The following is a 57248-nucleotide window of genomic DNA, read 5'->3' as shown; positions in this document are numbered from 1 at the left end:
GACATCCCGATCGAGGACGACACCTACCTGGAACCCGCCGGGCCGCTGCGGTTCTCCGCCGAGACCGGCGAGGAGCCGTCGCCGCTCGCCTCGGTGGGCGGGCGCAAGGTCGCCATCGGCATCGCGGGCCTGCTGGCGGTCGCCCTGGTCGGCCTGCTCATCGGCATCAGCGTCTTCGGGGGCGACGAGGCCCCGCCGACCGAGCCGGTGGCCCAGCCCTCCAACAGCGCCCCGGCCGGCGGGGCGGCCCCCGCCGCGCCCGCCGTGCGCAAGCTCAACGTCAGCGACGTCCGCATCGTGGACCCGGACAGCAAGCTCCGCGACGAGCTGGGCGGCGCCGAGAAGGTCATCGACGGCGACGACGACAAGGGCTGGGACACCGACACCTACACCCGACCCAACTTCGGCAACCGCAAGAGCGGCATGGGGGTCTGGATCGACCTCGGCGAGGAGCGCACGGTCAAGTCGGTGCAGGTGCGCCTCTCCGCGACGGGGGCGTCCGCCCGGCTCTACTCGGGCACCACCGACGAGGAGCCCACCTCGAAGGGCGACAAGAGGCTGCTCAGCAGCTACGAGAAGGCCCCGATCGGCCAGCCCTTCGAGCAGCACGACGGCACCACCATGACCTTCAACGGCTTCGACGCCGACGCGAAGTACCGCTACCTGCTTTTCTGGATCACCGAGCTGCCCTCGAACGACCGGGGCTACCAGGTCGGCGTCCAGGAGATCACGGTCCAGGGGTCGTGAGCCGCCGGCCGGAGCGTCCCACCGCCCGGGTGTGCTGATGGACGGCCACGGCGGGCGGACGACCGGCGCGCCGGTGGGCGGTCCCGCCCGCCCACCGGCCGGTTCCGCCCCGGGTGCCGGGCCGACCGACGGCGACCTGCTCCGCGCCCACGTCGCCGGTGACCGGGACGCCTTCACCGAGCTGTTCCACCGGCACCGGGACCGGCTCTGGGCGGTGGCCCTGCGGACGCTCGGCGACCGCGAGGACGCGGCCGACGCCCTCCAGGACGCGCTGCTCTCCGCGCACCGCGCGGCGGCCCGGTTCCGGGGCGACTCGGCCGTGACCACCTGGCTGCACCGGATCGTGGTGAACGCCTGCCTCGACCGCATCCGCCGCCGACAGGCGCACCCGACCGTGCCGTTGCCCGACGGGACGCACGGCGGCGACGGCGGCCCGTCGACAGGCGGGGCGGAGCTGGCCGCCCCCGTCCGCGACCACGACACCGCCCTGGTGGTCCGCCAGGCCCTCGCCGAGCTGCCGGCCGAGCAGCGGGCGGCGCTGGTCCTGGTCGACGTGCAGGGCTACCCGGTGGCGGAGGTGGCCCGCATCCTCGGCGTGGCCGAGGGCACGGTCAAGAGCCGCTGCGCCCGGGGCCGGGCCCGCCTCGCCGTGGCGCTCGGGCACCTGCGCACGGGGTTCGTACCCCCTGGGCAGCCGGCCCCGCGCGGCCGTGCCGGCGCCCCCGTGGGCGGCCCGGGCGTGCCGGCCGTCACCGCCGGGAACCCGCAGCCGGCCGAGGGCGTCCGATCGGGGTCGGGACGCTCCCGGCGCGACGCCAACCAGGAGGAATCGTGACTGCCCCCGGGGGGTTCAGGGAGGTCGACCACGACCTGCTCGCCGACTACCTCGGCGGCGCGCTGGACGGCACCCCGGACGAGGCGGTCGTGGCGCGGCTGGTCGCGGAGGACCCGGGCTGGGCCGAGGCCTGCGGCACGCTCGCGCCGGCCCTGGCCCTGGTCGACGACGACCTCGCCGCCTGGGCCGCCCCGGCACCCGAGATGCCGCCCGACGTCGCCGACCGGCTCGCCGCCGCGCTGGCCGGGGCCGGCCCCGGCACGCCCGCCGACGACGACGCCGACGACGACGCCGACGACGCCGCCGCCGACGCCGCCGCGGACGCCGAGCGGATGGGCCAGCCGGGCGGGGCGCGGGGCGTTCGCGTACCGCCCGCCGTGGTGCCCACGCAGCAGACCGGAGGCCGCCGCCGGCCGGCCGCCGGGTCCCCGCCCGCGACCGGCCCCGGCCGGCGTGGGCGACGCTGGGCTCGGCTCGCCGGGCCGGTGGCGCTGGCCACCGCCTCGATGGCCGTCGTCGGGCTGGGGGTCCACCGGTTCGTCGGCGGGACCTCGCGCGGGGACAGCGCCGTCAACGCGCCGCTGAGGGAACGGGCCGGCGGCACGGCGGCCCAGAGCGCCCCGTTCCGCACGATCGGCGCGCCGCAGCGCAGCGGCACCGACTGGACCCCGCAGGCGCTGGCCGGCGACGTGCCACCGCGCCGGGTCGCCGGGACCCCCGGGTCGGCCTGGGCTCCGCCGGAGGCCGACGAGGGCGCCCGGCTTCCCGCCGTCGGCGGCCTCGACCGGCTCACCGGCCCGGACGCCCTGGCCGGCTGCCTCACGGCCGTCAGCGCCGAGCACAGGGCCGGCCCGCTCACCGTGGACCTGGTCGACTACGCCCGCTTCCAGGGCGACCCCGCCCTGGTCGTCCGCTTCCTCGACCCGTCCGGCGCGCGCTGGGCGTGGGTCAGCGGCCCCGAGTGCGGCGTCCCCGGGTCCGGTGCCGATACCCGCTACCGGACGCGGGTAGGGTGAAATCCCGGTCCGCCGGGCGGCGGACGACGCGGGAGGTGCGCGGCGTCGGCCGGCCGGAGCGGACCGGCGGGTGCAGTCCAGCCCCGTGACGTGACCCACCGGTCAGCCGGCTCGGGAATTCCCACTTCGTACGATGACGTTCTGCAAGTCAGCAGTCGGCGCGCGTGCGACGCCGGCACTCCGACCGACCGGCATCGGTGCGCGCCGATGGCGACCACACACATCGGGAGACGGCAGTGGACGAGGTCCGCAACCTGATCATCATCGGCTCCGGGCCGGCCGGTTACACCGCAGCGGTCTACGCCGCGCGCGCCAACCTCAAGCCCCTGGTCATCGAGGGCGTGCAGTCCGGCGGCGCGCTGATGACGACCACCGAGGTGGAGAACTTCCCCGGCTTCGCCGACGGCATCCTCGGCCCCGAGCTGATGGACAACATGCGCAAGCAGGCCGAGCGGTTCGGCGCGGAGTTCCTCACCGACGACGTCACCCGGGTCGAGCTGACCGACACCGGCAGCATCGGCTCCGACGCGGTGAGCACCGTCTGGGTCGGCGAGACCGCGTACCGGGCCAAGGCCGTCATCCTCTCCACCGGCTCGGCCTGGCGCCCGCTGGGCGTGCCGGGCGAGCAGGAGTACCTCGGCCACGGTGTGTCGTCCTGCGCCACCTGTGACGGCTTCTTCTTCCGCAACCAGCACATCGTCGTCGTCGGCGGTGGCGACTCGGCGATGGAGGAGGCCAGCTTCCTCACCCGCTTCGCCGAGTCGGTCACCATCATCCACCGCCGGGACTCGTTCCGCGCCAGCAAGATCATGGCGGAGCGGGCGCTCGGCAACGAGAAGATCAAGGTCGAGTGGAACTCCGTGGTCGAGGAGATCCTCGGCGACGACGGCAAGGTGACCGGCGTCCGCGTCCGCAACGTGCACAGCGGGGAGTCCAAGGTCCTCGACGTCACCGGCGTCTTCGTGGCGATCGGCCACGACCCGCGCAGCGAGCTCTTCCGCGGCCAGGTGGAGCTGGACGACGAGGGGTACGTGAAGGTGCAGGCCCCGAGCACCCGGACCAGCGTCCCGGGCGTCTTCGCCGCCGGCGACGTGGTGGACCACACCTACCGGCAGGCCATCACCGCCGCCGGCACCGGCTGCGCCGCCGCCCTGGACGCCGAGCGCTTCATCGCCACGATCGAGGGCTGAGCGGCCCGACCGGCGGCGACCCGCCGGCGCGAACGCGGTACGACCGAAGAACACAACTGAAGTTTTCCGGAGGAGGGTCATAGTGGGAGCGACAAGGGCGGTCACCGACGCCAGCTTCGCCGCCGACGTGCTGAAGTCCGACAAGCCGGTGCTCGTCGACTTCTGGGCCAAGTGGTGCGCGCCGTGCCGCAAGGTCTCGCCGCTGCTGGAGGAGATCGCCGGCGAGATGGGCGACCAGGTCAGCATCGTCAAGCTCGACATCGACGAGAACCCGGAGACCGCCCGCGCCTACCGGGTGATGTCCGTGCCGACCCTGACCGTCTTCAAGAACGGCGAGCCGGTCCAGTCGGTCGCCGGTGCCAAGCCGAAGAGCGAGCTGGTCAGGCTGATCCAGTCCGCGCTCTGACGCGACGCGTACGCCCGGAACCCCGTACCCCCGTGGGTGCGGGGTTCCGTGTTTCTCGGCCCCGACCTGCCCGGAGACCGCCACCTCGGCGGGCCGGAGCGCATAACCTCAACCCGGGGGGCGGGCAGGCCGCGCCCGGTGGGCACCCGGGCGCTCCCGCGCCGGGGCCGGCGACCGGCGATCGCGCGAAGGGGGCGAGCGTGCGTCCGATCCGACCCGGCGACCGGGGACCGGCGGTGAGCGAGATCCGCGCCGTCCTGACCGGCCTGGAACTCCTCACCCCCGGCACCGACCCGGGCGGCGACGCCGACGCGTTCGACGCCGAGATCGAGCGCGCGGTGCGGGCGTTCCAGCAGTCGCGGGGGCTCAGCGTCGACGGGCGGGTCGGCGAGGAGACCTGGCGCGCCCTCGACGCCGCCCGCTGGCGGCTCGGCGCCCGCACCCTCTACCACGCCGTGCCCGAACCGCTGACCGGCGAGGACGTCCGGTCGCTCCAGGAGCGCCTCCTGGAGATGGGGTACGACGTGGGCCGCGCGGACGCCATCTACGGCGTGCGCACGTCGCGGGCGGTGGCGCAGTTCCAGCGGGAGATGGGGCTCACCCCGGACGGCTCCTGCGGCCCCCACACGATGGGCGCCTTGCGCCGGCTGGGACGGAAGGTGGTGGGCGGCCGGCCGCAGTGGCTCCGCGAGTCCGACGCCATCCGGCAGGCCGGCCCCACCCTCGTCGGGCGGACCGTGGTCGTCGACCCGGGGCACGGCGGCACCGACCCCGGCGTGGTGGTGCCGGACGGCCCGCTGCGCTGGACCGAGGCCGACCTGGTGCACGACCTGGCCAGCCGCCTGGAGGGGCGGCTGGCGGCGGCGGGCGTGCGGGTGCAGCTCACCCGTGGGCCGACGCCGGGGAGCTGCCTGCCGGACGTCGAGCGGGCGGAGCTGGCCAACTCCCTCGGCGCGGACGTGTTCATCTCCCTGCACGCCGACGGGCACGCCAACCCGGAGGCCGACGGGGTGGCGACCTACCACTACGGCACCGACAACGGGGTGACCTCCGCCACCGGCGAGCGGCTGGCCGGGCTGGTGCAGCGGGAGATCGTGGCCCGCACCGGCCTGCGGGACTGCCGTACCCACGCCAAGGCGTGGGACCTGCTGCGGCTGACCCGGATGCCGGCGGTACGGGTGGAGGTGGGCTACCTGACCTCGGTGGCGGACCGGGGGCGACTGGTCGACCCGCGGTTCCGGGACCGGGTGGTGGAGGCGATCGTGGCCGCCGTCCAGCGGATGTACTTCCCGATCGAGCGGGACGTCCCCACCGGCTCGATCGACGTCAGCGAGCTGCGGGCGACGATCGCCGCCGGCCGGGTGGCGGCGGGCTGACCGGGCCGGGGCGGCGCGTCAGCCAGCCGTGGAGCGGGTGGCCGGGGCGGGGCGGACCGGCCGCAGCAGGGTCTCCGGGCTCATCGAGCCGAGCAGCTTCTCCAGGGCGTACTCGACGTCCGACTTCCAGCTCAGCGCGGTGCGCAGCTCCAGCCGCAGCCGGGGGTAGCGGGGGTGCTGCCGGACCGTCTTGAAGCCCACCGACAGGAAGTAGTCGGCGGGAGCCACGCAGCCGCCCGCCGGGTCTCCCTCGTCGCCGAACTTCGCGTCGCCGAACGCCTCGATCGCCTTGATCCCCCGCTTGGTCAGGTCCCGCGCGACGCCCTGCACGAGCATCCGCCCCAGCCCGCCGCCCGCGAACGGGGCGACCACGTGGGCGGTCATCAGCAGCGCCGCGTCGGCGGAGACGGGAGAGGTGGGGAACGCCATGGAGCGCGGCACGTAGGCCGGCGGGGCGTACATGACGAAGCCGGCGGGCATCCCGTCGACGTATGCGAGCTTGCCGCAGGAGCCCCACTCCAGCAGGGTCTGGGAGACCCAGGCCTCCTTCTCCAGCCCCGGGTCGCCCGCGGCGCAGGCCCGGTCGGCGGAAACCGGATCGAGTTCCCAGTAGACGCACTGCCGGCACGGGCGGGGCAGGTCTTCCAGGGTGTCCAGGGTCAAGCTGACCAGCCGTCGCGACATTGACGCATCCCCACAATTAGGCTGGGAGGCGAGCGCAGCGCGGGTCGACGCCGCTGCCTTCGAGGCCCCCGACGAGCGATCGTACGCCGTCCGGCGGCGGCGCGGGAGGGGATGCGCGAATCCCGCTGCGGTCGCCGCACGGGCCGTGCGCTCCACCACCGTCCGTCGGGCCCGGGATGTGGAAGCCCGTCACATCGAGGGGTCGGACGGCGTCGGCACGGACTACCATCGAGAATCCGCGTCCCGTGCCGCCATGGTCTGCGGCGTCCCGGGTATCCCCGGGGCCGGGAGCCGCCGACCCGTGATCGAGGTGATGTCATGACCGGCACGACGCTCGACGACTACACCGACCGGTACGCCCGGCGTGTCCGGGGCATGACCGCCTCGGAGATCCGCGCGCTCTTCGCGGTGGCCAGCCGGCCGGAGGTCGTCTCCCTCGCCGGTGGTGCGCCGTACATCGCCGCCCTGCCGCTGGACGCGGTCGGCGAGATGCTCGGCCGGCTCGGCTCCGAGCACGGGGTCACCACCCTCCAGTACGGCATCGGCCAGGGCACCCTGGAGCTGCGCGAGCGGATCTGCGAGGTGATGGCGCTCTCCGGCATCGACGCGTCCTGCGGCGCGTCGCCCGAGGACGTGGTGGTCACCGTCGGCGGCCAGCAGGCGCTCGACCTGGTGGCGCGGCTCTTCCTCGACCCGGGCGACGTGGTGCTCGCCGAGGGGCCGACCTACGTGGGGGCCCTCGGGGTGTTCCAGGCCGCCCAGGCGCAGGTCGTGCACGTGCCGATGGACGACGACGGGCTCATCCCGGAGGCCCTGGAGGCGGCCGTCGCCGACCTGGCGCGGGCGGGCCGGCGGGTGAAGTTCCTCTACACCATCCCGACGTACCAGAACCCGGCGGGCGTGACGCTCAGCGAGGAACGGCGCGAGCGGGTGCTCGACATCTGCGAGCGCGCGGGCCTGCTGGTGGTCGAGGACGACCCGTACGGGCAGCTCGGCTTCGAGGGCGAAGCCCCGCGGCCGTTGCGGGCCCGGCGGCGCGACGGGGTCTTCTACCTGAGCACCTTCTCCAAGACCTTCGCTCCCGGGCTGCGGGTGGGCTGGATCCTGGCTCCGCACGCGGTGCGCGACAAGCTGGTCATCGCCAGCGAGGCGCAGATCCTCTGCCCCAGCGGATACGCCCAGGCCGCCGTCGCCACCTACCTCGGCACCATGCCCTGGCGTGAGCAGCTCAAGGTCTACCGCGAGGTCTACCGGGAGCGCCGCGACGCGCTGCTGACCGCGCTGGAGGACCTGATGCCCGCCGGCACCACCTGGACCAGGCCCGCCGGCGGCCTGTTCGTCTGGGCGACGCTCCCCGACGGCCTCGACTCGAAGGCGATGATGCCCCGGGCCATCGCGGCCCGGGTGGCCTACGTGCCGGGCACCGGCTTCTACGCCGACGGGACCGGCACCGGCAACATGCGGCTCAACTTCTCCTTCCCCCCGCCCGAGCGGATCCGGGAGGGCGTACGCCGGCTGGCCGGCGTGATGGAGCAGGACATCGCGATGCGCCGGGTGTTCGGCGCGGTCGGTCGTCCCGGCACGCGGCGCGGGCAGGCCGGCTCCGACGCGCCGGGACCCGACTTGGCATGATTCCGGCATGGCTGCGATCCCTGCCGGGCGAATCACCGTGACCGACCCCGCCACCACCGCCGACCTGCGCGTGCTCGTGCTCGCCGGTGGGCTCTCCTACGAGCGGGACGTCTCGCTGCGGTCCGGCCGCCGCGTGCTCGACGCGCTCCGGGCCGTCGGGGTGGAGGCGGAGCTGCGGGACGCCGACGTGGCCCTGCTGCCGGCGCTGGTCGCCGACCCGCCGGACGCCGTGGTGATCGCCCTGCACGGCGCGACCGGCGAGGACGGCTCGCTGCGCGGTGTGCTCGACCTCTGCGACGTGCCGTACGTCGGCTGCGACGCGCGGTCGTCCCGGCTCGCGTGGGACAAGCCGTCGGCGAAGACGGTGCTCCGCGAGGCCGGCATCCCCACGCCGGACTGGGTGGCGCTGCCGCACGACCGCTTCTCCGAGCTGGGCGCGGTGGCGGTGCTCGACCGGATCGTCGACCGGCTGGGGCTGCCGCTGATGGTGAAGCCCGCGCAGGGCGGCTCCGGGTTGGGCGCCGCCGTGGTCCGGGAGGCCGCGTCGCTGCCGGCCGCGATGGTCGGCTGCTTCGCGTACGACTCGACGGCCCTGGTCGAGCGGTACGTGCCCGGCATGGACGTGGCGGTGTCGGTGGTCGACCTCGGGGAGGGGCCGCAGGCGCTGCCTCCCGTGGAGATCGTCCCCCGCAACGGCGTGTACGACTACGCGGCCCGCTACACCGCCGGCCGCACCACCTGGCACGCTCCCGCCCGCCTGGACCCCGGCGTGGCGGCGACGGTGGCCGACGTGGCCGTGGCCGCGCACACCGCGCTCGGGCTGCGCGACCTCTCCCGGGTCGACCTGATCGTGGACGCGGACGGCCGGCCGCACGTGCTGGAGGTCAACGTGTCGCCGGGGATGACGGAGACGTCGCTCCTGCCGCTCGCCGTCCAGGCCGCCGGCCTGGACTTCGGCCGGGTGCTCGGGTCGTTGGTGACCCGGGCCGCCGCCCGCCGCGCCTGACCCGCTCCGCGCCCCTGCGGCTCAGCCCGTCGTCCCCGTCCCCCGGCGGGCCGCTCCTCCTGCGACTGGTGATCGACTCCGTGTCGGCGACATAGCGGCTTCCCGCTTGCCGGGATACCGCCAGATCGCCGACACGGAGTCGGAGTGTCGCTCGTGGCGAGGTCAGCCGCGCTCCGGAGCACCGGCGGCGCGGTCGGGATCCGCGTCGTCCGGCTCCGGGATCTCCTCGGCCGCCTCGATGACCCCGCCGGCGTCTTCCTCCCCCAGGTTGGCGGAGGAACCGGGGGTCTGCGCGCCGATGCTCGACGGCGCCTGCCACTGGATGCGCGGCGGCTCGGCCAGCGGTCGGCCGCCGAACTCGGCCAGCCAGGCGGCCACCATGGCCAGGTTCTCCCGCCACTGCTGCTCGGAGATGGGCGGGAGGATCGAGTCCCACAGCGACAGGAACGTGCCCCGCAACTGGAGCCGCCCGTACGGCCGCGCCAGGAACCACATGTGCAGATGGGCGGAGCCGTCGCCCCACCGGTTCACGTGAACCCGGGCGACGCCGTCCAGGGAGCGGATGGCCTTCTCCAGCCGGACCGTCATCACCCCCAACTCGGCCGCGAGGAGGTTCGGCAGGTCGCCGAGATCGAGGTGGGAGCGGGACTCCAGGATCAGCACCATCGGCAGCCCGGTCGGCCGGTCCATGGCGCGGACCCGCCACCGCTCGCCGACCCAGATGTACGCGTCGTCCGGCGCCGCGCAGGCCGTGCATTCCCGATGCCCCTCGCCCTTGCGGAGGGGTTCCACCGGAACCGGGTCGTCGAGCTGCTTGACCCGCAGGTCGCCTTCGAAGGGGAACGAGGACCAGGAGGTGAAGTCGGGAGGTGAGGCAGGGGTGTCGTGCACGACGCTGACCCTAACCGAGGGAGCGCACCCTGTCCCTAGCCGATTCGTCCTGCACCCGGCCGCCCGGCGTCCACGGGACAGCCGGTGCCCGGGCCCACCGACGTACCCCACGCGGTGCTGTCACCGGCCTCGGCGAGCGCGCTGCGGGCGGGACCGCGAGGCGGCTCCGGAGGGAAGGCCGAGCGGTCATCCACAAGTTATCCACAGGCTGTCGAGGCCGGCGGAGGGTGCCGTCATCCACAGGCTGGCGGCGGGTTTCACGCGGGGTTTCACGTGAAACGGGGTGGGGCTGTGGAAAACTCCTGTGGATAACTTTGGCCCTCACGGCGGGAGTTGTACACAGGGCATCCACAGGGCTCCGCCTCCTCGGTTCCTAACGAGCCGGAGCGACGGGAGTCGCTGCCCCGGCGACCCGAATCCGGCTCTGTCGAACGCGCTCCCGGCGGGCGGGCTGCGGGCGAGCTCTCGCGCGGGATGGCAAAGTGCGGTCCGTTTCACGTGGAACCACGACTGCCCTCTCGCGGAACCACGGACGAGTCTGCGCGTGGAATCATGGATCTTTCCCACGATTCCACCGGCCACCCCGCTGGGCGTGGGCCCCGCGCGCCTCCCGGGCAGGGCCAGGCGAGCTCCCGACGTTTCACGTGGAACGGGAGTCGCCGAAGCTGCGGGCGGCCCGCAGACGCGCATTTGGCGGGCGGAGAGCGCCCCTGCCGCGCCCTGGCGCGGACGCGGTATTCGGACTGGCGGCGGGAAGGGTTTCTCGGATCAGGCGGGCCTGGGCCGGCTCCCGGGTACGCCCGAGCCGGGCGGTTGCCGGAACCAGGGCCGGCCGCGCGGCAACATCCATCCGGCCGGGGTGCGAGCTTCTCCGGTCCGGGTGTGAGCTTCTCCGGTCCGGGTGCGAATTCTCCCGGTGCGGGTGCCGAAACCGTCCGGCAGGATGCGGATTCATCAGGCCGGGCTGCGGGTTCATCCGTCAGGCAGAGTGCGAGCTGAATCCCGACGGGAGGGGACAGCAGGAACAGGGGTCCGGAGACGGTGCTGGCCGCGTCGTCCTCGGCGGGACGGCGCGGCCAGTGGCTCGTGCGTTGGCATCTAGTCCTGGGGTTCTTCCTCACCTACGACCCCGATGATGCCGACGATGCGCTCCAGGTCGTCAACCGTGGCGAACTCGATGGTGATCTTGCCCTTGCTCCGGCCGATGTCCACCTTCACCCGGGTGTCGAAGCGGTCGGAGAGCCGGTCCGCGAGATCGGTGAGGGCGGGAGCGTGCGGCTTGGGGCGGCGCTTCGCGGCCGGGGCCTTGGCCGGGCCGTCCGCCAGGGCCAGCGCGACGATCTCCTCGGTCGACCGGACGGAGAGCCCCTCGGCCACGATGCGCTTCGCGAGCTGCTCCTGGGCCTCCGCCTCGTCCAGGCTCAGCAGTGCCCGGGCGTGGCCGGCCGAGAGCACCCCGGCGGCGACCCGGGACTGCACCTGGGCGGGCAGGTTCAGCAGCCGGATCGTGTTCGAGATCTGCGGCCGGCTGCGGCCGATCCGTCGAGCCAGCTCCTCGTGGGTCGCGCCGAACTCCTCCAGGAGTTGCTGGTACGCCGCGGCCTCTTCGAGCGGGTTGAGGTTGGCCCGGTGGATGTTCTCCAGCAGCGCGTCCCGGAGCATCGCGTCGTCGCGGGTGTCGCGGACGATGGCGGGGATGTTCTCCCGGCCGACCGCCTGGGCCGCCCGCCACCGGCGCTCGCCCATGACGAGTTCGTACTTCTCGCCGTCGAGCGCGCGGACCACGATCGGCTGGAGGAAGCCGACCTCCTGGATGGAGGTCTTCAGCTCCTCCAGGGCCTCCTCGTCGAAGACCTGGCGGGGCTGCTTCGGGTTGGGCACGATCGCGTCGACCGAGATCTCGGCGAACCGGGCGCCGGGTACCGGGCTGAGCTGAGGCTCGGGCGGCGGAGCCGGGGACACCTCGGCGGCCGCCGGGGGCACCACGACGGCCGGGGCGGTGAGCGTCTCGGCGGCGTCGGGCGTCGCCGTCATCGTCTCGACGGGCTGGGCCGGACCGGTGGGGATCAGCGCCCCGAGACCCCGACCCAGACCGCCCCGAGGACGGTTCTTCATACGACGCCTCCCAGCGACTCGTCCGCACTACGCATTCCGGCTCACCGGCTCCTTGATCCCACGCTCGGCGATTTCCTGGGCGGCCTCGAAGTAACTCATGGCCCCCCGTGAACCGGGATCGTAGGTCACCACCGACTGACCGTAGCTAGGTGCCTCGGAGACTCGGACGTTGCGGGGAATGACCGCCTGGAGAACCTTGTCGCCGAAGTGGTTCCGGACGTCCTGCTCCACGGCGTCAGCCAGCCGGGTACGGCGGTCGTACATCGTGAGCAGGATGGTGGAGACGTCGAGCTTCGGGTTGAGGTGCTGGCGGACCAGGTTGATGTTGTTGATGAGCTGGTTCAGCCCCTCCAGCGCGTAGTACTCGCACTGGATCGGGATCAGCACCTCCTGCGCGGCCACCAGCGCGTTGACGGTGAGCAGCCCGAGCGACGGCGGGCAGTCGATGAAGACGTAGTCGAAGTGGCCGGGGTAGGCGTCGATCGCCCGGGAGAGGCGGGACTCGCGGGCCACCACCGACACCAGCTCGATCTCGGCACCCGCAAGATCGATCGTGGCCGGCACGCACCACAGGTTGGGGATGCCCTCGACGCCCTGGGCCACCTCCTCCAGCGGCACGCTGTTGATCAGGCAGTCGTAGACGTCCGGGACTCCCGTGTGGTGCGGGACGCTCAGCCCGGTCGACGCATTGCCCTGCGGGTCGAGGTCGACCACGAGGACCCGGTTGCCGTGCAGGGCGAGCGCCACCGCAAGGTTCACCGTGGTCGTGGTCTTGCCCACGCCGCCCTTCTGGTTGGCGACGCACATCACCCGGGTCCGTTCGGGGCGCGGCATGGTCACCTCGCCACTCGGATTAAGGATCTGCACGGCGCGCATAGCCTCCATAGCCAACGGTGGGTCATCCTCTTCGCGCGTCGGGGTTTCACGTGAAACGTACGCGGCGTCCACCGGGCCGGTCCCGTAGGCCCCGGTCGGCGGCACCGGCGTGTCGGCAGGAACGGCGGCCTCGGTGGCCGCAGCGGGTGCGGCCCGGCGGGGCAGCGCTTCCGCCTCGGCGGCGGGCTCGGCCCGGGTGGGTCGCGCTACGCCGCGGCGGGCCGGGGCGTGACGGCCGACTGTCGAACCGTGGCGGCCGGGGGGCGGGGCATGGCGCCCCGCGGCTGGGCTCTCCGCCCGGCTGGGGCCGCCGTAGACGGTCCCGGAGGCCGTCGCCGCCTCCGGGGTGTCCCCGCGAGCGGACGGGGGCTCATCGCGGCGTACCACGGGATCACAGTCGGGCGGACGCGACGCCGGGTCCCTCGCCTCGCCGGACCAGCGGCGGTGATCGGTTTCACGTGAAACGGGACCGGCGGCGGAGCGTTTGCCGCGACCGCTCACCCGTGGATCGTCGTACCTGCCGTCGTCATGCACCTGTCATCCCTACCCGCTTCGGATGGTCGGTCCGCACCCCGTCGTCGTGGCCACGCTCGTTCGCATCACGCAGCGTACGGCCCGGCGGGAGCGGCCCGGGTCCCCTCGGGGGCCGGATGGTGCCCGCTCCACACTAACGACGCGCGGCCAGCCTACGGCGGACGGGCGCGGCCGGTCCACGCCGAGTTCCCGGCCACCCGGAGCCCGCATCGGTATCAACGACCCGACCTGCGGCGGGAAGCCGGTGGGGGTGGAGGGGAAGTCGGATCAACGACCCCGGCGTCGACCGCCCCGCGCCCGCTTCGCCGCCTTGACGCGCGGCGGATTCACGACCCGCTCCCGAACGATCTCCACCACGGTCGCCGGCGGTTCGATCACGCCGACCCCGCAGCGCCGCACGACCGGCTCGCCCCCGCCCAGTCTCGCGACCGCCTCGGCGTGCTCGGCGATCTCGTCGGCGGCGGACGCGCCCTTCATCGCCACGAGCCGCCCGCCGGGCACCGCCAGCGGCAGGCACCAGCCCGCGAGCCGGTCGAGCGGGGCGACCGCCCGGGCGGTGACGACGTCCCCGCTGAAGGGCCCCACGCCGGTGGAGCCGGTCGCCGCCTCGTCGGCACGGCCCCGGAACACCCGGACGGTCTTCGCCAGACCGAGCCGCTCGACCACCTCGACGAGGAACGAGGTGCGCCGGGCCAGCGGCTCGATCAGCGTGACGGTCAGGTCGGGGCGCGCGATGGCGAGCACCAGCCCGGGCAGCCCGGCCCCCGACCCGACGTCGAGCACCGTCGCGCCCTCCGAAATCCGCTCCGCCACGGCGGCGCAGTTGAGCAGGTGCCGGTCCCAGATCCGGGGCGCCTCCCGGGGCCCGATCAGGCCGCGGACGACGCCGTCGGTGGCGAGCAGCTCCGCGTAGGCGGCGGCGAGGTCGAGCCGGTCGCCGAAGAGGGCACGGGCCGCGCCCGCCAGTTCCGGCGGCAGCGTCGCGTCGCCGGGTTCCGGCCGGGCCTCGGCCACATGGGTGCCAGGGCCCGGAGCGGTGCCGGTGGCGGCCGGCGGGGCGTCGGCGGTGTCGGTGCCAGGGGTCGGAGTGGCAGCGGTGGCGGCCGGCGGGGCGTCGGCGGTGTCGGTGCCAGGGGTCGGAGTGGCAGCGGTGGCGGCCGGCGGGGCGTCGGCGGTGTCGGTGCCAGGGGTCGGAGTGGCAGCGGTGGCGGCCGGCGGGGCGTCGACGGCGGGGGCCGCAGTGGCACCGGGCCGGACAGGCGACGGCCCGGACGGCGTGCCGCCCGGGCCGGACACGGCACCAGCCGTGGCGTCGTCGTGGGTCACCCGATCAGTCCGCCGGGCGAACGACGATGCGCCGGTTGGGCTCGACGCCCTCGGACTCGCTCTCCACGCCGCTCATCGCGTTGACGACGTCGTGGACGCACTTGCGCTCGAACGCGGACATCGGCTCCAGCCGCACCGGCTCGCCGTACTCCTTGACCTTCTCCACGGCGTTCTTGGCGACGGCGGCGAGCTCCTTACGCCGGTTCGCGCGGTACCCGCCGACGTCGAGCAGCAGCCGGCTCGGGGTGCCGGTCTGCCGGAACACCGCCAGCCGGGCCAGCTCCTGAAGCGCTTCCAGGGTGGCACCGCGCTGCCCGACCAGGTTCTGCAACCGGCCACCGACCACCTCGACGACCGGGCGCCCGCCGGCCACCAGCTCGTCGATGTCGCCGTCGTAGTCGAGGATGTCGAGCAGCCCCTCGATGTAGTCCGCCGCGATCTCGCTCTGCCGGAACAGCTCGCTCTCGGCCGGCGCCTTCTTCTCGCGGGGGGCGGCTTCGGCCTCCTCGGCCTCGGTGTCGGTGTCGGTGGCCTCGATCGGCTCGCCCTCCTCGTCCACGGACGGGTCGGCGCTGGGGATGCTGGTCTCGGTCACGGTCTCATCTCCGTACTCGCTCGGCCGGACCGTCGGGTCCGCTGGGTTCCCGGGGCCGGCGGGAGGTCGCCGGTGCCACCGGGCACGTCTGTATGGGCCAGTCTCACCCGTGGCCACGCCGTGCGCGGCCGTTCCGGCCCGGCGCCTGCCCTATGGGGGGCGGCTGCCGGGGCCGACTTCGCCCGCCGCCGGGCCGGGCCGGTGGCGGGCGGATCGGGCGGTCAGCCCTGGCGCTTGGCCGGGCCGCCCTTCTTCGGGTTGACCGGCTTGGCACCCGGCTTCGGGCCGGCGACCTTCGGCGCCGTGGGGGCCTGCTTGGCCGGTGCCGGGGCGGCCTTGCGACCCAACAGGCCGCCGGTCTTGGCGGGCTGGGCCGGCTTCCGGTCGGCGCCGGGGCGGCCGGGGGTGGGCGGCGGCGGGTACTTGCGCAGCACCCACTGCTGCTGGCCGAGGGTGAAGAGGTTGTTGGTGACCCAGTAGATGATCACACCGATCGGGAAGATCGCCCCGGAGATGAGCAGCGACAGCGGGATGCCGTAGAGCATGAGGCGCTGCACCATCCGCTGCTGCGGGTCCTCCGCCCAGCCGGTCTTGAGGATCATCTGGCGGCTGGTGAGGTAGGTGGTGCCCATCATGACCAGGACCAGGATGCCGGCGATCACCTTCACGGTGGTGCCGTTGGCGCCGAGCCGGGCCAGTTCCTCGGCGGTCGAGCCGAACTTGCCGGCGATCGGGGCGGTGAAGAGCGTGGCGCTGGAGGCGCTGTCGAACTGCTCGACCGTCCAGCCGTAGAGGGTCTTGTTCAGCTTCGCCGGGTCGAGGCGGCGCAGCACGTGGAAGAGGCCGAGGAAGACGGGGATCTGGAGGAACATCGGAAGGCAGCCCATGAGCGGGTTGGCCTTTTCCTTCCGGTAGAGCTCCATCATCTCCTTCTGGAGCGTCTCCCGGTCACCCTTGTGCTTCTCCTGGAGCTCCTTCACCTTCGGCTGGAGCGCCTGCATCGCCCGCTGGGACTTGATCTGCTTGACGAAGACGGGGAACAGGACCACCCGGACGGTGACCACCAGGAAGACGATGGCCAGAATCCAGGCCCAGTTCGTCCCGAGCGCAGCGCCGACCGGCACCCCGATGGCATCCCAGGCCGAGTGCCAGGTCAGCAGGATCCACGAGATCGCGTAGTAGATCCAATCCAGACTGAACAATTCTCAGGCTCCAGTCACATCGGCACGGCGGCGACCGCCCGGCTCGGGAACCGGGTCGTGTCCACCTGGGTGGAACGGGTGGCAGCGCAAGAGCCGTCGGACCGTGAGACCGGCACCCCGGATCGCGCCGTGGCCGGCCACCGCCTCCAGGGCGTAGGCGCTGCACGAGGGGTAGAACCGACAACGGGCCGGCAGCGCCGGGCTTATCCAACGACGGTACGCGACGATGGGCGCGGCCAGCACCCGGGCACCCCGGCTCATCGGCCGCGACGCGGCGGAACCGCTGCTCACCGCGACCGCCGCCCCCGGGGGGCGCGGGCTGCGGCGATCGCCGCGTCGAGGTCGGCGGCGAGCCGGGCGTACGACGCCTCGGCCGCGGGCGGCAGCGCGCGTACCACCAGGGTGCTGCCGGGGGGCAGGTCGGCGAGCCGCTCGCGGACCAGGTGCCGGAGCCGACGCCGGACGGTGTTACGGACGACGGCGGGACCGACGGCCTTGGAGACGACGAAGCCGGCGCGGGTCGGTGAGGAGGTCTCCTCCGCACCGGTGGCCCGCGCCGGCTCCGGCGAGGTGTCCGTCGGCCCGGGTGTGGGGGGCAGGGTCAGGTGGACGACGACGGCGCCACGGCCGGCTCGTCGGCCAGCCCGGACCGCTGCGGCGAAGTCGCTGCTGCGCCGCAGTCGTTGCGCGGCGGCCAGCACGACTGCCCACGTCCCCCGGACCGGACCGGTCGGCTCAGGCCGACAGGCGGGCGCGGCCCTTGGAGCGACGGGTCGAGAGGATGGCGCGGCCGGCCCGGGTGCGCATGCGCAGCCGGAAGCCGTGGGTCTTCGCGCGCCGGCGGTTGTTCGGCTGGTAGGTGCGCTTGCTCACGTCAGGCTCTCCGTTTTCCGTACGCCCCGGGCGCGAGACCGTCGGGGTCGTGTGGTGGTCCAGGCCACCTCGGCGGTGGCCCCCGTTCCGTGCTGCCCGGCGGCGCGACACCTCGGCGACGCGGGGAGGCGACCGCGGACAGCAAGCACGCACCACCCTAGCAGAGGGCGGCAGAGCAGCCGCTCCAGCCTACGCAGGGCCGCAGTGACCGTCAAACACCCCGGAATCGGCCGCGAGCCGCGCGAGCGCGACCGATGCGCTGGTTTTCACTGATGTCGACAACGGCGTCACTGCCTCGGCGGTTGAAGGTCGCGGCCCCGCGCTGTTAGCGTGCGCGTTTGCGGTCGGCGCCGTCGCCCGTCGTCGCGCGGGTCGGCACGATCCCGGTGTCGCCGGCAGGCAAGACCCGACAAGGCAGTGAATCGTTCGGCACGGTGAAACCCGCTTCAGCGCCCGCCCGGACAGGGGGCAGGTCCGACCCGAATCCGGCGGGGGGCCACAATCGGTCAGTACACACAGGCTGTGGATAACTTGTGGATGACGACCGGTCGGCCCTCGGGCCGGACCACAGCGGCGGTCGGGAGCAGAGGCGAGGGGGTGGCACGACGGTGGCCGGTACGACCGACCTTGCCGCGGTGTGGACGGCGGCGACGGACGAGCTCGCCGACGAGATCATCTCCGCCCAGCAACGCGCGTACCTGCGGCTCACCCGCCTCCGCGCGATCGTGGAGGACACCGCTCTGCTCTCCGTGCCGGACGCCTTCACCCGGGACGTGATCGAGTCCCGGCTGCGGCCCGCCATCACCGAGGCGCTGACCCGCCGGCTGGGTCGGCCGATCCAGGTGGCGGTGACCGTCCGGGTCGCCGAGGACGCGGTCGGCCGGCCGGCCGGCACGGTCTACCGCAGCGTTCCCGAGGTGACCCCCTCCGGGCCGCCGGGTCTCGACGGGCCGCCCGCATTCGATTCGCGGAGCTACGACGGCCCGGTGGGAGACCGGCACGAGCCGGAGCCGGGCTTCCCCCCGCCGGACTACCCCGGCCGGGGTGAGCTGGACCACGCCGACCACGGGCCACCGGGGCGGGCGGGCCGTGACGGCACGGGTCACCCGGAGCGCGACGACGCCGGCCACCCGGTCCGGGGGGCGGGGGAGCCCGGACCGGAGGCCATCCGGCCCGCACCGGCCGACGACGACCAGCGGCCCGGGTTCGTCCCGGGCAGCCGCGACGCCCAGGGGGCCCTGTTCAGCGCCGCCTTCGCCGAGCCGGCGGGCCCGGGGCTGCCGGACCCCGAGCGGCGGGGCTTCGAGGAGCGCGGCCGGATCGCCACGGGCGGGGACGCCGGGCACTTCGAGCGCCGGTACGCCGACGGGGTCGCCCCCGTCGCCGGACAACGCCTGCCGCGCGACGGCGGCACCGACAGCGGCCCGGGGCGCGGTGGCGTGGATCACCGACCGGGCGGCCGGGACGACCGGCGGCTGCCCGGGGGCGTGGAGGCCGGCGGGAACCGGCTGAACCCGAAGTACATGTTCGAGACGTTCGTCATCGGCTCGTCGAACCGGTTCGCGCACGCGGCTTCGGTCGCCGTGGCCGAGTCGCCGGCCAAGGCGTACAACCCGCTGTTCATCTACGGCAGCTCGGGGCTGGGCAAGACGCACCTGCTGCACGCCATCGGGCACTACGCCACGACGCTGGGCAACGCCCGCTCGGTCCGGTACGTCTCGACCGAGGAGTTCACGAACGACTTCATCAACTCGCTGCGCGACGACAAGACCAGCGCGTTCCAGCGCCGCTACCGCGACGTCGACATCCTGCTGATCGACGACATCCAGTTCCTGGAGAACCGCGAGCGGACCCAGGAGGAGTTCTTCCACACCTTCAACACGCTGCACAACGCGAACAAGCAGATCGTCATCACCTCCGACCGGTCGCCGAAGCAGCTCGCGACGCTGGAGGACCGGCTGCGCACCCGGTTCGAGTGGGGCCTGCTGGCCGACATCCAGCCGCCGGACCTGGAGACCCGCATCGCGATCCTCCAGAAGAAGGCGGCCCAGGAGCGCCTGTACGCGCCGCCGGACGTACTGGAGTTCATCGCGTCCCGGGTGTCGAACTCGATCCGGGAGCTGGAGGGGGCGCTCATCCGGGTCACCGCGTTCGCCAGCCTCACCCGGTCGACGGTGGAGCTGTCGCTGGCCGAGGAGGTGCTGCGGGACTTCATCCCCGACGGCGCCGGGCCGGAGATCACCGCCGACCAGATCATGGTCTCCACCGCCGACTACTTCGGCGTCAGCCTGGAGGACCTGCGGGGGCACTCCCGCTCGCGGGTGCTGGTCAACGCCCGCCAGGTCGCCATGTACCTGTGCCGGGAGCTGACGGACCTCTCCCTGCCCCGCATCGGGCAGGCGTTCGGCGGCCGGGACCACACCACGGTCATGCACGCCGACCGGAAGATCCGCCAGCAGATGGCGGAGCGCCGCTCGCTGTACAACCAGATCGCCGAGCTGACCAACCGGATCAAGCAGACCGCCTGAGCCGTACCCGTCCGGGCCGAGCGCGCGGGCCGGACGGCGTCCCCACCGGGTGAGCCCGGTCACTTTCCCCGTTCGGCCCGGCTGTCCACAGGACGTGCCGGGCCGCTTCGCGTGGACCCTCGACCCGGTTGAGCCCCCAGAATCGGGTCGTGCCCGTCCACAGCTTCCACATCTTGTCCACAGCCGGTTGTCCACATCTGTGGATAACTACGGTCCGCCTCGACCCGGTTACCCACAGACTGTGGACAAACTCTGGGGACGGACCTGTGGACGGCTGGGGACAGAGCCGCCGTTGTCCACCGATCCTGGGCCGCCTGTGAATTTCCTGTTGAAGGTTCTGGGGACAACGGCGTCCGAGGCGGGCCGCTCTGTCCACAGACCTGGGGAGAAAGTCGGTGGATAACCGGTGGATAACCGGTGGACAGCGGTGGATAACCCGGTGGACGGGACGGGCCTGTGGATGAGGGGGCGAGTTATACCCCGGGTTCTCCACAGGTAAACCACCGGTGGATAACCTTCTGACCTGGGCAGACGCGGGTTTTCCACAGTTTGCACAGGTGCGATGAAGACGATGGGTTTGTTCTTCTAAGAGAACAAAAACCAATCATCACCGTTGGACTTCCTGTGGATCGCCTCGTCGCGGCCCGGCAGAGCCGGTCGGCACCGACGCGATCCACGGGGCCGGACGCACAGCCGATGCCCTCGCGCCCTAAGGTGCGATGGGTACCCGCACGGTCGGGCGGGACGGTGGGCAGCGGTCGGCATGAGAGAGTTGTCGCTGACGTCGACGCGGAGGCATTGATGAAGTTCCGAGTGGAGCGCGACGCGCTCGCCGAGGCCGTGGCGTGGACCGCGAAGAGCCTGCCCAACCGGCCGTCCGTACCGGTCCTGGCCGGCGTGATGCTCCGGGTGACCGACGGGCACCTGCACGTCTCCGGCTTCGACTACGAGGTCTCCAGCCAGGTGACCGTCGAGGTGCAGGGCGACGCCGACGGCGCCGCGCTGGTCTCCGGCCGGCTGCTTGCCGAGATCACCAAGGCGCTGCCGGCCAAGCCGGTGGACATCGCCGCGGTCGGCGCGCACCTGGAGCTGGTCTGCGGCAGCGCGCGGTTCACCCTCCCCACCATGCCGGTGGAGGACTACCCCTCCCTGCCCGAGATGCCCGAGAGCGCCGGCACGGTCGACGCCGCCGCGTTCGCCGCCGCGGTCGCCCAGGTCGCCGTGGCCGCCGGCCGGGACGAGACGCTGCCGATGATGACCGGCGTGCGCATCGAGCTCTCCGGCGGCAACCTGGCCATGCTCGCCACCGACCGGTACCGGCTCGCCCTGCGCGAGATGGAGTGGAACCCGGACGACCCCGAGGTGAGCATCAACGCCCTGGTGCCCGCCCGCACCCTGCACGACACCGCCAAGGCCCTCGGCCCGCTCGGCGGCCACGTCACGATGGCGCTCTCCCAGGGCGCGGCCGGCGAGGGCATGATCGGCTTCTCCGGCGGCACCCGCCGCACCACCAGCCGGCTGCTCGACGGGGCCAACTACCCGCCGGTGCGCTCGCTCTTCCCCAGCAGCCACAACGCCGAGGCCCGGGTCGCGGTCAGCACCCTCATCGAGGTCGTGAAGCGCGTCGCGCTCGTCGCCGAGCGCACCACCCCGGTGCTGCTCAGCTTCAGCTCCGACGGGCTGGTCGTCGAGGCCGGCGGCACCGAGGAGGCCCGGGCCAGCGAGGCCATGGACGCCACCTTCACCGGCGACCCGCTGACCATCGGCTTCAACCCGCAGTACCTGATCGACGGCCTGTCGAACCTGGGCGCGCAGTTCGCGCTGCTCGCGTTCGTCGACGCCTTCAAGCCGGCCGTGATCTCTCCGGCGGGCGAGGATGGCGAGGTCATCCCCGGGTACCGGTACCTCATCATGCCGATCCGCGTCTCCCGCTGATCGCACCCCTGACCCAGACGCAGCGAAGGTAGGAACAGATGCAGCTCGGCCTGGTAGGACTCGGCCGGATGGGCGGCAACATGCGCGAGCGGCTGCGCGCCGCCGGGCACGAGGTCGTCGGCTACGACCGCAACGCCGAGATCAGCGACGTCGCCAGCCTGGCCGAGCTGGCCGAGAAGCTCGACGGGCCCCGCGCCGTCTGGGTGATGGTCCCGGCCGGTGTCACCGACGCGACCATCGACGAGCTCGCCGGCCTCCTCGGCGAGGGCGACATCATCATCGACGGCGGCAACTCGCGGTTCAGCGACGACGCGCCCCGCGCGCAGCGGCTCGCCGAGCAGGGCATCGGCTACCTCGACGTCGGCGTCTCCGGCGGCGTCTGGGGCAAGCAGAACGGGTACGCCCTGATGGTCGGCGGCGCGCAGGAGCACGTCGACCGGCTCATGCCGATCTTCGAGGCGCTCAAGCCGGCCGGCGAGTTCGGCTTCGTGCACGCCGGTCCGGTCGGTGCCGGCCACTACGCGAAGATGGTGCACAACGGCATCGAGTACGGCCTGATGCACGCCTACGCCGAGGGCTACGAGCTGCTGGCCAAGTCCGAGATCGTGACCAACGTGCCGGGCGTGTTCAAGTCCTGGCGCGAGGGCACGGTGGTCCGCTCCTGGCTGCTCGACCTGCTCGACCGGGCCCTCGACGAGGACCCGGAGCTGGCCGAGCTGAGCGGCTACACCGAGGACACCGGCGAGGGCCGCTGGACGGTCGACGAGGCGGTCCGGCTCGCCGTGCCGCTGAACGTCATCACCGCGTCGCTGTTCGCCCGCTTCGCCTCCCGGCAGGACGACTCGCCCGCGATGAAGGCCGTCGCCGCCCTGCGCCAGCAGTTCGGCGGGCACGCCGTCCGCAAGCGCTGAGCGGCAGCAACCCACCTGTGTACGTCCGCCGGCTCGAACTGGTCGACTTCCGCTCGTACGAGCGGGTCGGCGTCGACCTGGAGCCCGGCCCGAACGTGCTGGTCGGCGCCAACGGCGTGGGCAAGACCAACCTCGTCGAGGCGCTGGGCTACGTGGCGACCCTGGACTCGCACCGGGTCGCCACGGACGCCCCCCTGGTCCGGATGGGCGCCTCCTCGGCGGTGATCCGCTGCGCCGTGGCGCACGACGGGCGGGAGCTGCTCGTCGAGCTGGAGATCGTCCCCGGCAAGGCCAACCGGGCCCGGCTGGGGCGGTCGCCGGCCCGGCGGGCCCGGGACGTGCTCGGCGCGCTGCGGCTGGTGCTGTTCGCCCCGGAGGACCTGGAACTCGTCCGGGGCGACCCGGCCGAGCGCCGCCGCTACCTCGACGACCTGCTGGTCAGCCGCCAGCCCCGGTACGCCGGCGTGCGCGCCGACTACGAGCGGGTGGTCAAGCAGCGCAACGCCCTGCTGCGCACCGCGTACCTGGCCCGCAAGACGGGCGGCTCGCGCGGGGGCGACCTGTCCACCCTCGCGGTCTGGGACACCCACCTGGCCCGGCACGGGGCCGAGCTGCTCGCCGGCCGGCTGGAGCTGGTCGCCGCGCTCACCCCGCACGTCACGAAGGCGTACGACGCGGTGGCGGCCGGGCACGGGGCGGCGGCCATCGCGTACCGGCCGTCGGTGGAGCTGACCGACCCCGGCCCGGACCGGGAGGCGCTGGCCGCGGCGCTGAGCGCGGCGCTGGCCGAGTCCCGTGGCGCCGAGGTGGAACGGGGCACCACGCTGGTCGGCCCGCACCGCGACGACCTGGTCCTTACCCTCGGCCCGCTGCCCGCCAAGGGGTACGCCAGCCACGGCGAGTCCTGGTCGTTCGCGCTGGCCCTGCGGCTGGCCGGGTACGACCTGCTCCGCGCCGACGGCATCGAGCCGGTGCTGGTGCTCGACGACGTCTTCGCCGAGCTGGACGCGGGCCGCCGGGAACGGCTCGCGGAGCTGGTCGGCGGGGCCAGCCAACTGCTGGTCACCTGCGCCGTGGACGACGACGTGCCCGCCGGCCTGCGCGGCGTCCGGTACCGGGTGGGCGAGGGGACGGTGCGCCGTGTCGGATGAGCCGGACCTCCCGCCGGCCCGCCTCGGGCCCGAGCGCCGGGGGCGTACCCCCGCCGAGGGCGCGCCCGACGCGCGCCGCGCGGGTCGGCGCGACGGTAGCCCCACGGCGGGCCCGGCCGGACGGCCCGACGGCCCGGCCGACGGCGACGGCGCTCCCGCCGGGGCGGCCGGGCCGGAACTGGCCCGGGCGGTGCTGGACGCCGCAAAGGCGCGACGCGAGGCGGCGGCCCGCACCCGGCGGCGCAGCGTCGTCTCGGGCGACGGTGAGGGCGGCCAGCGGCTGCGCGGCTACTCCGGCCCGGGGCCGGATCCGCGCGACCCGCAGCCGCTGGGCGCGGTGCTGAGCCGGCTGGTGAAGGCGCGCGGCTGGGAGCAGCCGGCCGCCGAGGCGACGGTCTTCGGCGCGTGGGAGCGGGTGGTCGGCCCGGAGGTGGCCCAGAACAGCCGTCCGGTGAAGCTGGAGAATGGCGAGCTGACCGTGGAGGCGCGGTCGACCGCGTGGGCGACGCAGTTGCGGCTGCTCGCCGCCTCCCTGATCAGGCAGATCGCCAGCGAGGTGGGCCACAACGTGGTGCGCAAGCTGCACATCCACGGCCCGGCCGCGCCGTCCTGGTCGCGGGGGCCGCGCCGGGTCCGGGGCCGGGGGCCCCGCGACACGTACGGCTGACGGGTCAGCGCCCGGCGCGCCGGGCCTCGCTCTCGGCGCGCTTGCGTTCCCGCTGCTCGCGGCTCCACTGCTTGCGCCGCTCCAAGTCCTGCTTCCAGGCGTCCCGGGCGTGCTGCGAGCCGCCCTGCACCGCTCCCTGCACCTCGGACGGGCCGGCGAGGTTGCGGAACACCCAGCCCATGAGCCGGCCGCCCTTACCCGAGGAGTCGCCAACCTGCTCGTCGCCGCTCATCCGCCTGACCTCCCCCTCGGCGCCGTCGAGGCGCCTCCGCACCCCCAATTGGTACACGAGGTGATCGCGGGCGACCCGGTCGGCCCGGTCACGCGTCGGCGTAGACGGCGAAGCCGCGCTCGGCGCAGCGGCGGTAGAAGGCGGCCAGCACGCTCAGCTCGGGGCAGGTGAAGTCCCACTGCGGCGGGTCGCCGTTGTCGTCGCGCAGGGCGTCGAGCCGGGTGCCCAGCCAGCGCAACTGCTGCTCGGCGAGGCGGCCGTCGGCGAGCAGCTCGCGCAGCACCGCGCTGACCGAGTCGAAGTCGACCGTCTCCCCGTGCGGGCGGTGCCCGGCCACGAAGCGCTCGATGCCGCCCGCGATCCAGGAGCAGCCGTCCGGGTCGATCACCGGGTCCTCGTCCTCGGCCGCCGCGTCCGTGGCGTAGAGCACATTCTCCAGCCCGAGCAGGAGGTCGACCAGCTCGGTGTAGGCCGTCGCCCGCACCGTGCCGGTCTTGGCGATGTGTTCCGCGAGGGCCGCCGTCGGCGCGGAGATCCGCGGCAGGTCGACGATCTCGCCGAAGTCGACGAACTCGGCCGGCGCGACCGGGTCGTAGAAGCGGCCGGTCCGCGGCCAGTGCACCGCGACGTTGTCCAGCCCCATCTGGTGTCACCCCTTGAGAGCACGTGTCGGAGCGTTCGCCGTCGATCGTCCGGTTCCGACCGGAAAAGATCAAGACGGACCACGCTGGGCGCCGCAAAGGTACGCCCAACCCCGATTCCCCGCGACCCCCGCCCCCGGCGGTGCGGCCCCGCGATCCGGGGGAGCCGTGTGGGGGGATCCGTGGGTGGCGCGGTTCGGCCCGCTACGGAGTTCTCAGCCGCCGCGAAGGGGTGCCGAGTGGCGGTTCTGTCGTTCGCGCACAGTAAGATTGGGGGTGAGACGAAGACTCGACACGGAACGACGGACACGGGCCCGCCACGGGCCCGCGATCATTGTTCCACGTCGGGTCGAGCCGATCGCGATCCGCGGGCAACCGCGGCGACCGGCGTCACGGGCCGCACCGGATCGCTCCGGCGGCGGCCCGCGCGCCGACGTCGCGTCCTGTCCGCCGAACCCGCGCCCGACGTGCCGCTTCCCGGCACCGGCGGCGCGAGAAAGTGGCCGAGGGTGGCAGCGCAGGACAAGCAGGAGTACGGCGCCGAGTCGATCACCGTCCTCGAGGGGCTCGAGGCGGTCCGCAAGCGGCCGGGCATGTACATCGGGTCGACCGGCGAGCGCGGTCTGCACCACCTCGTGTGGGAGGTCGTCGACAACGCGGTCGACGAGGCGCTGGCCGGTCACTGCGACACCATCGACGTGGTGCTGCTGGCCGACGGCGGGGTCCGGGTGACCGACAACGGCCGTGGCTTCCCGGTCGACCTGCACCCCAAGTTGAAGAAGCCCGGCGTCGAGGTGGCGCTCACCGTGCTGCACGCCGGCGGCAAGTTCGACGGCAAGGCGTACGCCGTATCCGGCGGTCTGCACGGCGTCGGCGTGTCGGTCGTGAACGCCCTCTCCACCAGGATGGCGGTGGAGATCCACAAGTCCGGCTTCGTCTGGCGGCAGCAGTACGCCAACTCGAAGCCGAACCCGCTGGAGAAGGGCGAGACCACCGACCGCACCGGCTCGGCCGTCGCCTTCTGGCCCGACCCCGACGTCTTCGAGACCACTCACTTCGACTTCCAGACCATCTACCGCCGCCTCCAGGAGATGGCCTTCCTCAACCGCGGCCTCTCCATCCACCTGCTCGACGAGCGGGTCGAGGACGGCGAGGAGGGCAAGCCCCGCGAGGTCACCTTCTGCTACAAGGGCGGCATCGCCGACTTCGTCCGGCACCTCAACGCCTCGAAGACCCCGATCCACAAGACGGTGGTCGAGTTCGGCGCCGAGGAGGAGGGCATGTCGGTTGAGATCGCCATGCAGTGGAACGAGTCGTACGGCGAGTCGGTCTACACCTTCGCCAACACGATCAACACCCACGAGGGCGGCACCCACGAGGAGGGCTTCCGGGCCGCGCTGACCAGCGTGGTCAACCGCTACGGCGCGGAGAAGAAGCTGCTCAAGGGCGACGAGAAGCTCTCGGGCGAGGACATCCGGGAGGGGCTGGCCGCGATCATCTCGGTCAAGCTGGCCAACCCGCAGTTCGAGGGGCAGACCAAGACCAAGCTCGGCAACACCCCGGTGAAGAGCTTCGTCCAACGGGTCTGCAACGAGTGGCTGGTGGATTGGTTCGACCGGAACCCGGCCGAGGCGAAGATTATCATTCAGAAGGCGTCCCAGGCGGCGCGCGCCCGCATCGCCGCCCAGCAGGCGCGCAAGCTGGCCCGGCGCAAGTCGCTGCTGGAGTCCGGCTCGATGCCCGGCAAGCTGGCCGACTGCCAGTCCACCGACCCGCGCGAGTCCGAGGTCTTCATCGTCGAGGGCGACTCGGCGGGAGGGTCGGCCAAGCAGGGCCGCGACCCGCGCACCCAGGCGATCCTGCCGATCCGCGGCAAGATCCTCAACGTGGAGAAGGCCCGGATCGACCGGGTGCTGAAGAACGCCGAGGTCCAGGCGCTGATCACCGCGCTGGGCACCGGCATCCACGACGACTTCGACATCGACAAGCTGCGGTACCACAAGACGGTGCTGATGGCCGACGCCGACGTCGACGGCCAGCACATCCAGACGCTGCTGCTCACCCTGCTGTTCCGCTTCATGCGGCCCCTGGTCGAGCTGGGGCACGTCTACCTGGCGGCCCCGCCGCTCTACAAGATCAAGTGGAACAAGAAGGGCGACGACGCCCAGTACGCGTACTCCGACCGGGAGCGGGACGGCCTGATCGCGCTGCGCCAGCAGAAGAAGCCGAACGCCAAGCCGGACGACATCCAGCGGTTCAAGGGCCTCGGCGAGATGAACTACCCGGAGCTCTGGGAGACCACGATGAACCCGGCGACGCGCACCCTGCGCCAGGTGACCCTGGACGACGCGGCGGTCGCGGACGAGCTGTTCAGCGTGCTGATGGGTGAGGACGTCGAGGCGCGACGCTCCTTCATCCAGCGCAACGCCAAGGACGTCCGCTTCCTGGACATCTGACGACCCGGCGGGCCGCCCGGGCGGCCCGCCGGTGTCCCCGTCGATCCACAGGGTTATCCACAGTGCGGCCGGTTTCCACAGCGGTTATCCACAGCACGAAACCGACTCTGATTCTGATAAGGGTTAACAGTGACCGATACCCCCGAGTCCACCCCGAGCGAGCCCGAGGTCCCCGAGGCCGCCACTGCGGCAGTCGTGGCGCACGACCGCATCGAGCCGGTCGGGCTCGAGGTGGAGATGCAGCGCTCCTACCTCGACTACGCGATGAGCGTCATCGTCGGGCGGGCGCTGCCGGACGTCCGGGACGGGCTCAAGCCGGTCCACCGCAAGATCCTCTACGCGATGTTCGACTCCGGCTACCGGCCGGACCGCGGCTACGTGAAGTGCTCCCGGGTCGTCGGCGACGTGATGGGTCAGTTCCACCCGCACGGCGACTCGGCCATCTACGACGCGCTGGTCCGGATGGCGCAGCCCTGGTCGCTGCGCTACCCGCTGGTCGACGGCAACGGCAACTTCGGCTCGCCCGGTAACGATCCTGCTGCGGCGATGCGTTACTGCCTGACCGCAGATGCCCGTATTCGTACCGCCGACGGCAGCGTGCGGATCGGCGACCTCGTCCCGGGCGCGACGCCGGGCAGCGAGACCGACGTCGAGCTCAAGGTCCGCGACCGCAACGGCGACCTGGTCCGCGCCTCCAAGTTCTTCCACTCCGGCGAGCACCCCACGCTGCGGCTGCGCACCCGCGAGGGGTACGAGCTGACGGGCACCCACAACCACCCGGTGCTCTGCCTGGTGGACGTGGCCGGCGTGCCGACGCTGCTGTGGAAGCTGCTCGCCGAGATCTCCCCGGGCGACCGGGTGGTCCTTGCGCGCACGGTGCCGGACGAGATCGGCTACCCGATGCTGGAGCACGTCGAGGCCGCCGTCCTCGCGGGCGCCTTCGTCAGCGAGGGCTGGGTGTCGGCGAACCGGGCCGGCTTCAACAACGTCGACCGGGAGTTCTTCGTCCGGGTCCTCGCCGCCTACGACCTCGCCGTGGGTGGCCCGCGCTACGTCAGCCAGCGCGTGATCGCCTCGGGCAGCGTGCTGCACGAGCTCGACATCCAAAACCTCACCGCGCTGCGGGCGAGCATCCTCGGCGAGCTGGTCGGGGCGCGCAGCGCCGACAAGTTCGTGCCCGAGTTCGTCTGGCAGGGCCCGGCGGCGATCAAGCGCGCCTTCCTCCAGGCGCTCTTCGAGGGCGACGGCTCGTCGTCGTTGCTGCCGCGCAACACCATCCAGGTCTCGTACTCCACCCGCAGCGAGCGGCTGGCCCGCGAGGTGCAGCAGCTCCTGCTGGAGTTCGGCGTGGTCAGCCGGCAGTGCCGGTACGACGACGGCGAGATCAAGGTCGTCGTCACCAACCGCCGCGACGCGCGGATCTTCGCCGCCCACGTCGGCTTCCTCGGCCGCAAGCAGGCCAAGCTGGAGGCCGAGCTGGCGAACGTGCCGGCCACCAGCACGGCGCTCTCCGGCGACCACGTCCCGCTGGTCGGCGACTTCATCCGCGAGCACGGCGCGACCCGGTGGACCGAGCGCGACTGGCTGCGTCGGCACAACGTCGACCGGATCGAGCGCTGGGAGCGGGACCGCGACGAGATCGCCGCCCGGATCACGAACCCCGAGGTGCTCGACGTGGTCGAGCCCCTGGTCGACGGCCGGTTCTACTACGCCGAGGTGGTCGGCGTCACCGACGCGGGCGTGCAGCCGGTCTACAGCATCCGGGTGGACACCGACGACCACTCGTTCGTCTCCGACGGTTTCGTCAGCCACAACACCGAATGCAAGCTCGACCCGCTGGCGATGGAGATGCTGCGGGACATCGACGAGGACACCGTCGACCTCCAGGACAACTACGACGGCCGGGCCAAGGAGCCCACGATCCTGCCGTCGCGCATCCCGAACCTGCTGATCAACGGCTCCGAGGGCATCGCGGTCGGCATGGCCACCAAGATCCCGCCGCACAACCTGCGCGAGATCGGCGCGGCCGTGCAGTGGTGCCTGGAGAACCCGGACGTCGACGAGGCCACCACCCTCGACGCGCTCATCGAGATCGTCAAGGGCCCGGACTTCCCGACCCACGGCCTGATCGTCGGCACGCAGGCGATCCAGGACGCGTACCGGACGGGTCGCGGCTCGATCCGGATGCGGGCCGTGGTGGAGGTCGAGGAGGACAAGCGCGGCCGGCCCTGCCTGGTGGTCAGCGAGCTGCCCTACCAGGTGAACCCGGACAACCTGGCCGAGCGGATCGCCGAGCTGATCAAGGAGGGCAAGCTCGCCGGCATCGCCGACATCCGGGACGAGTCCTCCGGGCGTACGGGAATGCGGATCGTGCTCGTGCTCAAGCGCGACGCGGTCGCCAAGGTGGTGCTGAACAACCTCTACAAGCACACCCAGCTCCAGGAGACGTTCGGCGCGAACATGCTGGCCCTGGTCGACGGCGTGCCGCGCACGCTGAACCTGGCCCAGTTCATCCGCTACTACGTGGAGCACCAGATCGAGGTGATCCGGCGGCGCACGGCCTTCCGGCTGCGCAAGGCCGAGGAGCGGGCGCACATCCTGCGCGGTCTGTCCAAGGCGCTGGACGCCCTCGACGAGGTGATCGCGCTGATCCGGCGCTCGCCCACGGTCGAGGACGCCCGGCAGGGCCTGATCCGGCTGCTGGAGATCGACGAGATCCAGGCCACCGCGATCCTGGACATGCAGCTCCGCCGGCTCGCCGCCCTGGAGCGGCAGCGCATCCTCGACGACCTGGCCAAGCTGGAGCTGGAGATCGCCGACCTCAAGGACATCCTGGCCAAGCCGGAGCGGCAGCGCCGGATCGTCTCGGAGGAGCTGGGCGAGATCATCGCCAAGTGGGGTGACGAGCGGCGGACGAAGATCGTGCCGTTCGACGGCGAGGTCTCGATGGAGGACCTGATCGCCCGCGAGGACGTGGTGGTCACCATCACCCGCACCGGGTACGCCAAGCGGACGAAGGTCGACCTGTACCGCTCGCAGCGGCGCGGCGGCAAGGGCGTCAGCGGGGCCACGCTGCGGCAGGACGACATCGTCAGCCACTTCTTCGTCTGCTCCACACACGACTGGATCCTGTTCTTCACGAACAAGGGCCGGGTGTACCGGGCCAAGGCGTACGAGCTTCCGGAGGCCAGTAGGGTAGCCAAGGGCCAACACGTGGCCAATCTGCTCGCCTTCCAAGCGGACGAGCAGATCGCGCAGATCATTGAAATCCCGAACTACCAGGTGGCCCCCTACCTGGTACTGGCCACGAAGAACGGCCTGGTGAAGAAGACGCGGCTCGAGGAGTTCGACTCCAACCGTTCCGGCGGAGTCATCGCGATCAACCTGCGCGATGAGGACGAGCTGGTCGGTGCTGCCCTGGTGGCGCCGGAGGACGACCTGCTGCTCGTGTCGAAGAACGCGCAGGCGATCCGCTTCAACGCCACCGACGAGGCGCTCCGGCCGATGGGTCGGGCCACGTCGGGCGTGATCGGCATGCGGTTCAGCGACGAGGACGTCCTGCTCGCGATGGAGGTCGTCCGCGAGGGCCTGGACGTTCTGGTGGCGACGAACGGGGGATACGCGAAACGTACCCCGATCGAGGAATACCCGGTCCAGGGCCGGGGAGGTAAGGGCGTGCTGACTGCGAAGATCACCGAGCGCCGCGGTGGTCTGGTCGGCGCTGTGGTGATCCACCCGGACGACGAGCTGTTCGCCATCACCAGCAACGGTGGCGTCATCCGGACTCCGGTGAAGCCTGTACGCCGTACCCGGGACCGGAACACAATGGGGGTCAAGCTGATGGACCTCCCGGACGGCGTGACTATCGTGGCGATTGCTCGCAATGCCGACGAGCCTGACGAACAGGACTAGTTGATGACGGAGACACAGGCGAAGTCGGGGAACAAGGGGACCTCGGCCAAACCGGTCGACGAGGAGGCCGCCGCCAAGGGCGGCGCACCAGCGACCGGCCGCGCGGTCGTGGGCCGGGCAACGGTCCCCGCCGACGCGCCTGCCCCGAAGTTCACCCGGGCCCCGGGCATGGCACCGCCACCGGACTCCCCCGGCGACGATTCGGGGGCGGAGGAGAAGACCGAGACATCCGGCGTCGACGCGCCCACCTCCGCGGCGGCTCCGGCCGTGGCGGCGGGCGGCGGCACCCGTCCGACGGCGACCCAGCCGATCAAGACAGGCGGCGGTCAGTCGGCGTCCAGCAGCGCGTCCACCGGCACGCTGCCCCGGATCGGGGGCGGCACCAAGCCCCAGCCGGACGGCGCCCGGCCGGGTGGCTCGGGCCGCCCGGCCAGCGGCGGCGGGCTGCCGCCGGGAGTCGCCGGCACGGCCGCCGTCGGGGCCGCGCGGGTGGGTGACGCGGTACGCGCCGCGCGTACCTCGGTCAGCTCGGCCGCGTCGCGCGGGCCCCGCCGGGCCCGGCTGAACCTCAAGCGGATCGACCCCTGGTCCGTGATGAAGTTCGCATTCGCCGTCTCCGTGGTCCTGTTCATCGTGGTGGTCGTCGCCACCTCGGTGCTCTACCTGGCGCTGGACGCGATGGGTGTGTTCCAGAGCGTCAACGACAGCCTGGGCGACCTGGTCAACGCCGGCGGCGGGCAGAGCACCAGCGGCTTCCAGATCACCGCCAAGGGCGTGATCCTGAGCTCCGCGCTGATCGGCCTGGTCAACGTGGTGCTGTTCACCGCCCTCGCCACCCTCGGCGCGTTCGTCTACAACGTATGCGCCGACCTGGTCGGCGGGATCGAGCTGACCCTCGCCGAGCGGGACTGACCGCCTCCGACGCCGGGGCGCGCTGCGAAAGCGGTCGCCCCGGCGTCGTGCGTCCGGGTAGTTTCGGGGGTACGCGAGCGGCGAGGGCCGGCCGCCGACCCCCGATTTGGGAGGCGACGGGCGGATGGGTTAACCTTGGCCGTCGCCACGCGGGGCTATAGCTCAGTCGGTTAGAGCGCAGAGCTGATAACTCTGAGGTCGCTGGTTCGATTCCAGCTAGCCCCACCGCACATCGTTACGACGTCTGTCGAGCGCAAGGGGTCGCCCCATGTTCAAGAAGCTTCTGATTCTGGCTGGCGTCGTCGGCGTCGCCGTGCTGGTCGCCAAGAAGGTCAAGGACTCCAACGACGAGCGCGCCCTGTGGCACGAGGCGACCACCGCGCCCGACCTGCGCTGACGCTCGGCCTGCCAGCTCCCGGCGGCTCCGTCCGCCTTCGGGGCCCTAGCTCAACTGGCAGAGCACTGCCTTTGCAAGGCAGGGGTTAGGGGTTCGAGTCCCCTGGGCTCCACCAATATCGCCTCTGAACAGGCGATTCCTCTTCGCAGGATTCACGGGCACAGGTCAGTCATGGTCTTGCGGCTGGACGGTCGCCTTGTTGGCACGTTCCGCCGCTGAGTTCAGGACCGAGCCGATGACGCAGCTGAGCCAGCGTCGGTCAGGAGAGGGTGGACGCCCGGCCGTCAGACGTCGGATTCGAGGGCGAAGGTGTTGCCGTCCGGATCCTGGAACCACGCGATACGTCCACCGCCGGCCCGAGCGGTGATTCCCCTAGCGTCATGTTCGAACTGGTCGTATCGGATGAACTCGACGCCGGACGAGACGAGCTCGTCAACGATCTGGTCGATGTCGTCGACGTACCATGTCGCCAGTGTCGCCGGGCTCTTTCCAGCAGTAACCGACTGGTACACGTTCAGTGCCGCCACGCCGCCAGAACCATAGACGCGGCTGCCATCGGCGATGTTGGCGCTGGGGCCCGACTGCAGCGTCTGTAGGCCCAGTTGGCCTTCGTAGAACGCGACCGCCCGTTGTATGTCGGACACGGCGATCGAAGTTCTGAGGTGATACCTGCTCAACGGCATGAACCACTGTCGCACGCGCAGCGCACTGGAGTCAGGGCGATCTAGGATGCGAGGGGTGCCGATGACCGGTGGGCGGCGGAGTGCGACACGCAGCCCCGCCGCGGACGCGATGGCGCTGCAGGCGGAGACCGCCGAAGCCGGAGCTGCGGGAGCGCTGGCTAACGCCCGGCTTGCAGGGCGGTGACCTCGACTGCCCTGGCTGGATAACCGTCCTGGCCTGGGACATCGTAGCGGCATTGCACCTGCTGGCCCGGTGCCAGGCTTCGGTAACCTTCAGCGGCAATGTGGCTGTAGTGCGCCCAGACGGTCAGGCCGACGTGATCGAGAGCGACTGTTCCCCAGCCCTCTTCGTCGTTCCAGGACTGCACCACGCCGGTGTCCTGAAGACCATGATCACTCACGGGTATCAGAGTATCGGCGGCCGGCATCCTCGTGGCCCGGATTCGTCAGTCGTGTGGAGTCCCGGCCTGGCTGGTTGCTCCGATGCGCTGAAACTGCGCCTCGCTCAGCGTGAGCCTGCCAGCGTCGAGGTTCTGTTCCAGGTGCGTGATGGACGTGGTGCCGGGGATCGGGAGCACGTTCGGGGCGCGGTGCAGGAGCCAGGCCAGTGCGACCTGGGAAGCGGTGACATCGAGCTCGCGGGCGATCGACTCGACCGCGCTTCCCTCGCGGGCGAGGTCGCCGATGGCCAGGGGAAAGAACGGGAGGAACGCGATGCCCGCGCCCGCGCTGTGGTCAACCACCGGGTCGTGGTCGCGGGCGGCGAGGTTGTAGAGGTTCTGCACCGCGGCGATCGGAGCGGTGCGGCGGGCCTCCTCGAGTTCGTCCACGGTGACCTCGGAGAGGCCGATGTGGCGGATCTTGCCTTCCTCGCGTAGCTGGGCGAGCGCGCCGACCTGGTCGGCGATCGGATAGTCGGGGTCGAGGCGGTGGAGCTGGAGCAGGTCGATCCTCTCCACGCGGAGGCGGCGCAGGCTCAGCTCGACCTGCTGCCGCAGGTAGGCCGGATGCCCCAGGGGTACCCACTCGGTCGGCGTGGGTCGCACGTTGCCGACCTTCGTGGCGATCACCAAACCGTCGGAGTACGGGTGGAGTGCCCGGGCGATCAGCTCCTCGCCCTCGCCGAGGGCGTACGCGTCGGCGGTGTCGATGAGCTGCACCCCGAGTTCCACGGCGCGGCGCAGCAGCCCGATCGCGCCAGAGGGATCGGCGGGCGCTCGCCAGATCTGCGCGCCGGCCTGGGTGCCGTCGCCGGTGGCGTCGGTCAGGCGCATCGTTCCGAGCCCGATGCGTCGCACCGGCAGGTCGTCGCCGAGCAGGAACGAGTGGTCAGGGGTCGTCGTCGCGGTCGTTGCTGTCGTCATGGCCAGGACGGTAGGTGCTGACGCTAGTGTCAGATGCAAGTCGCTCTGCGGAAGGAATCGTCATGGCCGGGTTCTCCGACGACACGATCAGCATCGGTGAGCTCTCCGACCGCACCGGCGTGAGCGTTCGAGCCCTGCGTTACTACGAGCAGCACGGCCTGCTCACTGCGGATCGCACCGGAACGAACCACCGCCGGTTCCGCCCTGACGCGATCGAGACCGTCCGCCGCATCCGCATGTTCCTCGACGCCGGCCTGCCCCTCGCCGTGGTGTCACAGGTCATGCCCTGCTTCGTCGATGACGGCGCACGGCTGCACGCCTGCGTCGCCGAGTACCTGCAGGACCACATGGAGGCGGTTCGGGAGCGGATCGAGGAGCTTGACGAGCAGCGCGGCACCATCGAACGTCTCCAACAACTGCTCGTCGCCTGACAGGCCCTACTCCATTTCGACGAGACCTCGGCCAGCCCGCCGAGCTTCGGCGCGTCGCCGACGATTCAAGATTCTTGACGCGGTTCAACGAGCCCTGCGTATCCTCGCGCAGTGATGATCGTGGGCAGGCTGGTCGGCGTTCTTGCGCTCGGGGCGGGCTTCGGTGCGGTCAGTTCCCTCAGCAATGCGCTGGCCTCGCCGTTCACACCGGTCGGAGGCCGGATAGCGGACACGGGCTGGGCTCGGGCCGCACAGATCGCGAGCCTGCTGCTGGATGCTGGTTGGGCATGGGCAGGACTGGCGGTGGCCGTGGGTTGGCTGGCTGGGTCACGGGCCCGAGGGGCTGTCGCCGGCGTTCTGGCATTGATCTCGGCCACGACGGCGTACTACGGCATGGACTCGGTCCTCCGGCAGGAGCCGTTTGCCCTGTATCAAAGCGAGATGCTGTTCTGGTGGCTCGGCAGCGCGATCTGCGGTGCGGCTCTCGGTGCTGTGGGTGCGTACATCGGGCGTCCCGGGGTGATCGGTCTGCTCGCGGGGCTGACGGTCCCGGTCGGGGCGGCCGTGCAGATGATCGTGCTGCCGCCCGGGGAGGGCATCCTGGTCATGAGTTCGGCGGCGAACTGGACGCGGTTGATCGTGTGGGTTGCCGCCGCGGCGAGTGCCGGTGTTGTCGTCACCCGCTTCCTCGCCGCGCGCAGAGGCGATGGATTGCCGGCGCTCTCGCCTGCGGCAGGTGCCGAGTAGGTCCGAGTTGGCATCGAGCGCAGGTCAGGTACGTTCGGCGAGCGATCTGCACCAGCTGCGAAACCGACGCGACGGGCCGGCCCACCCCGGCGGCGGTCCTGCCGTCGCACGCGCGTTAGCGTCGACGGGTGAGTACCGGAACCCCGCGTGTCCTGCCCGCCGAGGGCGGCATCGCCGAAGCCGCCTCCGTCCTGCGGTCCGGGGGGCTCGTGGCGTTTCCCACGGAGACCGTCTACGGGCTGGGCGCGAACGCGCTCGACGCCCGCGCGGCGGCCAGGATCTTCGAGGCGAAGCAGCGGCCGAGCTTCGACCCGCTGATCACCCACCTGGCCGACGCCGCTGACCTCTCCGCCCTGGTGGGGGCGGTGCCCCCGGCCGTGGCGGCGCTGGCGGAGCGCTTCTGGCCGGGCCCGCTGACGCTGATCGTGGACCGACCGGCGGCCATTCCGCCGATCGTCACGTCCGGGTTGGAGACGATGGCCGTGCGGGTGCCCGACGAGACGTCGGCGCGGGCGCTGATCCGCGCGGCGGGCGTGCCGGTGGCCGCGCCGAGCGCGAACCGGTTCGGCCAGCTCAGCCCCACGCGGGCGGAGCACGTGGTGGCGGGGCTCGGCGGGGCGGTGGACGTGGTGCTGGACGGGGGGCCGACCCGGTGCGGGATCGAGTCGACCATCGTGGACGCCCGGGGGGAGCACCCGGTGGTGCTGCGGCTGGGCGCGCTGCCGGTGGAGGCGCTGGCGGAGGCGGTCGGGCCGGTGACCGTACGGCCGGGCAGCTCCGGCCAGCCGGTGGCGCCCGGGACGCTGGCCGCGCACTACGCCCCGCGTACCCCGCTGCGGGTGGTCGAGGGGACGGGGCCGGCGGCCGGCGACGGCGGCCGGCGGGGACTGCTGGCCTTCCGGGAGCGACCGGCGGGCGGTGGCTGGGCGGCGGTCGAGGTGCTGTCGCCGGCCGGGGACCTCACGGTGGCGGCGGCGCGGCTGTTCGACGCGCTGCACCGGCTCGACGCGGCGGGGGTGACCGAGATCTTGGCCGAGCGCGTGCCGGACGTCGGGGTGGGTCGGGCGATCAACGACCGGCTGGGCCGGGCGGCGGCCACCTGGCATCCGGGCGGCTGACGCGGGCACCGGGGCGGGCACCGCGGTGCGTCGTCGACCGGCCGGGCGCGGGCGCATGGGCCGGGGCGGCCGGGGTAGGAGGAAGGGCACCATACGTCCCCGGAAGTGAGGTGCCACACCGATGCCGACCGCACGCGACATCATGACCAGCGACGTGACCTGCGTTCGTGAGCAGGACGACCTCAGGACGGCCGCCCGGCAGATGGCCCGGCTCGGCGTCGGTTCGCTGCCGATCTGCGGCGACGACAACCGGCTCAGGGGCATGTTGACCGACCGCGACATCGTGGTGAAGGTGCTGGCCGAGGGGCGCGACCCGGCCGTCGTGACCGTGGGCGAGCTGGCCCAGGGCGAGGCGGTCACGATCGGCGCGGACGACGACGCGGCCGAGGTCCTGCGCACCATGGGCAAGCACAAGGTACGCCGGCTGCCGGTGATCGACGGGCACGACCTCGTGGGGATCGTGGCCGTCGCCGACGTGGCCCGGTCGCTGCCGGAGCGGCCCGTGGGCGACCTCATCGAGGCCATCTCCGAGCGCGCCTGACCCCCGTACCCCATCGATCGCCGCCCTCCGCGACCAGCGCGAGGGGCGGCGATCGGTCATCCGGGGAATCAGGCGGGCCGGGCCGGCACGGGCGGGGTGAGCGGGACCGTCTCGCCCCGGTGGACGGTCCTGATCCGGTCGCCGAGGCCGCGCCGCCGGGCCTCGGCGAGGAAGTGCCCCAGGGGGGAGCGGAAGACGGGGTAGTCGTCGTAGTGGATCGGCACGGTGAGGCCGGGCCGGACCAGTTCGGTGAGGTCGGCGCCCTGCCGGGCGTCCATGGTGAGCAGGATGCCGGCGATCCGGGTGCCGCCGAGGTGGATCAGCATGGCGTCGATGTCGGGGTAGCGCTGCGGGATCTCGGCGAGCATCGGCCGGTTCAGGGTGTCGCCGGTGACGTAGAGCCGGAACCGGCGCTCGCCGTCGCGCTCCAGGTCGATCATCGTGCCCATCACGTCGGGCAGGGCCAGGTCCAGCAGGCCGGGGCCGTGCCGGCCGGGCATCGAGGTCAGCCGCAGGGTCTCGCCGCCCCGGCGCAGTTCCCGGGTACGCCAGGTGGGCAGCCCCTCGGCCGCCCGGAAGCCCCAGCGGCGCAGCTTCCGTTCCGCCTGCGGGGTGGTGACGATGGGCAGCGCCTTGTCGAGTTCCCGGCGGGCCACCCGGTCGAAGTGGTCGCCGTGCAGGTGGGACAGGACGACCGCGTCCAGCGACGGCAGTTGGGCGATCTCCAGCGCCGGGTCGGTGCGCCGGCGCGACCACAGGCCCCGGCCCAGGTACGCCCGCTGCCCCCGGTGCAGGAAGTTCGGGTCGGTGAGCAGGGTGAACCCGCCGATCCGCAGCACCGTCGTGGCTGTGCCGACGAAGGTGACCTCCGGTTGTTGCGTCGTCATCGTTCCCCACCTCCGCTCCCACCCGTACCCCGGCCCGCCGCGCCCATGCGGCTCACCCGGCCGTCGCGGCTTCGCCGCCGTCGGCGGGTGGTTCCTGCCCGGCCGGTGGCTCGTTCTCGCCGGATGCAGCCGGCGGCTCGTCCTTGCCGGGTGCGTTTGCCGGCGACTCCTCGCCGGGTGCGTCCTGCGGCGACTCCCCGCTGACGGGAAGGAGGCGGGTGAGCGCGCCGTTGGCGAGGGTGGCACCGAGCGCCGAGCAGGCCGCGATGCCCCAGCCGAACGGCCCGAGCGGGGTGCAGCCGAAGAAGTGGCTGACTCCCGGGGTCTGCACGACGGCGACCAGCGCACCGACCGACGCGGCCGTGGAGGCGAGCACGGCCGGGCTGGTCCCGCCGGCCAGCACGGTCTGCCCGAGCTGGGTGCCGACCAGCGAGGCGAGCGCGACCGTCCCGGCCCGGCGTCGCCGCCCGGTGTACCGGGCCAGCGTCCAGCCCGCCGTCGCGCCCAGGGTGGTCGACGCCGCGCGCAGCGCGATCTCCCGCCGCAGGGTCTCGCCGAGCGACGTGTCCGGGCCCTCCCGGAGCAGGTGGTCGGCGCGGTCGGCGGCGGGCGGCCGGACCGCGATGGCGAGCGCCGGCGCGAGGTCGGTGAGCAGGTTGACCAGGAGCAGTTGCCGCCCGTTGAGCGCCGACCGGCCGGTGCTGGCCGCGCTCAGCACGCTGAACGCGATCTCGCCGAGGTTGCCGCCCACGAGGATGCTCAGCGCGTGCCGGACCGACGACCACATGGCCCGCCCCTCGACCAGGGTGGCGATGATCGTCTCCAGCCGGTCGTCGGTCACCACCAGGTCGGCGGCGGCCCTGGCGGCCGGGGTGCCCCGTTGGCCGAGGGCGATGCCGACGTCGGCGAGCCGGATGGCCGGGGCGTCGTTGGTGCCGTCCCCGGTCATCGCCACCGTGCGGCCGTGCTTCTGCAACGCCTGGATGATCCGGACCTTGTGCGCGGGGGTGCAGCGGGCCACCACGTCGGTGCGGGCGAGCCGTTCGGCGAGCGCGTCGTCGTCGAGCCGGTCGAGTTCGACGCCCGTGGCCACCCGCTGGCCGCCGTCGTCGGGACTGATGAGCGAGGCGATGGCCTCGGCCGTCGCCGGGTGGTCGCCGGTGATCATGATGGTGTGCACGCCGGCCTGCCGGATGCGGCGCACGGCGGGGGCGGCCGAGCCGCGTACGCCGTCGGCGAGCGCCAGCAGGCCGACGAAGACCAGCCCGTCCACGTCGCCGTCGGTCACCGTCGCGCCGGTGACGTGGCGCTCGGCGACGGCCAGGACGCGGTGCCCGGCGGCGGCCCGGTCGGCGAGCATCCGGTGCAGCTCGTCGCGGCCGGCGTCGTCCAGCGGCCGGTCCCCGCCGTCGTCCGTGCGCCGGGCGACGCACCGGGGCACCACCGTCTCCGGCGCGCCCTTGACGCTGAGCAGCGTCGCACCCCCGGTCTCCCCGATCGTGGCGTGGTAGCCCCGGGACGGCTCGAACGGCAGGCCCCCCACCGCCCGCCAGCCCTCCGCGCCGACCCGCTCGTCGACCCCGGCGGTCGCGGCGCCCCGCCGTACCGCGCGGTCGGTGTGCTGCGGCAGCTCGTCCGGGTCGGCGGCGGGCGGGGTGGCCCGGAGGGCGGCGGCCAGGGTCAGCCGCAGCGGGCCGTCGAGCCGGTCCGGCGGGGCGTACCGGGTGCCGCCCGCGTCACCGACGCCCGCGAGCAGCAGTTGCCCCTCGGTGAGGGTGCCGGTCTTGTCGAAGCAGAGCACGTCGACGCGGCCCAGGGCCTCGATGGTGCGCGGGTTACGCACCAGCGCGCCGCGCTCGGCCAGCCGCCGGGCCGCCGCGAGCTGAGCGGCGTTGACCAGGAAGGGCAGCCCCTCCGGCACCGACGCCACCGCCAGGTTCGCGGCGGTCGCCGCCGTCTGCGCCAGGGGCACGCCGTGCAGCAGGCCCGCCCCGGCCACCGCCACCGCCGACCCGGCGGCCAGCGGAACGGCCGTCCTGGTCAGCGCGCCGAGCCGGGCCTCCACCCCGCTCGGCGGGGGCGCCTGCCGGGCCAGCGCCAGGCTGCGCCCCGCCTCGGTGTCCGCCCCGGTCGCCACCACCACGGCGGTGCCGTGCCCGGTGGCGATCGTGGTGCCCTCGTACAGCATGGAGCGCCGGTCCGCGACGGCGGCGGCGACCACCGGCTGGTCGGTCTTGCCGACCGGCAGCGACTCGCCGGTCAGCGACGACTCGTCCGCCTCCAGGCCGTCCGTCGCCAGCACCCGGCAGTCCGCCGGCACGGCGTCGCCCGGCCCGAGGACGACGACGTCGCCCGGCACCAGCTCCTCGGCGGCCACCACCCGTTCCTCGCCGTCGCGGCGGACCCGGGCGGTGACGGCGGTACGGGACAGCAACTCGGCCAGGGACCGCTCGGTGTTGCGCTGGTGCACCGCCCCGACCAGGGCGGACCCGCCGATCACCCCGCCGACGAGGGCGGCGTCCACCAGCGAGCCGAAGCTGGCGGAGAGCGCGGCCCCGGCGGCGAGCACCGGGGTGAGCGGGTTGGCCAGCTCGTCGACGAACGCGTGCAGCAGGCCGGACGACCCGGGCCGACCGTCGGGGAGGTCGGCGCGGCGGCGCTGCGCCTCCGCCGAGCTGAGCCCGTCCGCGCCGGTGTCGAACCGGTCGAGCACCGTGTCGACCGGCATCAGGTGCCACGCGGTCGGGGCGGGCGTCGGGGGCGCGGCGGGAGCCGGCAGCCGACCCGCCCGCCACATCCCGTTCGCGAAGGCGAGGGCGGCGGCCCCGTTCACGGCGGCGAGCGCCCGGACCGGCAGCCGCCGCCGGTCGGCGGTCAACGCGCCGAGGGCGCCGAGACCCGTGCCGGCCAGGGCCAGCCGGATGTTCTGCGCGGTCGTCCGGCGGGCCACCCCGGCGGCCTCGACGATCAGGGCGCAGACCCGCAGGTCGGTGCCGACCAGCAGGTGCGCGCCCCAGGGCGGCGGATCGTCCGGGCGGGACACCCCGAGCCCGCAGTCGGACACCGCGAGCGCCGCCCGGTCGGCGGAGAGCAGCATCACCACCGCGCCGTCGCGTTGCAGCCCGCGTACCGTCTCGGCGGTCCGGGCACCCCCGGGCAGCACGGCGTCGGCGAACGCGTACCGGCCGTCGTCGCCGGCCACCACCAGGCGCAGGCCGGCCCGCCGGGCGGCGGCCGGCAGGGCGTCCATCCCGGGGGCGGGCTCCGGCTCCACCCGGATCAGGGCGGCCAGCCGGTCACCCTCGGCGAGGCCGAGCAGCGTGCCGCCGCCCTCGCGCAGCCGCCGGCTGTCGTCGGTGTCGCCGGGGCCGGCGGCGTCGAGGTCGTCCAGCGGGCCGAGCCGCCAGCCGTCCGCCCGCTGCGTGCGGTCAGGGGCGGCCGGGTCGAACAGGGCGAAGGCGCGGGCCGCGACCCGCCCGGTCTCCGCCCCGGCCAGCGGGGCGAGGTCCGCGAGCGCCCCCCGTGCGGAGCCGAGGACCCCGGCGTCCAGCACCACCGTGTCGATCCGGTCCAGTTCGCGCAGCACGCTACGGTCCATCGCGATCACGCCGCGCCGGGCGAGCATCCGGCCGAGCTGGGCGGCGTACCCCTCGCGGCCGTTCCCGGGGGCGCGGGGCAGGCTGGCGAGGGCCAGCGAGGCGGCCCGCTTGTGGCCGACCAGCGGGACCGCCGCCGCGCCGGCCGCCGCGCCCGCCGTCAACATGCCGGTGACGAAGCGCTCGGCCGGCCCGTCCGGCTTCGGGCACGGGCGTTCGACGGGGGGCACCCGCGCCACCGCCCGGTCCGGGTCCCCGGTGAGCCGGGGTTCGGCCTTCGCCCAGGCGGCGAGCTGGGCGCGGGACTCTCCCCACTGGGCGACCCGCTGCGCGCCGTCGACGACCATGCCCATCCAGCCGCCGGCCAGCCCCTGCACGACCGCCTCGGCGAACGGGAAGATCACGTCGGTACGGGGGTCGGCGCGCAGTCCCCGGTCGACCAGGGCGTGCAGCTTCGGGTGCAGGTCGACGGCGCCGAGCAGCCCGACCACCTCCCCGGGGACCGGGGCCAGCGGCAGGATGCGGGTGGCGGCCGAGAGGGTCAGGCCGAGCGCGTCCGAGGCGAGCGCGCCGAGGGTGCGGGGCGTGCGTGGCCCCTCCTCGGGCGGGTGCGGCGGGGGAATCTCCGGATCCGGCTCGTGCTCGCAGGTGCGCTCGCACTCGGCCACCGTGGCGATCAGGTCGCGCAGCCTCGGCTCCGGCTCCTCGACGGCCACCACCACCCGGCCGGACGCGGCGTTCACCCGGGCCCACGCCACCCCGGGCATCCCTTCCAGCTCCCGCTCCACCTGGCGGGCCAGCCCGTCCCCGCCGTCCTGGCCGACGCCGTGCACCTCGATGTGGTGTCGGCCAGGACGGGACCAGACCCGGCGCTTGGTCAGGCCGGCCATCCGGGCCAGCCGGGCGGCGGCGTCACCGGCGGTGCGGGAGGCGTCGTCGAGCAGGTGCGGGACGGCCCGGGACGCCTCCGACACGCGGGAGGCGCCGCCGAGCAGGTGCGGCACCGCCACCGCCCCCAGGAGGCGGCCGGCGATCCGGGCCGGCGACGTCATCGAGTGGTACGGCCGGGGAGTCGCCGCCCGGCACCGCCGCTGCCTCTGCCGTACGCCATCTCGCCTCCCACGGTTCCGGTCCCGGCGGCCTGCCTTCCCGCGCGGGCGTGGGTCATGCCCCCGTCGCCCGGCGAGTTCCCGGCCGACACGTACGGGGGAACCGGCCGGAGATGAGAACTTCCCTCGTTCGTCGGCTGCCTACGGTGACGCCATGCTGGTCCTCGTCGCCACCGTGATCCTCTACGTCTGCGGGTTCGTCTTCCTCTACGGAGTGATCCGGATAGCCGTCCGGCACGCCTTCGAGGACCTGGAGGCCCGCCGGCCGGACCTGCTGCGGGCCCGGGAGGACGCCGCCGCCCAGGATCACGCGTTCGTCCGGGAGAACCCGTTCGTCGCCAACGGCTGACGGTCCTGGCGCGCCAGCCGCCGGCGCTGCCCCGGTCCCGGCTCCCGGTCCGCGGCCTCTGGTCCCTGCTTCCGGCTCCCGGCTTCCGGTCCGTGGCCTCCGGTCCCGGCTCCCGGCTTCCGGCCCGCGGCCTCTGGTCTTGGCTCCTGGCTCCCGGTCCGCGGCCTTCGTCGGGCGGCCGGGCTGCTGGCCTCCGTCGGGCGGCCGGTCTCCGTCGAGCAGCCGGCGGCCCGGGGTGCGAGGATCGCATCCGTGATGGGGACGCTGAAGACCGAGCCCGCCCGGACCCGCCTGGACCTGCTGGCACCCCTGGTGGCCGCCGCGGTCGAGCAATGGCCCGCCGACGCGCCCGTGGACGTCGACGATGTGCTGGTCGCCCCGATCGACGCGGGCCTGGCCGACACCGCCGCGTTCTGCGCCGCGTACGAGGTGGGGCTGGACGTGTCCGCGAACTGCGTCGTCATCGCGGGCAAGCGGGGCGGCGAGGTCCGCTACGCCGCCTGCGTCGTGCTCGCCACCACCCGGGTGGACGTCAACGGGGTGGCCCGCCGGGCGTTGGACGTGCGCAAGGCCAGCTTCGCCCCGATGGCCGAGGCGGTCGAGCTGACCGGCATGGAGTATGGCGGGATCACCCCGATCGGGCTGCCCGAGGAGTGGCCGATCCTGGTCGACGCACGGGTGATCGCCGCCCCGCACGTGATCGTCGGCTCCGGCGTACGGCACAGCAAGATCGCCCTGCCCGGGCCGGCGCTCGGCGCGCTCCCCGGCGCCCGGGTGGTGGAGGACCTGGCCAGGCCAGCCTAGGAACTCAAATGCGTCGATGTTGTTGCACGTGAAACATCGTCGACGGTCAGCTCGTGGCCGACTCCCGGCGCTCCACCTCCGCCAGCGCGGCCAGGAGCGTCTCCGGCTCCTGCGCCCCGGTGACCGCGTACTTTCCGGCCAGCACGAACGTCGGGACGCTGGTCACGCCGAGGCCCCGGGCGGCGGCCAGCTCGGCGGCGACCTCCGCCGTTCCCTCGTCCGAGTGGAGGAAGGCGCGCGCCTCGGCCTCGTCGAGCCCGACCCCGGCGGCGACCTCGGCCAGCGCGTCGCGGGAGCCGACGTCCACGCCGTCCGTGAAGTGGGCCCGGTAGAGCGCCTCCACGGTCTCGGCGGCCCGGCCTCGCTGCGTGGCGTACCGGACGAGCCGGTGCGCGTCGAAGGTGTTGGCGGCGACGGCGCGGTCGAAGTCCAGCCGCAGCCCGGCATCCGCCGCGACCCGGGTCACGTGGTCGAACATCTGCTCGGCCCGCTCCCGGTCGCCGAACTTCGCGGCCAGCGCCTCGACGAGCGGCCGGGGTGTCGGCACCGGCGACGGGTCGAGCTGGAACGGCCGGTAGTGGACCGTCACCTCGCCGTCGTACGCCTCGAGGGCCTCTTCCAACCGACGCTTGCCGACGTAGCACCAGGGGCAGGCGACGTCGGCGTAGATCTCGATCTCCATGCCCCGCGACAACTCCCCGGCCAGCAGTTCTGTTCCCGAACTCCCGCCCGGCCGCTCATTCCCGGCTCGCTGCCCTGCGGATCCGCGCCCGGCTCGCCGCCGGTCGGTCCCGGCCGATGGGTCCGTTCCCGCCTCGGCCCGCCTGCGTCGCAGGGCGTGGCGGCAGCGGCGATCCCGCGACGCCGGGGCCCCGCCCTCAGCCCGCCTGCTCGCGGACCTGGCGCTTGAGTCGGGCCAGGATGGCCGTGCCGCCCCGGACCCGCAGCGGGCTGATCGCCTGGGCCAGCCCCATCCGCTGGTAGAGGTCGTCCGGCACGGCGAGCACGTCGTCCGCGCTCGCCCCGGTCAGCCCCTCGGCGAGGATGCCGGCGAACGCGCGGGTGGTCGGCGCCTCCGGGGGGCAGTCGAACCAGGTCGTCACCGTCCGGTCCGGGTTGACCTCGGCGCGCAGGAAGAACGCCGTCTGGCACTCGGGAACCTGCTCCATGCCCTCGCGCCCGGCCAGTTCCTCGGGCAGCGGTGGGACGGCGTCGGCGTACTCCAGCAGCATCTCCAGCACCACGTCGCGGGGCGCGGCGGCGAACTCGTCGACGATCTCGGCCAGCTTGGTCGGCATGTGGGGCATTCGATCAGGCTACCGCTGTCGAAAGGGGGCCCCTCCTCTACCGGAAGCGTTAGGAAGGGGCCCCTCCTTTCAGACGGTCGGGGCCTTCTCGCTGATGTCGCTGAGGGCCGAGTTCGGGTCGAGCTGCATGGCGAGGTCGCCCAGCGAGACGATGCCGACGAGCTTTCGCTCGCTGTCGCAGACGAGGACGCGCCGGATGCCGCGCTCGCGCATCAGCGCCGCCGCCTCCCCGGCCGTCGAGTGCTGCTCGATCATCACCACCTCCCGGGTGATGATCGAGCCGATGGTGGTGCTGGCCGGGTCGCTGCGTTCGGCCACCGCCCGCACCACGATGTCCCGGTCGGTCAGCATCCCCGCCAGGGTGGCGCCCTCGGTGACCACCACGTCCCCGATGTCCGCCTCCTTCATCACCCTGGCCGCCTCGTCCAGGGTGGTATCCGCGGACAGGTACACCACCTGCTTGGTCATCACTTCGCTGACCCGGTAACCGGTCATGAGAGCCTCCGAATGCACACCTGCGCCGATTCGGGAACCGGTACCCAGCGCGGGCGTCGTTACACCACGTTCGCCCTTTCGGGCAGCCGCTCGGCGAGCCCCTCCAGGCGGCGGTTCGACACGCCCGCCCAGCGGCCCGAGGCCGTGTCGGCGTCATGGCGGTGTCGCGGGGGCCGGGACACCGCGATGTCGCCGACCACGAGTGGACAGTCGCCGACCACGAGTGGAACGGGCCGGCAGACCCGTGGACGCGACGGACCTCCCGCTGCTTGGGATCTGAGACACGTCGCATCGAGCCGGTGCGACCGGCCGGCCGGGCGGTGCCAGACTGTCTGCCGTTAAGAAGGGGCCCCGCTACTACCGTATGCGTTAACAGGGTGCCCTTCCTTACACCTTGGAGGCGGCGTGCGCTGGCGCAGTTTCGTGGCGGTGGGGGACAGCTTCACCGAGGGCATGGACGACGCCTATCCCGACGGGACGTACCGGGGCTGGGCTGATCTCGTGGCCACCCGGCTGGCCGCCGAGGCGGGCCCCGACTTCCGGTACGCGAACCTGGCGATCCGGGGCCGGCTCTTCCCCAACGTCGTGGCCGAGCAGGTGCCGGCCGCGCTCGCGATGAAGCCCGACCTGATCAGCTTCGCGGCCGGCGGCAACGACGTGCTGCGCCGCACCTTCGACCCGGACGCCCTGGTGGCCCGCTTCGACGACGTGGTGCGCGACCTGCGCTCGGGCGGCGCGGACGTGGTGCTGTTCCGGTTCGCCGACGTGATGGCCCGGCTGCCCGGGCAGCGCCTGGTCGCACCCCGGGTCCAGTTGCTCAACCGGACCGTCGGGGAGACCGCCGAGCGGCACGGCGCGATCCTGGTCGACCTGTACGCCGACGACGCCTACCTCAACCCGATGCTGTGGAGCACCGACCGGCTGCACCTGTCGGAGGCCGGGCACCGGCGGGTCGCCGGGCAGGTGCTGAGAGCGCTCGGGGTCGGCTGCGACGAGGACTGGCTGATGGTGCCGCCGCATCCCGCGCCGACGCCGTGGCTGGCCGCCCGCGCCGCCGACGTGCGCTGGGCGGGCCGGCACCTCGCCCCGTGGATCAAGCGACGGCTGACCGGCCGGTCGTCCGGGGACACGGTCACCGCGAAGCGGCCCGCGCTCGGCCCGGTGGCCGACTGATGCTCACCCTGCACACCGCACCGCTGGTGCGGGTCACCCTCGACGGGCCGCCGACCCCCGGCCGGGCCGTACTGGTGGCCGGCGACCGGATCGAGGCCGTCGCGCCGGCCGACGAGCTGCTGGCCGCGTACCCCCTGGTGCGGGCGCGGCGGTGGGCCGGGCTCCTCGGGCCGGCGCTCGCGCACGACGGACCCCTGCCGGCGGCCCCGACCCCGCGCGAGCGGGTGCACGCCCTGTTCCGGTCCGGGGCGACGGTGGTCTCGGCCGGGGCGCTCGCCGACCCCGACCTGCGGGTGGCGGCGGCGCGCGGCGGGGTCACGCTGTTCGACCCGCTCCGGCCGCCCGCCCTGGTCACGGGTGCCCGCGCCGACCTGGCCGTCTTCGCCGACGACGGGAGCTGCCTCGCCACGGTGGTGGCCGGCCGGCTCGTGCACCGCCGCGCCTGACGGGCCGCCGGCCCGGCCCGGGAAGACGGTCGGTCGGGCCGTGGGCCCGCCGCGGAAGGCGGTCGGCCGGGCAGGGGCCCACGCCGGCCCGCACACGGCCGGGCCGGGGCTCGCGACGGCCGCCACGCCGCCGGGGGAACGGGCGTACCTTGGGGCTCATGCCTGTGCCGAGTGATCCGAACCCCCGCCTCCAGTCGTACGCCGACCCGCAGCGGCTCGTCACCACCGAGTGGCTGGCCGAGCACCTGGGCGACGAGGGGCTGGTGGTGGTCGAGTCCGACGAGGACGTGCTGCTCTACGACACCGGGCACATCCCGGGCGCCGTGAAGGTCGACTGGCACACCGAGCTGAACGACCAGGTCACCCGGGACTACCTGGACGCCGAGCGCTTCGCCGAGCTGTGCGCCGCCAAGGGCATCGGCCGCGACGACACCGTCGTCTTCTACGGCGACAACTTCAACTGGTGGGCCGCGTACGCCCTCTGGGTCTTCTCCCTCTTCGGCCACGCCGACGTGCGCCTGCTCGACGGCGGCCGGCAGAAGTGGGTCGCCGAGGGACGGGAGCTGACCCGAGAGAAGGCCGCCCGGCCCCGCGCCGAGTACCCGGTGCCGGTGCGCGACGACGCCCCGCTGCGGGCGTACCGGGAGCAGGTGATGGCGCACGTCGCCGCCGGCCGGCCCCTGGTCGACGTGCGCTCGCCGGGCGAGTACACCGGCGAGATGCTGCACATGCCGGACTACCCGCAGGAGGGGGCGCTGCGCGGCGGGCACATCCCGGGCGCGCTGAGCAAGCCGTGGAAGTCGGCCGCGAACGACGACGGCACCTTCAGGTCGGCCGACGAGCTGCGCGCCATCTACGCCGACCAGCTCGGGCTGAGCCCGTCCGACGACGTGGTGGCGTACTGCCGGATCGGCGAGCGGTCCAGCCACACCTGGTTCGTGCTGCGCCACCTGCTGGGGTATCCGCAGGTGCGCAACTACGACGGCTCGTGGACCGAGTGGGGCAACCTGGTCCGGGCCCCCGTCGTGAAGGGCGACCAGCCGGGCGGCCTCGCCGGCTGACCGTCCGCCGACGCCTCGACGCGCCCTGCCCGGCGCGGGTGCCCGCAGCGCGCGCCGCTGCCCGCAGCGTGCGCCGCGCGGGGCGTCAGCGTGGGGTGGCCGGCTCCCCGCGCAGGTAGCGCTCGACGGTCGGCGCGACCCAGGCGACCAGCTCCGCCGGGTCCGCGTCGGCCACGGGCGGCAGCCGCAGCACGTACCGGGTCAGCGCGAGGCCGAGCATCTGGCTGGCCACCAGCCCCGCCCGCCGGGGCGCCCCGGCGGGGTCGGGGGCGACGCGGGCCACCGCCACGCCGAGCTGGTCGGCGAAGACGTCCCGCATGCGCTCCGCCGCCCCGGCGTTGGTGCTCGCCGCCCGGAGCAGGGCGACCATCGTCTCGTCGCCCTCCCAGCGGTCGAGGAAGTGGCGGACCAGCAGCTCGCCGAGCCGCCCCGCCGGCACCCCGGTCAGCTCCGGCAGGCGCAGGTCGAACTCCGCCGCCGCGGCGAACAACCCCTCCTTGCTGCCGTAGTAGCGCATGACCATCGACGGGTCGATCCGCGCGTCCGCCGCGATGGCGCGGATGGTGGCCCGGTCGTACCCGTCGGCGGCGAAGCGTTCCCGGGCGGCCCGCAGGATGGCGGCGCGGGTGGCGTCGGAGCGTCGGGTGGCAGGCGTCGCGGTCATGTCCACGACTGTAGGCCAACGCTCGTTGACTTCCGCGTCCACGTTCACCTACCGTTGCCAACGGTTGTTGGCAAACGACCGTTGGCATGCCACGGAGGTGGGGACGATGCTGCCCAGGACCACGGACGTACTGGTTGTCGGCGCGGGGCCGGTCGGGCTCGCCACGGCGGTGACGCTCGCCCGCAGGGGCGTCGACGTCACCCTCGTCGACCGGGCCGAGCAGCCCGCCACGACCTCCCGGGCGGGCGTCGTGCACGCGTACACGCTGGAGGTGCTGGACCGCATCGGCGCGGCGACGCCGCTGGTGGCCCGGGGCGTGCGGGCGTCGCGGTTCACCGTGCGCGACCGTGACCGGCCACTGCTCACCGTCCGGTTCGACGCTCTCCCCAGCCGCTTCCCCTACGCGCTGCTGGTGCCGCAGTCCGTCACCGAGGCGGTCCTCGCCGACCTGTTCCGCTCGCACGGCGGCGAGATCCGGCGCGGACACCGGCTCACCGGCCTGACCCGTGACGACACCGGCGCGACCGGCACCCTGGCCGACGGCGCGACGGTCCGTGCCCGCTACGTGGTGGGCGCCGACGGGATGCACAGCAGCGTCCGCGAGCTGGCCGGCATCGGCTTCTCCGGGCCGGACGCCGGGACGGAGTCGTTCGCACTGGCCGACGTCCGGCTCGACGGGCCGGTCCCGCAGGACGAGGTGGTGCTCCACTTCGGCACCGCCGGGATGCTGGCCTGGGCGCCGCTGCCGGGCGGGGTGGTGCGGGTGGTGACCGCCGTCGCCGACGCCCCCGAGCACCCCGACGTGGCGTACGTGCAGCGGCTGCTCGACACGCGCGGCCCGACGGCCGGCACCGCCCGGGTCACCGAGGTGATCTGGGGCTCCCGGTTCCGGGTCCACCACCGGGTGGCCGAGCGGTTCCGCGCCGGCCCGGTGCTGCTCGCCGGGGACGCCGCGCACGTCCACAGTCCCGCCGGCGGGCAGGGTATGAACCTTGGCCTGCGCGACGCCGTCGCCCTCGGCGAGGCGCTCGCGGACGTGCTCGGCGGCGGCCCCGACCGACTCCTCGACCGGTACGCCGAGCAGCGCCGCCCGGTCGCCGAGGACGTGGTCCGCTTCGCCGCCCGGCTGACCCGGGTCGCGACCGTTCCGCCCGGGCGGCGGGCACTGCGCAACGCCCTGCTCCGGGCGGTCTTCGCCGTCCCGGCCGCCCGCCGCCGCCTCGCCCTGCGACTCAGCGGCCTGAGCGAGCGCGCCCACCCGGACGGCCCACCCGCCCCGGCGGAGCACCCCGGCCACGGGTAGGACCCGGGTTCGCGCCGACGGGGGCAGCCGGGCGTCGGTGACCACCGGTACGGTGGGCGCCGGCATCGGACCGGGGAGCACAGCGTGGACCACACCTTCCAGGTCGACCTCCGGGGCGTGGTCGACCTGCTCAGTCATCACCTCTACGGCAGCCCGCGGGTGTACGTCCGCGAGCTGATGCAGAACGCGGTGGACGCGATCACCGCCCGCCGGGCGACGGAACCCGACGCCCCGGCACTGGTCCGCATCGAGCCGCCGGAGCTGACCGGCGACGGCACGCTGCGGGTGCACGACACCGGCATCGGCCTGACCGAGGCGCAGGTGCACGAGCTGCTGGCCACCATCGGCCGCAGCTCCAAGCGCGACGAGCTGGGCTTCTCCCGGCACGAGTTCCTCGGCCAGTTCGGCATCGGGCTGCTCTCCTGCTTCCTCGTCGCCGACGAGATCCGGGTGGTCACCCGGCACGCCGACCAGCCCACGGTGCTCTGGACCGGCCACTCCGACGGCCGGTACGCCGTCGAGACCGCCCCCGCCGGCCGGCAGCGCCCGGAGCCGGGGACCACGGTGACCCTGGTCCCGCGCCGCGACGCCGACCAGTGGTTCGCCACCGCCACCGTCACCGACCTGGCCCGGCTCTACGGCGCGCTGCTGCCGGTGACCGTCCGGGTCGGCGACGTGGTCACCACCGCCGGGGGCCCGCCGTGGCCGACCACGCCAGGCACGCCCCCCGACCGGCCGGCCCTGATCCGGTACGCCCGCGAACTCCTCGGCGTCACACCGTTCGACGTGGTGCCGCTCTCGGTGCCGGAGGCGGGCCTCACCGGGGTCGCGTTCATCCTGCCGGCCCCGGTGAACCCGGCGGCCCGCGCCGGTCACCGGGTCTACCTCAAGCGGATGCTGCTCACCGAGCACGCCGACGGCCTGCTGCCCGAGTGGGCGTTCTTCGCGCACTGCGTGGTCGACGCCGGCGAGCTGCGGCCCACCGCCAGCCGCGAGGCGCTCTACGAGGACGCCCTGCTCACCGCCACCCGCGAGGCCCTCGGCGAGCAGGTGCGCGGCTGGCTGGTCCGGCTGGCCCGGCACGACCCGCGCCGGCTCGCCGAGTTCCTCCAGGTGCACCACCTCGGGGTCAAGGCGCTCGCCCTGCACGACGACGAGATGCTCCGGCTGGTCGACCAGTGGTGGCCGATGGAGACCAACGTCGGCGCGCTCACCCTGGCCGAGTTCCGGCAGCGCCACGGCCTCGTCCGGTACGCGGCCAGCCTCGACGAGTTCCGCCAGCTCGCCGCCGTCGCCGCCGCGCAGGACCTCGCGGTGGTCAACGCCGGCTACACGTACGACGCCCAGATCGTCGAGCGGCTGCCGGCGGCGGACCCGTCGACGCTCATCGAGCGGCTGGAGCCCAGCGACCTCACCACCCGCTTCGACGCCCTCGACCCGAAGGTCGAGCTGGCCCTGCGGCCGTTCCTCGCCGCCGCGCAGCGGGCCCTGGAACGGCTCGGCTGCGAGGTGGTGATCCGGGGGTACGACCCGGTGTCGCTGCCCGCCCTCTACCTGGTCAGCCGGTCGGCGTCGTTCAACGACGAGCTCGCCGCGAGCCGGGACGCCGCCGACGAGCTGTGGGGCGGGGTGCTCGACGCCCTCGCCGCGTCGGCCCCGCCGGACCGCCCGCAGCTCGTGCTCAACCACCGCAACCCGCTGGTCCGCCGGGTCACCACGCTCGACGACCCGGAGCTGGTCCGCCTCTCCGTCGAGGCGCTGTACGGGCAGGCCCTCCTGCTCGGGCACCACCCCATCCGCGCGGCCGACGCCGCGCTGCTGAACAGTTCCTTCCTCGGCCTGCTCGGCCGGGCCGTACCGGGACGGGAGTGAGTCGGGAAGATGAGCGACGACGAGCTGTGGCGGATGCTGCGGGAGATCACCGGCATGCCGTACGGCGCCGGCCGCACCGCCGCCCTGGAGCAGTTGCTGCGCCGGACCGACGCCGGAGCGGACCGCCACCTGGCCTTCGCCGCCCGGATGGAGGCCACCACCGGGTACGTCCACGGCGGCGAGCCGGGCAAGTCCTTCGTCACCTTCTCCCGCTGCCTCGCCGAGTTCGACCAGGACCCGCAGCCCTACCACCAGCCCTACGCCGGGCAGCTCCTCTGGCAGTTCAAGTACATGGTCAACGCCCTGCTGAAGTTCCCCGAGCTGCCGCTGGACCGCACCTACGCGGTCCTCGACGACATGGAGCGCCGGTACCGGGAGGCCGGGCACAGCCTCCAGGCCGTGTACAAGCACCGCTACCTGGTCGCAGACCACCTGGGCGACGCCGAGGCCGCCGAGCGGTGGTACCGGCAGTGGCTGACCGCCCCGCGCGACGACCTGTCGGACTGCGCCGGCTGCGACCCCACCACCCAGGTCGCGTACCTCGCCCACGTCGGCCGGCACGAGGAGGCGGTGGCGCTGGCCGAGCCGGTCCTCGCCGGCAGGCTGAGCTGCACGGAACAGCCGCAGGCGATCCTCACCGCGCTGCTGGTGCCGTACCTGCGCAGCGGGCGGCACGAGGCGGCGCGGGACGCGCACCGGGAGGCGTACCGGCGACTGCGGGGCAACCTGGCGGACCTGTGGGACATCGGCGACCACGTCGAGTTCTGCACGCTGACCGGCAACGTGGCCCGGGCCGTGGAGATCGTCGAGCGGCACCTGGACTGGCTCGACCGGGCCCCCACGCCGGCCGCCGCGATGCACTTCGCGGCGACCGCCGCCGCCGCGCTGCGCCGGGCCGGCGACGTCACCGTGCACCGGCGGGCGGCCGGCGACCGGCCGGCGGGCGAGGTGTCCGCCGCCGCGCTGGCCGACGAGCTGACCGGCACGGCGACCGCGCTGGCGGCCCGCTTCGACGAGCGCAACGGCACCACCCACCAGTCGGAGTGGATCGCCCGGCGGCTGGCCACCCAGCCCACCGGGGAGCACCTGCCGCTCTCGGCCAGCCTGCGCCGCCCGGCCCGGCCCGCGCCGCCGCCGGAGGTCCCCGCCGAGGAGGTGACCGTTCCGGCCGAGGCCGACGCCGACGAGCTGCTCGACCTGGCGGACGAGACCTGGCGCAGCCATCGCCGGCCCGCGTTCCTCGCCGCGCTGGCCGCCTACGACGAGCGGTACGGCACGGCCGACGTCCCGCCCCGCACGGCGGCCCGCCGGCTGGAGCTGCGCGCCGGCGAGCTGACCGACGACGACGGCCGGCGGGAGGCGAACCGGGCGGCGCTGGCCGCGTACCGGGAGCTGGGCGACCCGGTGCGGGCGCAGGTCGTCGCCGGCCGGCTGGGGGTGGCGCTCTGCGCGACCGGGGAGAGCGACGAGGGGCTGGCGCTGGTCCGGGAGGCCGCCGACTTCCTCGCCGCCCACGGCGACGCCCGGGAGCGGGCCGCCGCCCACGACCGGCTCGCCCTGGCACTGGCGCACCTGGGCCGCTGGGAGGAGGCGCTCGCCGCCGCCGACCGGGCCGCCGCCGAGGCCGACGTCGACCCGTGGCTGGCCGCTCGGTCGGCGCTGCACCGCGCGCACGTGCTGGAGGAGCTGGAGCGGCCGGAGGAGTTCCGGGCGGCGGCCGGACACGCCCGCCGGCTCGCCCGGGAGGTGGGCGTGGGCGAGCTGGTCGCCGCCGCGAACCTGGCGTGCGCGCGGGCGACCGACGACCCGGCCGGGCGGGTGGCCGCATGCGACGAGGCGCTGGGCGTCGCCCCGGCGGAGGCCCTGCTGCCGGTGCGGGTGTTCCGGGCCCGCGCGCTGATGACGGCGGACCGGGCGGCCGAGGCGGTGGAGGACTTCGCCGAGGCGGTCACGCTCTGCGTCGAGCAGGGGGCCGAGGGGGACGCCTTCCTGCGCTGGGAACTGGCGAACGCGTACCGGGTCGCGGGGCGGCCGGCCGAGGCCGCCGAGGTGGCCGAGGAGGCGGTGCTCGGGCTGGACCGCCTCGGGGCGCAGGCCGAGGCGGACGGGTGCCGGCACCTGCTGGCGGGGATCTACGTCGACCTCGGCGAGCTGGACCCGGCGCTCGCCCTGCTGGACCAGCTCGCCCGCAACCTCGACGGGCCGGACAACCTGCCGCACCGGGCGCAGGTGCTGGAGGAGGCCGGCGGGCTGCTCTACGACGCCGACCGGGACGCGCTGGCCGCGCAGCGGTTCGCCGAGGCGGCGACGGCGTACCGGCTGGCCGGGGCGCGGGTCGACGAGCTGCGCGCCCGACGCCGGGAGGCCGACTCCCTGCACTGGTCTGGCGACGTGGCGGCGGCGGTCCGCGCGGTCGGGGTGGTGGACTCGCTCGCCGCCGCGCTGACGGGCGCCCCGGAGGAGCCGCCCGTGGTGACGTACGAGGTGGCGCTCGCGGCCGAGGTCGCGGCCCGGGTGCTGGCCGGCGACGACCGCCCGGACGAGGGGCTGGAGCGGCTGGCTGGGGTGCCGGGCCGGCTCCGGTCGATCGAGGCGTTCGGCGAGGCCGCCCGGGTGGAGCTGCTCGGCGGGGAGTTGCTGGCGCGCGCGGGGCGGCCCGGCGAGGCCGAGCCGGTGCTGCGGGAGGTGCTCGGCGGCCTGCCGTCGGGTTCCCGGCCGGCGGCCCAGGCCGCCTGGCTGCTGGCCCGGGTGCTGGACGAGCTGGGCCGCCCGGACGAGGCGGCGGCGGTCCGGGCGGAGCACGGCCTCCCCACCGAGGAGGAGTGACCGGCGAGGCGGCCGGTGCTGCTCAGGGAGACCGTGGCAACGCCCCGTGACCGGGCGGGTCTACGCTTGCCCGGTGACGGTGGGACAACGGGCACGGGGATCGGCGGGCGGCGTGGCGGGCACGGGTCGGCGGCGGTCCCGGCGGGACGAGATCCTGGAGATCGCGGTCGGCCTCTTCGCCGCGCGCGGCTACCACGGGGTGTCGATGGACGACATCGGCGCCGCGGCCGGCGTCACCGGCCCCGCCCTCTACCACCACTTCGCCGGCAAGGAGGCCATGCTGGCCGCCGCGCTGATCCCGGTCAGCGAGGGGCTGCTGGAGGGCGGGCGCGAGCGCGCCGCCGGCCACCCGGACGACCCGCGCGGCGTGCTGGAGTCGCTGATCGACTTCCACGTCGAGTTCGCGCTGGCCAACCCGGCCGTGATCGCCCTGCACCTGCACGAGCTGGACCGCCTGCCCGACGAGCCGCGCCGCCGCATCCGCAAGCTCCAGCGGCTCTACGTGGAGGAGTGGGTGACGGTGCTGACCGCGCTGCACCCGGGCCTGCCCGACGGCGAGGCACGGGTGCTGGCGCACGCCGCGTTCGGCCTGATGAACTCGACGCCGTTCCTCGGCGGCGAGGTGGACCGGCGGCGTCGGGCCGCGCTGCTGCGCGCCGCCACCCTGGCCGCCCTGCTGGCACCGACCGACCCGGCCTGAGCCCGCCGCCCGGAAGCGCGAATCCTGGGCAGTTTTGTTCACCTTGACGACGACGGCCCAAGGTCCGGGCGCGGTGCAGTCGACGGGGGCGGGCGGTCAGTGGTGTTCGGTGCGGCGTGGCCGGCGTGTCGGGGAAAGCCAGCCGAGGAACCGGGCGTGCAGCGCGGTCGGGTCGGGACGGCCGCCCAGCCGGTAGGTGTCGTCCAGGGCGTCGCGCATCATGGTGGCCAGGTAGAACGCGAGCGCGACGGTGTGACCGTGGAACTCGGTGGACAGGTCGAGCCGCGCCGCCGGGCAGGGCCACGGGGCGGCGCAGATTCGGCAGAGCCAGGCGGGGCGCATCGGCAGGTGCGGGCGGAGCATCAGGGCACCCGGTTGGGGCGGTTCGTGCCCCGGGCCGGCGCGGCCTGCCGCAGGGGCAGGCGGAGTGGGCGTGACCCTTCGCGCCGCACGAACAGTTCGCGCTTCGCGACGGCATCGCCTGCCGCGTCCAGCTCGTATGCCTCGATCCACGTCCAGCCGTAGTAGGTGTGCCTGTCCTTCATCTCGCGGATGACCCGCACGATGATCGGCTTGACGAACTGCGGGCTCGCGGCACGGGTCAGGTGCAGTAGGTCGCCCGTCTGGAACGGTCGGGCGGTCATTGCTGTCCCCCGGGGGCCCGTGCGTCACCCGCGGCGAGTTCGGTGGTTCGCAGGCCCGGACGCGCGAGGTGCTGGCGACGGT

General features: G+C 73.7%; 52 protein-coding genes, 2 tRNA genes and 1 pseudogene (1 of these 55 running past the window's edge). 32 read left to right on the top strand and 23 right to left on the bottom strand.

What is annotated here, in order from left to right:
- The 6 genes from LPU43_RS05340 to LPU43_RS05315 all read left to right on the top strand — a co-directional run.
- On the top strand, window positions 1-747 hold the end of the coding sequence (locus LPU43_RS05340; RefSeq protein WP_229399082.1) for a protein kinase family protein. Its footprint begins 858 nt before the window's first position; the window shows 747 of its 1605 coding nt (coding positions 859-1605); the start codon falls outside the window, past its left edge; its stop codon occupies window positions 745-747.
- Between the two features lie 37 nt (window positions 748-784).
- Window positions 785-1582 carry an RNA polymerase sigma factor SigM gene (gene sigM, locus LPU43_RS05335; RefSeq protein WP_373321650.1) on the top strand — a complete coding sequence of 266 codons (798 nt, stop codon included), beginning with the start codon at window positions 785-787 and terminating at the stop codon, window positions 1580-1582.
- Window positions 1579-2598 carry an RsmA family anti-sigma factor gene (locus LPU43_RS05330; RefSeq protein ID WP_229399079.1) on the top strand — a complete coding sequence of 340 codons (1020 nt, stop codon included), beginning with the start codon at window positions 1579-1581 and terminating at the stop codon, window positions 2596-2598. Before sigM ends, LPU43_RS05330 begins: the two co-directional genes overlap by 4 nt.
- Window positions 2599-2834: 236 nt before the next feature.
- Window positions 2835-3788, top strand: coding sequence for a thioredoxin-disulfide reductase (gene trxB, locus LPU43_RS05325; protein WP_229399078.1), 954 nt, complete (start codon window positions 2835-2837; stop codon window positions 3786-3788).
- Between the two features lie 82 nt (window positions 3789-3870).
- Window positions 3871-4194, top strand: coding sequence for a thioredoxin (gene trxA, locus LPU43_RS05320; RefSeq protein ID WP_229399076.1), 324 nt, complete (start codon window positions 3871-3873; stop codon window positions 4192-4194).
- A 200-nt stretch (window positions 4195-4394) separates the two neighbouring features.
- A complete protein-coding gene (locus tag LPU43_RS05315) occupies window positions 4395-5570 on the top strand; it encodes an N-acetylmuramoyl-L-alanine amidase (RefSeq protein ID WP_229399075.1) in 1176 nt (391 codons plus the stop codon).
- A gap of 18 nt (window positions 5571-5588) precedes the next feature.
- On the opposite strand, the gene LPU43_RS05310 is transcribed toward LPU43_RS05315, so the two are convergent.
- Window positions 5589-6254: a GNAT family N-acetyltransferase gene (locus tag LPU43_RS05310; RefSeq protein ID WP_229399074.1), complete on the bottom strand. Its 666-nt coding sequence runs from the start codon at window positions 6252-6254 to the stop codon at window positions 5589-5591.
- Window positions 6255-6572: 318 nt separating this feature from the next.
- Between LPU43_RS05310 and LPU43_RS05305 the strand changes: the two genes are divergently transcribed.
- Complete coding sequence (locus LPU43_RS05305; protein ID WP_229399073.1) at window positions 6573-7886, top strand: aminotransferase-like domain-containing protein; 1314 nt, start codon at window positions 6573-6575, stop codon at window positions 7884-7886.
- Between the two features lie 7 nt (window positions 7887-7893).
- A complete protein-coding gene (locus tag LPU43_RS05300) occupies window positions 7894-8892 on the top strand; it encodes a D-alanine--D-alanine ligase family protein (RefSeq protein ID WP_229399072.1) in 999 nt (332 codons plus the stop codon).
- 177 nt (window positions 8893-9069) lie between these two features.
- Here the strand turns inward: LPU43_RS05300 and LPU43_RS05295 are convergent.
- The 9 genes and pseudogenes from LPU43_RS05295 to rpmH form a co-directional block, all read right to left on the bottom strand.
- Window positions 9070-9783: pseudogene (locus LPU43_RS05295) on the bottom strand (hypothetical protein); the annotation flags it as partial.
- Window positions 9784-10881: 1098 nt separating this feature from the next.
- Window positions 10882-11898, bottom strand: coding sequence for a ParB/RepB/Spo0J family partition protein (locus LPU43_RS05290; protein WP_229399071.1), 1017 nt, complete (start codon window positions 11896-11898; stop codon window positions 10882-10884).
- A gap of 27 nt (window positions 11899-11925) precedes the next feature.
- Window positions 11926-13308 carry a ParA family protein gene (locus LPU43_RS28645; RefSeq protein ID WP_305073440.1) on the bottom strand — a complete coding sequence of 461 codons (1383 nt, stop codon included), beginning with the start codon at window positions 13306-13308 and terminating at the stop codon, window positions 11926-11928.
- 267 nt (window positions 13309-13575) lie between these two features.
- Window positions 13576-14322, bottom strand: coding sequence for a 16S rRNA (guanine(527)-N(7))-methyltransferase RsmG (gene rsmG, locus LPU43_RS05280; RefSeq protein ID WP_373321660.1), 747 nt, complete (start codon window positions 14320-14322; stop codon window positions 13576-13578).
- Window positions 14323-14638: 316 nt separating this feature from the next.
- Complete coding sequence (locus LPU43_RS05275) at window positions 14639-15229, bottom strand: Jag family protein (RefSeq protein ID WP_229399070.1); 591 nt, start codon at window positions 15227-15229, stop codon at window positions 14639-14641.
- 221 nt (window positions 15230-15450) lie between these two features.
- Window positions 15451-16431 (bottom strand): membrane protein insertase YidC, encoded by a 981-nt coding sequence (gene yidC, locus LPU43_RS05270; protein WP_229399069.1) that lies wholly within the window; start codon window positions 16429-16431, stop codon window positions 15451-15453.
- Between the two features lie 3 nt (window positions 16432-16434).
- Window positions 16435-16692 (bottom strand): membrane protein insertion efficiency factor YidD, encoded by a 258-nt coding sequence (gene yidD / locus LPU43_RS05265; RefSeq protein WP_229399330.1) that lies wholly within the window; start codon window positions 16690-16692, stop codon window positions 16435-16437.
- Window positions 16693-16718: 26 nt separating this feature from the next.
- Window positions 16719-17132, bottom strand: coding sequence for a ribonuclease P protein component (gene rnpA, locus LPU43_RS05260; protein WP_229399067.1), 414 nt, complete (start codon window positions 17130-17132; stop codon window positions 16719-16721).
- Window positions 17133-17166: 34 nt separating this feature from the next.
- Entirely contained in the window at window positions 17167-17304 is a 138-nt protein-coding gene (rpmH, locus tag LPU43_RS05255; protein WP_089002791.1) for a 50S ribosomal protein L34, read from the bottom strand.
- Window positions 17305-17912: 608 nt separating this feature from the next.
- Between rpmH and dnaA the strand changes: the two genes are divergently transcribed.
- The 5 genes from dnaA (at window position 17913) to LPU43_RS05230 (ending at window position 24496) form a co-directional block, all read left to right on the top strand.
- Complete coding sequence (dnaA, locus tag LPU43_RS05250) at window positions 17913-19832, top strand: chromosomal replication initiator protein DnaA (RefSeq protein WP_255684272.1); 1920 nt, start codon at window positions 17913-17915, stop codon at window positions 19830-19832.
- Window positions 19833-20633: 801 nt separating this feature from the next.
- Window positions 20634-21767 carry a DNA polymerase III subunit beta gene (gene dnaN / locus LPU43_RS05245; protein ID WP_229399066.1) on the top strand — a complete coding sequence of 378 codons (1134 nt, stop codon included), beginning with the start codon at window positions 20634-20636 and terminating at the stop codon, window positions 21765-21767.
- Window positions 21768-21805: 38 nt separating this feature from the next.
- Entirely contained in the window at window positions 21806-22678 is an 873-nt protein-coding gene (gene gnd / locus LPU43_RS05240; RefSeq protein WP_229399064.1) for a phosphogluconate dehydrogenase (NAD(+)-dependent, decarboxylating), read from the top strand.
- A gap of 17 nt (window positions 22679-22695) precedes the next feature.
- Entirely contained in the window at window positions 22696-23829 is a 1134-nt protein-coding gene (recF, locus tag LPU43_RS05235; protein ID WP_229399063.1) for a DNA replication/repair protein RecF, read from the top strand.
- Entirely contained in the window at window positions 23819-24496 is a 678-nt protein-coding gene (locus LPU43_RS05230) for a DciA family protein (RefSeq protein WP_229399062.1), read from the top strand. Before recF ends, LPU43_RS05230 begins: the two co-directional genes overlap by 11 nt.
- A 4-nt stretch (window positions 24497-24500) precedes the next feature.
- On the opposite strand, the gene LPU43_RS05225 is transcribed toward LPU43_RS05230, so the two are convergent.
- Together LPU43_RS05225 and LPU43_RS05220 are read right to left on the bottom strand one after the other, a co-directional pair.
- Window positions 24501-24770 carry a hypothetical protein gene (locus tag LPU43_RS05225; RefSeq protein WP_229399061.1) on the bottom strand — a complete coding sequence of 90 codons (270 nt, stop codon included), beginning with the start codon at window positions 24768-24770 and terminating at the stop codon, window positions 24501-24503.
- A 46-nt stretch (window positions 24771-24816) separates the two neighbouring features.
- The gene (locus LPU43_RS05220) at window positions 24817-25371 is read right to left on the bottom strand and encodes a hypothetical protein (protein WP_229399060.1); all 555 of its coding nucleotides are present in this window, start codon (window positions 25369-25371) and stop codon (window positions 24817-24819) included.
- Between the two features lie 507 nt (window positions 25372-25878).
- Here LPU43_RS05220 and gyrB point away from each other — a divergent pair.
- The 6 genes from gyrB to LPU43_RS05190 all read left to right on the top strand — a co-directional run bounded on the left by gyrB (window position 25879) and on the right by LPU43_RS05190 (window position 33161).
- Window positions 25879-27825 carry a DNA topoisomerase (ATP-hydrolyzing) subunit B gene (gene gyrB / locus LPU43_RS05215; RefSeq protein ID WP_229399059.1) on the top strand — a complete coding sequence of 649 codons (1947 nt, stop codon included), beginning with the start codon at window positions 25879-25881 and terminating at the stop codon, window positions 27823-27825.
- 237 nt (window positions 27826-28062) lie between these two features.
- A complete protein-coding gene (gyrA, locus tag LPU43_RS05210) occupies window positions 28063-31737 on the top strand; it encodes an intein-containing DNA gyrase subunit A (RefSeq protein WP_373321659.1) in 3675 nt (1224 codons plus the stop codon).
- 3 nt (window positions 31738-31740) lie between these two features.
- Window positions 31741-32649, top strand: coding sequence for a DUF3566 domain-containing protein (locus LPU43_RS05205; protein ID WP_229399057.1), 909 nt, complete (start codon window positions 31741-31743; stop codon window positions 32647-32649).
- 151 nt (window positions 32650-32800) lie between these two features.
- A tRNA-Ile gene (locus LPU43_RS05200) sits at window positions 32801-32874 on the top strand.
- Window positions 32875-32917: 43 nt separating this feature from the next.
- Window positions 32918-33046, top strand: coding sequence for a DLW-39 family protein (locus LPU43_RS05195; RefSeq protein ID WP_229399056.1), 129 nt, complete (start codon window positions 32918-32920; stop codon window positions 33044-33046).
- A gap of 39 nt (window positions 33047-33085) precedes the next feature.
- Window positions 33086-33161, top strand: a tRNA-Ala gene (locus tag LPU43_RS05190).
- A 169-nt stretch (window positions 33162-33330) separates the two neighbouring features.
- Here LPU43_RS05190 and LPU43_RS05185 read toward each other — a convergent pair.
- From LPU43_RS05185 to LPU43_RS05175, 3 genes are all read right to left on the bottom strand, one after another.
- Window positions 33331-33744, bottom strand: coding sequence for a VOC family protein (locus tag LPU43_RS05185; RefSeq protein ID WP_229399055.1), 414 nt, complete (start codon window positions 33742-33744; stop codon window positions 33331-33333).
- Between the two features lie 143 nt (window positions 33745-33887).
- Entirely contained in the window at window positions 33888-34130 is a 243-nt protein-coding gene (locus tag LPU43_RS05180) for a cold-shock protein (RefSeq protein ID WP_229399054.1), read from the bottom strand.
- A 45-nt stretch (window positions 34131-34175) separates the two neighbouring features.
- Window positions 34176-35093: an aldo/keto reductase gene (locus tag LPU43_RS05175; RefSeq protein WP_229399053.1), complete on the bottom strand. Its 918-nt coding sequence runs from the start codon at window positions 35091-35093 to the stop codon at window positions 34176-34178.
- A gap of 62 nt (window positions 35094-35155) precedes the next feature.
- On the opposite strand from LPU43_RS05175, the gene LPU43_RS05170 reads away from it, so the two are divergent.
- The 4 genes from LPU43_RS05170 to LPU43_RS05155 all read left to right on the top strand — a co-directional run bounded on the left by LPU43_RS05170 (window position 35156) and on the right by LPU43_RS05155 (window position 37930).
- Entirely contained in the window at window positions 35156-35524 is a 369-nt protein-coding gene (locus LPU43_RS05170; RefSeq protein WP_229399052.1) for a MerR family transcriptional regulator, read from the top strand.
- Between the two features lie 111 nt (window positions 35525-35635).
- Complete coding sequence (locus LPU43_RS05165) at window positions 35636-36271, top strand: hypothetical protein (RefSeq protein WP_229399051.1); 636 nt, start codon at window positions 35636-35638, stop codon at window positions 36269-36271.
- A 152-nt stretch (window positions 36272-36423) separates the two neighbouring features.
- Window positions 36424-37389: an L-threonylcarbamoyladenylate synthase gene (locus tag LPU43_RS05160; protein ID WP_229399328.1), complete on the top strand. Its 966-nt coding sequence runs from the start codon at window positions 36424-36426 to the stop codon at window positions 37387-37389.
- A gap of 121 nt (window positions 37390-37510) precedes the next feature.
- Window positions 37511-37930 carry a CBS domain-containing protein gene (locus LPU43_RS05155; RefSeq protein WP_229399050.1) on the top strand — a complete coding sequence of 140 codons (420 nt, stop codon included), beginning with the start codon at window positions 37511-37513 and terminating at the stop codon, window positions 37928-37930.
- Window positions 37931-37998: 68 nt separating this feature from the next.
- On the opposite strand, the gene LPU43_RS05150 is transcribed toward LPU43_RS05155, so the two are convergent.
- Together LPU43_RS05150 and LPU43_RS05145 are read right to left on the bottom strand one after the other, a co-directional pair.
- On the bottom strand, window positions 37999-38817 hold the full coding sequence (locus LPU43_RS05150) for an MBL fold metallo-hydrolase (protein WP_229399049.1): 819 nt from the start codon (window positions 38815-38817) through the stop codon (window positions 37999-38001).
- A 52-nt stretch (window positions 38818-38869) separates the two neighbouring features.
- A complete protein-coding gene (locus tag LPU43_RS05145; RefSeq protein WP_229399048.1) occupies window positions 38870-43465 on the bottom strand; it encodes an HAD-IC family P-type ATPase in 4596 nt (1531 codons plus the stop codon).
- Between the two features lie 211 nt (window positions 43466-43676).
- Between LPU43_RS05145 and LPU43_RS05140 the strand changes: the two genes are divergently transcribed.
- Together LPU43_RS05140 and LPU43_RS05135 are read left to right on the top strand one after the other, a co-directional pair.
- Complete coding sequence (locus tag LPU43_RS05140) at window positions 43677-43871, top strand: hypothetical protein (protein WP_229399047.1); 195 nt, start codon at window positions 43677-43679, stop codon at window positions 43869-43871.
- A 255-nt stretch (window positions 43872-44126) separates the two neighbouring features.
- Window positions 44127-44675: a YbaK/EbsC family protein gene (locus LPU43_RS05135; protein WP_229399046.1), complete on the top strand. Its 549-nt coding sequence runs from the start codon at window positions 44127-44129 to the stop codon at window positions 44673-44675.
- Between the two features lie 46 nt (window positions 44676-44721).
- On the opposite strand, the gene LPU43_RS05130 is transcribed toward LPU43_RS05135, so the two are convergent.
- The 3 genes from LPU43_RS05130 to LPU43_RS05120 all read right to left on the bottom strand — a co-directional run bounded on the left by LPU43_RS05130 (window position 44722) and on the right by LPU43_RS05120 (window position 46477).
- The gene (locus LPU43_RS05130; protein ID WP_373321658.1) at window positions 44722-45381 is read right to left on the bottom strand and encodes a DsbA family oxidoreductase; all 660 of its coding nucleotides are present in this window, start codon (window positions 45379-45381) and stop codon (window positions 44722-44724) included.
- 172 nt (window positions 45382-45553) lie between these two features.
- Entirely contained in the window at window positions 45554-45982 is a 429-nt protein-coding gene (locus LPU43_RS05125) for a SufE family protein (RefSeq protein WP_229399044.1), read from the bottom strand.
- A 69-nt stretch (window positions 45983-46051) separates the two neighbouring features.
- Complete coding sequence (locus LPU43_RS05120; protein WP_229399043.1) at window positions 46052-46477, bottom strand: CBS domain-containing protein; 426 nt, start codon at window positions 46475-46477, stop codon at window positions 46052-46054.
- A 405-nt stretch (window positions 46478-46882) separates the two neighbouring features.
- Here LPU43_RS05120 and LPU43_RS05115 point away from each other — a divergent pair, with 405 nt between their 5' ends.
- The 3 genes from LPU43_RS05115 to LPU43_RS05105 all read left to right on the top strand — a co-directional run bounded on the left by LPU43_RS05115 (window position 46883) and on the right by LPU43_RS05105 (window position 49157).
- Entirely contained in the window at window positions 46883-47650 is a 768-nt protein-coding gene (locus LPU43_RS05115; RefSeq protein WP_229399042.1) for an SGNH/GDSL hydrolase family protein, read from the top strand.
- A complete protein-coding gene (locus LPU43_RS05110; protein WP_229399041.1) occupies window positions 47650-48096 on the top strand; it encodes an imidazolonepropionase-like domain-containing protein in 447 nt (148 codons plus the stop codon). The genes LPU43_RS05115 and LPU43_RS05110 overlap by 1 nt, the downstream gene beginning before the upstream one ends.
- A gap of 158 nt (window positions 48097-48254) precedes the next feature.
- Window positions 48255-49157 carry a sulfurtransferase gene (locus LPU43_RS05105; protein WP_229399040.1) on the top strand — a complete coding sequence of 301 codons (903 nt, stop codon included), beginning with the start codon at window positions 48255-48257 and terminating at the stop codon, window positions 49155-49157.
- A gap of 85 nt (window positions 49158-49242) precedes the next feature.
- Here LPU43_RS05105 and LPU43_RS05100 read toward each other — a convergent pair whose 3' ends face one another.
- Window positions 49243-49821, bottom strand: a complete 579-nt coding sequence (locus tag LPU43_RS05100) for a TetR/AcrR family transcriptional regulator (RefSeq protein WP_229399039.1) — start codon at window positions 49819-49821, stop codon at window positions 49243-49245.
- Window positions 49822-49927: 106 nt separating this feature from the next.
- Here LPU43_RS05100 and LPU43_RS05095 point away from each other — a divergent pair, with 106 nt between their 5' ends.
- From LPU43_RS05095 to LPU43_RS05080, 4 genes are all read left to right on the top strand, one after another.
- Window positions 49928-51124, top strand: a complete 1197-nt coding sequence (locus LPU43_RS05095) for an FAD-dependent oxidoreductase (protein WP_229399038.1) — start codon at window positions 49928-49930, stop codon at window positions 51122-51124.
- 84 nt (window positions 51125-51208) lie between these two features.
- Window positions 51209-52996, top strand: a complete 1788-nt coding sequence (locus LPU43_RS05090; RefSeq protein ID WP_229399037.1) for an HSP90 family protein — start codon at window positions 51209-51211, stop codon at window positions 52994-52996.
- A gap of 9 nt (window positions 52997-53005) precedes the next feature.
- Entirely contained in the window at window positions 53006-55822 is a 2817-nt protein-coding gene (locus tag LPU43_RS05085; protein ID WP_229399036.1) for a hypothetical protein, read from the top strand.
- Window positions 55823-55895: 73 nt separating this feature from the next.
- Window positions 55896-56522 carry a TetR/AcrR family transcriptional regulator gene (locus tag LPU43_RS05080; RefSeq protein WP_229399035.1) on the top strand — a complete coding sequence of 209 codons (627 nt, stop codon included), beginning with the start codon at window positions 55896-55898 and terminating at the stop codon, window positions 56520-56522.
- A gap of 96 nt (window positions 56523-56618) precedes the next feature.
- Here LPU43_RS05080 and LPU43_RS05075 read toward each other — a convergent pair whose 3' ends face one another.
- Both LPU43_RS05075 and LPU43_RS05070 read right to left on the bottom strand, forming a co-directional pair.
- A complete protein-coding gene (locus tag LPU43_RS05075; RefSeq protein ID WP_229399034.1) occupies window positions 56619-56885 on the bottom strand; it encodes a hypothetical protein in 267 nt (88 codons plus the stop codon).
- Window positions 56885-57166, bottom strand: a complete 282-nt coding sequence (locus LPU43_RS05070; protein WP_229399033.1) for a hypothetical protein — start codon at window positions 57164-57166, stop codon at window positions 56885-56887. Before LPU43_RS05070 ends, LPU43_RS05075 begins: the two co-directional genes overlap by 1 nt.
- Window positions 57167-57248 lie beyond the last annotated feature (82 nt).

It is taken from the genome of Micromonospora okii, assembly GCF_020884795.1.
GTDB classification, from domain to species: domain Bacteria; phylum Actinomycetota; class Actinomycetes; order Mycobacteriales; family Micromonosporaceae; genus Micromonospora; species Micromonospora okii.
This window is presented reverse-complemented; position numbering and strand designations above follow the sequence as displayed.

Bases quoted from the DNA above. Each gene is read 5' to 3' on its own strand.
- sigM (WP_373321650.1), top strand. From the start codon at position 785: ATGGACGGCCACGGCGGGCGGACGACCGGCGCGCCGGTGGGCGGTCCC.
- LPU43_RS05195 (WP_229399056.1), top strand. From the start codon at position 32,918: ATGTTCAAGAAGCTTCTGATTCTGGCTGGCGTCGTCGGCGTCGCCGTG.
- LPU43_RS05220 (WP_229399060.1), bottom strand. From the start codon at position 25,371: ATGGGGCTGGACAACGTCGCGGTGCACTGGCCGCGGACCGGCCGCTTC.
- LPU43_RS05300 (WP_229399072.1), top strand. From the start codon at position 7,894: ATGGCTGCGATCCCTGCCGGGCGAATCACCGTGACCGACCCCGCCACC.
- LPU43_RS05070 (WP_229399033.1), bottom strand. From the start codon at position 57,166: ATGACCGCCCGACCGTTCCAGACGGGCGACCTACTGCACCTGACCCGT.
- LPU43_RS05095 (WP_229399038.1), top strand. From the start codon at position 49,928: ATGCTGCCCAGGACCACGGACGTACTGGTTGTCGGCGCGGGGCCGGTC.
- LPU43_RS05205 (WP_229399057.1), top strand. From the start codon at position 31,741: ATGACGGAGACACAGGCGAAGTCGGGGAACAAGGGGACCTCGGCCAAA.
- LPU43_RS05110 (WP_229399041.1), top strand. From the start codon at position 47,650: ATGCTCACCCTGCACACCGCACCGCTGGTGCGGGTCACCCTCGACGGG.
- LPU43_RS05135 (WP_229399046.1), top strand. From the start codon at position 44,127: ATGGGGACGCTGAAGACCGAGCCCGCCCGGACCCGCCTGGACCTGCTG.
- LPU43_RS05145 (WP_229399048.1), bottom strand. From the start codon at position 43,465: ATGACGTCGCCGGCCCGGATCGCCGGCCGCCTCCTGGGGGCGGTGGCG.
- LPU43_RS05305 (WP_229399073.1), top strand. From the start codon at position 6,573: ATGACCGGCACGACGCTCGACGACTACACCGACCGGTACGCCCGGCGT.
- LPU43_RS05310 (WP_229399074.1), bottom strand. From the start codon at position 6,254: ATGTCGCGACGGCTGGTCAGCTTGACCCTGGACACCCTGGAAGACCTG.
- gyrA (WP_373321659.1), top strand. From the start codon at position 28,063: ATGCAGCGCTCCTACCTCGACTACGCGATGAGCGTCATCGTCGGGCGG.
- LPU43_RS05120 (WP_229399043.1), bottom strand. From the start codon at position 46,477: ATGACCGGTTACCGGGTCAGCGAAGTGATGACCAAGCAGGTGGTGTAC.
- LPU43_RS05105 (WP_229399040.1), top strand. From the start codon at position 48,255: ATGCCTGTGCCGAGTGATCCGAACCCCCGCCTCCAGTCGTACGCCGAC.
- LPU43_RS05175 (WP_229399053.1), bottom strand. From the start codon at position 35,093: ATGACGACAGCAACGACCGCGACGACGACCCCTGACCACTCGTTCCTG.
- LPU43_RS05125 (WP_229399044.1), bottom strand. From the start codon at position 45,982: ATGCCCCACATGCCGACCAAGCTGGCCGAGATCGTCGACGAGTTCGCC.
- LPU43_RS05075 (WP_229399034.1), bottom strand. From the start codon at position 56,885: ATGCTCCGCCCGCACCTGCCGATGCGCCCCGCCTGGCTCTGCCGAATC.
- LPU43_RS05290 (WP_229399071.1), bottom strand. From the start codon at position 11,898: ATGAAGAACCGTCCTCGGGGCGGTCTGGGTCGGGGTCTCGGGGCGCTG.
- LPU43_RS05100 (WP_229399039.1), bottom strand. From the start codon at position 49,821: ATGACCGCGACGCCTGCCACCCGACGCTCCGACGCCACCCGCGCCGCC.
- gnd (WP_229399064.1), top strand. From the start codon at position 21,806: ATGCAGCTCGGCCTGGTAGGACTCGGCCGGATGGGCGGCAACATGCGC.
- LPU43_RS05140 (WP_229399047.1), top strand. From the start codon at position 43,677: ATGCTGGTCCTCGTCGCCACCGTGATCCTCTACGTCTGCGGGTTCGTC.
- yidD (WP_229399330.1), bottom strand. From the start codon at position 16,692: ATGAGCCGGGGTGCCCGGGTGCTGGCCGCGCCCATCGTCGCGTACCGT.
- LPU43_RS05085 (WP_229399036.1), top strand. From the start codon at position 53,006: ATGAGCGACGACGAGCTGTGGCGGATGCTGCGGGAGATCACCGGCATG.
- LPU43_RS05155 (WP_229399050.1), top strand. From the start codon at position 37,511: ATGCCGACCGCACGCGACATCATGACCAGCGACGTGACCTGCGTTCGT.
- LPU43_RS05150 (WP_229399049.1), bottom strand. From the start codon at position 38,817: ATGACGACGCAACAACCGGAGGTCACCTTCGTCGGCACAGCCACGACG.
- dnaN (WP_229399066.1), top strand. From the start codon at position 20,634: ATGAAGTTCCGAGTGGAGCGCGACGCGCTCGCCGAGGCCGTGGCGTGG.
- LPU43_RS05170 (WP_229399052.1), top strand. From the start codon at position 35,156: ATGGCCGGGTTCTCCGACGACACGATCAGCATCGGTGAGCTCTCCGAC.